The sequence below is a fragment of the Methylocaldum sp. GT1BB genome (assembly GCF_051027545.1).
Taxonomy (GTDB): Bacteria; Pseudomonadota; Gammaproteobacteria; order Methylococcales; family Methylococcaceae; genus Methylocaldum.
In genome coordinates this window covers 5,224,886-5,282,556 of record NZ_CP194902.1, presented here as the reverse complement: position 1 = coordinate 5,282,556, position 57,671 = coordinate 5,224,886, and the positions used below count along the sequence as shown (strand labels likewise).

At 57.4% G+C, this 57,671-nt stretch carries 42 protein-coding genes, 1 tRNA gene and 2 pseudogenes (1 of these 45 cut by a window edge); 23 read left to right on the top strand and 22 right to left on the bottom strand.

Annotation, left to right across the window (positions count from 1 at the left end):
- Window positions 1-475: the 5' portion of a DUF4398 domain-containing protein gene (locus tag ACR2TX_RS24625; RefSeq protein ID WP_139840988.1), read on the bottom strand. Its footprint begins 44 nt before the window's first position; 475 of the gene's 519 nt are visible here — the first part of the coding sequence; the start codon lies at window positions 473-475; the stop codon falls past the left edge of the window.
- A 102-nt stretch (window positions 476-577) separates the two neighbouring features.
- The gene (locus ACR2TX_RS24620; RefSeq protein ID WP_077729291.1) at window positions 578-844 is read right to left on the bottom strand and encodes a PGPGW domain-containing protein; all 267 of its coding nucleotides are present in this window, start codon (window positions 842-844) and stop codon (window positions 578-580) included.
- A gap of 1,280 nt (window positions 845-2,124) precedes the next feature.
- Here ACR2TX_RS24620 and ACR2TX_RS24615 point away from each other — a divergent pair.
- Window positions 2,125-3,474 carry a sensor histidine kinase gene (locus ACR2TX_RS24615; RefSeq protein WP_347257455.1) on the top strand — a complete coding sequence of 450 codons (1,350 nt, stop codon included), beginning with the start codon at window positions 2,125-2,127 and terminating at the stop codon, window positions 3,472-3,474.
- Between the two features lie 31 nt (window positions 3,475-3,505).
- Here the strand turns inward: ACR2TX_RS24615 and ACR2TX_RS24610 are convergent, their stop codons facing one another.
- The 3 genes from ACR2TX_RS24610 to ACR2TX_RS24600 form a co-directional block, all read right to left on the bottom strand.
- On the bottom strand, window positions 3,506-4,183 hold the full coding sequence (locus ACR2TX_RS24610) for a DUF1294 domain-containing protein (protein ID WP_434130936.1): 678 nt from the start codon (window positions 4,181-4,183) through the stop codon (window positions 3,506-3,508).
- A gap of 163 nt (window positions 4,184-4,346) precedes the next feature.
- Entirely contained in the window at window positions 4,347-4,739 is a 393-nt protein-coding gene (locus ACR2TX_RS24605; RefSeq protein WP_434130933.1) for an Hsp20/alpha crystallin family protein, read from the bottom strand.
- 16 nt (window positions 4,740-4,755) lie between these two features.
- Window positions 4,756-5,199 (bottom strand): Hsp20/alpha crystallin family protein, encoded by a 444-nt coding sequence (locus tag ACR2TX_RS24600; RefSeq protein ID WP_434130931.1) that lies wholly within the window; start codon window positions 5,197-5,199, stop codon window positions 4,756-4,758.
- A gap of 218 nt (window positions 5,200-5,417) precedes the next feature.
- On the opposite strand from ACR2TX_RS24600, the gene ACR2TX_RS24595 reads away from it, so the two are divergent.
- Window positions 5,418-6,518, top strand: coding sequence for a DUF1207 domain-containing protein (locus ACR2TX_RS24595; RefSeq protein WP_434130928.1), 1,101 nt, complete (start codon window positions 5,418-5,420; stop codon window positions 6,516-6,518).
- A 20-nt stretch (window positions 6,519-6,538) separates the two neighbouring features.
- Here ACR2TX_RS24595 and ACR2TX_RS24590 read toward each other — a convergent pair whose 3' ends face one another.
- The 6 genes from ACR2TX_RS24590 to ACR2TX_RS24565 form a co-directional block, all read right to left on the bottom strand.
- Window positions 6,539-7,228 (bottom strand): alpha/beta hydrolase, encoded by a 690-nt coding sequence (locus ACR2TX_RS24590; RefSeq protein ID WP_077729297.1) that lies wholly within the window; start codon window positions 7,226-7,228, stop codon window positions 6,539-6,541.
- A gap of 271 nt (window positions 7,229-7,499) precedes the next feature.
- Window positions 7,500-8,405, bottom strand: a complete 906-nt coding sequence (locus tag ACR2TX_RS24585) for a VOC family protein (RefSeq protein ID WP_434130927.1) — start codon at window positions 8,403-8,405, stop codon at window positions 7,500-7,502.
- An 85-nt stretch (window positions 8,406-8,490) separates the two neighbouring features.
- A complete protein-coding gene (treY, locus tag ACR2TX_RS24580; RefSeq protein ID WP_434130925.1) occupies window positions 8,491-13,650 on the bottom strand; it encodes a malto-oligosyltrehalose synthase in 5,160 nt (1,719 codons plus the stop codon).
- 5 nt (window positions 13,651-13,655) lie between these two features.
- Window positions 13,656-15,863, bottom strand: coding sequence for a malto-oligosyltrehalose trehalohydrolase (gene treZ / locus ACR2TX_RS24575; protein WP_434130923.1), 2,208 nt, complete (start codon window positions 15,861-15,863; stop codon window positions 13,656-13,658).
- An 828-nt stretch (window positions 15,864-16,691) separates the two neighbouring features.
- Window positions 16,692-17,957: a glycosyltransferase gene (locus ACR2TX_RS24570; protein ID WP_434113923.1), complete on the bottom strand. Its 1,266-nt coding sequence runs from the start codon at window positions 17,955-17,957 to the stop codon at window positions 16,692-16,694.
- The gene (locus ACR2TX_RS24565) at window positions 17,950-18,651 is read right to left on the bottom strand and encodes a DUF5752 family protein (protein WP_240502441.1); all 702 of its coding nucleotides are present in this window, start codon (window positions 18,649-18,651) and stop codon (window positions 17,950-17,952) included. The genes ACR2TX_RS24570 and ACR2TX_RS24565 overlap by 8 nt, the downstream gene beginning before the upstream one ends.
- A gap of 245 nt (window positions 18,652-18,896) precedes the next feature.
- On the opposite strand from ACR2TX_RS24565, the gene ACR2TX_RS24560 reads away from it, so the two are divergent.
- Complete coding sequence (locus tag ACR2TX_RS24560; protein WP_086133106.1) at window positions 18,897-20,723, top strand: hybrid sensor histidine kinase/response regulator; 1,827 nt, start codon at window positions 18,897-18,899, stop codon at window positions 20,721-20,723.
- A gap of 471 nt (window positions 20,724-21,194) precedes the next feature.
- Here the strand turns inward: ACR2TX_RS24560 and ACR2TX_RS24555 are convergent, their stop codons facing one another.
- The gene (locus ACR2TX_RS24555) at window positions 21,195-21,920 is read right to left on the bottom strand and encodes an ABC transporter ATP-binding protein (RefSeq protein WP_077729303.1); all 726 of its coding nucleotides are present in this window, start codon (window positions 21,918-21,920) and stop codon (window positions 21,195-21,197) included.
- Between ACR2TX_RS24555 and ACR2TX_RS24550 the strand changes: the two genes are divergently transcribed.
- From ACR2TX_RS24550 to ACR2TX_RS24535, 4 genes and pseudogenes are all read left to right on the top strand, one after another.
- A complete protein-coding gene (locus tag ACR2TX_RS24550) occupies window positions 21,919-22,521 on the top strand; it encodes an arylesterase (protein WP_077729304.1) in 603 nt (200 codons plus the stop codon). The genes ACR2TX_RS24555 and ACR2TX_RS24550 overlap by 2 nt on opposite strands.
- An 84-nt stretch (window positions 22,522-22,605) precedes the next feature.
- Window positions 22,606-22,980, top strand: coding sequence for a HopJ type III effector protein (locus ACR2TX_RS24545; RefSeq protein WP_077729305.1), 375 nt, complete (start codon window positions 22,606-22,608; stop codon window positions 22,978-22,980).
- A 436-nt stretch (window positions 22,981-23,416) separates the two neighbouring features.
- Window positions 23,417-24,249, top strand: a pseudogene (locus tag ACR2TX_RS24540) (IS5 family transposase).
- Between the two features lie 332 nt (window positions 24,250-24,581).
- On the top strand, window positions 24,582-24,833 hold the full coding sequence (locus ACR2TX_RS24535; RefSeq protein ID WP_077729306.1) for a hypothetical protein: 252 nt from the start codon (window positions 24,582-24,584) through the stop codon (window positions 24,831-24,833).
- 326 nt (window positions 24,834-25,159) lie between these two features.
- Here ACR2TX_RS24535 and ppsR read toward each other — a convergent pair whose 3' ends face one another.
- Window positions 25,160-25,978, bottom strand: coding sequence for a posphoenolpyruvate synthetase regulatory kinase/phosphorylase PpsR (gene ppsR, locus ACR2TX_RS24530; protein ID WP_077729308.1), 819 nt, complete (start codon window positions 25,976-25,978; stop codon window positions 25,160-25,162).
- A 114-nt stretch (window positions 25,979-26,092) separates the two neighbouring features.
- On the opposite strand from ppsR, the gene ppsA reads away from it, so the two are divergent.
- From ppsA to ACR2TX_RS24480, 10 genes and pseudogenes are all read left to right on the top strand, one after another.
- Window positions 26,093-28,453, top strand: coding sequence for a phosphoenolpyruvate synthase (ppsA, locus tag ACR2TX_RS24525; protein WP_434130919.1), 2,361 nt, complete (start codon window positions 26,093-26,095; stop codon window positions 28,451-28,453).
- 52 nt (window positions 28,454-28,505) lie between these two features.
- Window positions 28,506-28,596, top strand: a tRNA-Ser gene (locus ACR2TX_RS24520).
- 588 nt (window positions 28,597-29,184) lie between these two features.
- Window positions 29,185-31,950: pseudogene (locus tag ACR2TX_RS24515) on the top strand (type I restriction-modification enzyme R subunit C-terminal domain-containing protein).
- Window positions 31,947-33,704, top strand: coding sequence for a restriction endonuclease subunit S (locus tag ACR2TX_RS24510; RefSeq protein ID WP_434130917.1), 1,758 nt, complete (start codon window positions 31,947-31,949; stop codon window positions 33,702-33,704). The pseudogene ACR2TX_RS24515 and the gene ACR2TX_RS24510 overlap by 4 nt, the downstream one beginning before the upstream one ends.
- A gap of 5 nt (window positions 33,705-33,709) precedes the next feature.
- Entirely contained in the window at window positions 33,710-35,410 is a 1,701-nt protein-coding gene (locus tag ACR2TX_RS24505) for an AAA family ATPase (protein WP_434130915.1), read from the top strand.
- Window positions 35,411-35,471: 61 nt separating this feature from the next.
- The gene (locus ACR2TX_RS24500) at window positions 35,472-36,203 is read left to right on the top strand and encodes a hypothetical protein (protein WP_434130913.1); all 732 of its coding nucleotides are present in this window, start codon (window positions 35,472-35,474) and stop codon (window positions 36,201-36,203) included.
- A gap of 106 nt (window positions 36,204-36,309) precedes the next feature.
- On the top strand, window positions 36,310-36,561 hold the full coding sequence (locus tag ACR2TX_RS24495) for a DUF4258 domain-containing protein (protein WP_434130911.1): 252 nt from the start codon (window positions 36,310-36,312) through the stop codon (window positions 36,559-36,561).
- Window positions 36,558-36,776 (top strand): DUF2283 domain-containing protein, encoded by a 219-nt coding sequence (locus tag ACR2TX_RS24490; RefSeq protein WP_434130909.1) that lies wholly within the window; start codon window positions 36,558-36,560, stop codon window positions 36,774-36,776. Before ACR2TX_RS24495 ends, ACR2TX_RS24490 begins: the two co-directional genes overlap by 4 nt.
- 69 nt (window positions 36,777-36,845) lie before the next feature.
- Window positions 36,846-38,327: an N-6 DNA methylase gene (locus tag ACR2TX_RS24485; protein ID WP_434130907.1), complete on the top strand. Its 1,482-nt coding sequence runs from the start codon at window positions 36,846-36,848 to the stop codon at window positions 38,325-38,327.
- A 21-nt stretch (window positions 38,328-38,348) separates the two neighbouring features.
- Window positions 38,349-40,067: a caspase family protein gene (locus ACR2TX_RS24480; RefSeq protein ID WP_434130905.1), complete on the top strand. Its 1,719-nt coding sequence runs from the start codon at window positions 38,349-38,351 to the stop codon at window positions 40,065-40,067.
- A 400-nt stretch (window positions 40,068-40,467) separates the two neighbouring features.
- On the opposite strand, the gene ACR2TX_RS24475 is transcribed toward ACR2TX_RS24480, so the two are convergent.
- The 3 genes from ACR2TX_RS24475 to ACR2TX_RS24465 all read right to left on the bottom strand — a co-directional run bounded on the left by ACR2TX_RS24475 (window position 40,468) and on the right by ACR2TX_RS24465 (window position 43,488).
- On the bottom strand, window positions 40,468-41,484 hold the full coding sequence (locus tag ACR2TX_RS24475) for a hypothetical protein (protein ID WP_077729311.1): 1,017 nt from the start codon (window positions 41,482-41,484) through the stop codon (window positions 40,468-40,470).
- A 526-nt stretch (window positions 41,485-42,010) separates the two neighbouring features.
- The gene (locus tag ACR2TX_RS24470; RefSeq protein WP_077729312.1) at window positions 42,011-42,748 is read right to left on the bottom strand and encodes an ABC transporter ATP-binding protein; all 738 of its coding nucleotides are present in this window, start codon (window positions 42,746-42,748) and stop codon (window positions 42,011-42,013) included.
- On the bottom strand, window positions 42,745-43,488 hold the full coding sequence (locus ACR2TX_RS24465) for an ABC transporter permease (RefSeq protein WP_077729313.1): 744 nt from the start codon (window positions 43,486-43,488) through the stop codon (window positions 42,745-42,747). Before ACR2TX_RS24465 ends, ACR2TX_RS24470 begins: the two co-directional genes overlap by 4 nt.
- A gap of 139 nt (window positions 43,489-43,627) precedes the next feature.
- On the opposite strand from ACR2TX_RS24465, the gene ACR2TX_RS24460 reads away from it, so the two are divergent.
- Genes ACR2TX_RS24460 through ACR2TX_RS24440 form a run of 5 tightly spaced genes read left to right on the top strand, consistent with a single transcriptional unit; the run spans window position 43,628 to window position 49,583 of the window.
- Window positions 43,628-45,211 carry a thymidine phosphorylase family protein gene (locus ACR2TX_RS24460; RefSeq protein ID WP_077729315.1) on the top strand — a complete coding sequence of 528 codons (1,584 nt, stop codon included), beginning with the start codon at window positions 43,628-43,630 and terminating at the stop codon, window positions 45,209-45,211.
- Window positions 45,212-45,213: 2 nt separating this feature from the next.
- Window positions 45,214-46,107 (top strand): ribose-phosphate diphosphokinase, encoded by an 894-nt coding sequence (locus ACR2TX_RS24455; protein WP_077729317.1) that lies wholly within the window; start codon window positions 45,214-45,216, stop codon window positions 46,105-46,107.
- Between the two features lie 6 nt (window positions 46,108-46,113).
- The gene (locus ACR2TX_RS24450) at window positions 46,114-47,637 is read left to right on the top strand and encodes an ATP-binding protein (RefSeq protein WP_086133114.1); all 1,524 of its coding nucleotides are present in this window, start codon (window positions 46,114-46,116) and stop codon (window positions 47,635-47,637) included.
- A gap of 7 nt (window positions 47,638-47,644) precedes the next feature.
- Window positions 47,645-48,217, top strand: coding sequence for a hypothetical protein (locus tag ACR2TX_RS24445; protein WP_077729321.1), 573 nt, complete (start codon window positions 47,645-47,647; stop codon window positions 48,215-48,217).
- A 4-nt stretch (window positions 48,218-48,221) separates the two neighbouring features.
- Entirely contained in the window at window positions 48,222-49,583 is a 1,362-nt protein-coding gene (locus ACR2TX_RS24440) for a sigma 54-interacting transcriptional regulator (RefSeq protein ID WP_077729322.1), read from the top strand.
- Between the two features lie 214 nt (window positions 49,584-49,797).
- Here ACR2TX_RS24440 and ACR2TX_RS24435 read toward each other — a convergent pair whose 3' ends face one another.
- The 4 genes from ACR2TX_RS24435 to ACR2TX_RS24420 all read right to left on the bottom strand — a co-directional run bounded on the left by ACR2TX_RS24435 (window position 49,798) and on the right by ACR2TX_RS24420 (window position 53,977).
- Entirely contained in the window at window positions 49,798-50,649 is an 852-nt protein-coding gene (locus ACR2TX_RS24435) for a universal stress protein (protein ID WP_077729323.1), read from the bottom strand.
- Window positions 50,650-50,663: 14 nt separating this feature from the next.
- Window positions 50,664-52,142 (bottom strand): SulP family inorganic anion transporter, encoded by a 1,479-nt coding sequence (locus ACR2TX_RS24430; protein WP_156880651.1) that lies wholly within the window; start codon window positions 52,140-52,142, stop codon window positions 50,664-50,666.
- A gap of 657 nt (window positions 52,143-52,799) precedes the next feature.
- Window positions 52,800-53,369, bottom strand: coding sequence for a nicotinamidase (locus ACR2TX_RS24425; RefSeq protein WP_434130901.1), 570 nt, complete (start codon window positions 53,367-53,369; stop codon window positions 52,800-52,802).
- Between the two features lie 56 nt (window positions 53,370-53,425).
- The gene (locus tag ACR2TX_RS24420) at window positions 53,426-53,977 is read right to left on the bottom strand and encodes a macro domain-containing protein (RefSeq protein ID WP_086133117.1); all 552 of its coding nucleotides are present in this window, start codon (window positions 53,975-53,977) and stop codon (window positions 53,426-53,428) included.
- A 377-nt stretch (window positions 53,978-54,354) separates the two neighbouring features.
- Between ACR2TX_RS24420 and cysZ the strand changes: the two genes are divergently transcribed.
- Window positions 54,355-55,125: a sulfate transporter CysZ gene (gene cysZ / locus ACR2TX_RS24415; protein ID WP_086133118.1), complete on the top strand. Its 771-nt coding sequence runs from the start codon at window positions 54,355-54,357 to the stop codon at window positions 55,123-55,125.
- Here the strand turns inward: cysZ and mtaB are convergent.
- Window positions 55,068-56,387 carry a tRNA (N(6)-L-threonylcarbamoyladenosine(37)-C(2))-methylthiotransferase MtaB gene (gene mtaB, locus ACR2TX_RS24410; protein ID WP_434130898.1) on the bottom strand — a complete coding sequence of 440 codons (1,320 nt, stop codon included), beginning with the start codon at window positions 56,385-56,387 and terminating at the stop codon, window positions 55,068-55,070. The two genes, cysZ and mtaB, sit on opposite strands and share 58 nt — an antisense overlap.
- 5 nt (window positions 56,388-56,392) lie before the next feature.
- Window positions 56,393-57,667, bottom strand: coding sequence for a nucleoside recognition domain-containing protein (locus ACR2TX_RS24405; RefSeq protein ID WP_434130896.1), 1,275 nt, complete (start codon window positions 57,665-57,667; stop codon window positions 56,393-56,395).
- Window positions 57,668-57,671 lie beyond the last annotated feature (4 nt).

The following is a 57,671-nucleotide window of genomic DNA, read 5'->3' as shown; positions in this document are numbered from 1 at the left end:
CGCGGCGCAGCTCTTCGATGGTTTGCTGGGCTTGCTGCGCCATTTGGCGGGCATTTTCCGACTGGGCTTTAGCCTCGGCCAACTGGGCGTCGATCTGGGCCTGCTCGGCCAGACGGCGCGCATCCTCGTATTTCTCGTCAGCCAAAGCCTTCTTGGCGCGTCCCAATTTATCCATGGCACGTTGTATTTCCGCCGGGGCATATTCCGACGCTTTTACCATCATGGCTTGGTTGAGAGCCGTATCCGCTGTCGAAATCGTATTGATGGGCGGAGTTTCGGATGCACAACCGAATAATCCCATAGCACTCAAACAGACGATAGAAATACCTGGCCGAGGTTTTGAAAATGCCTTGTAGATTCTCATGAGAAAACCTCCTGTAACATGAGAGTTGCGACTTTCAGAACTACTCTTATTCCCTGTCGATAAGCCAAGCGTTAAGTGCTCGCCGATACGATAGTCGGGCGCATCGGCCATAGGCTCGATCAAATGCGAGAAAAAATCGCTTCGCAGCCGGCAAGTTATCGGAAGTGTGTCATCGGGTAACGGGCTCTTTATTTTGCTCACAGTATTACCGGTTCATTTCCCGATCAGATTGCTAGCTTTCCGTTTGATATCGTCGGCACTTTGCTTGAGATCTTTGGCTCGTCGTTTGACGACACGTAACCAGTGTCGCGCCCAGGCGAATTCGATGCCCAGAATTGCCAGGCCTAAAGGGATGAGTAGAAAAGCTGGACCCGGCAATACGATTAAAGCGATCCCGATCAACACTACGGTAGATCCGACCACTCCGATGACCACGCGCCGCGCCACCTTATACGTTTTGACGAGGCTCGTGCGTGACATAAGTCCTCTTTTTCATTGATGAGCCGAGGTTTTGCTGAAACTTTTCAAGGTTTTGACCGGTCGGCGGTGGTTCAGTTTCTGAAGGCGAGCCGTATGACTGAACGATCTTGTCGTTCGCTTAGCAAGGCAGTAGGCATTTAGGATTATCCGATTGCCCTCAAAGAGCCGTTTTTTAGATCGTTAAAGAGCATCTCGATCACATAGATAAATCGTGACGAAAAGCAGCACAAAGACGGATGGTCAAGTGACGTCGCTAGAATTATCTCTGATCTCCAGAAAATAATATTCTTGATTGAACATTACGTTTAATCATTACGGAAAGGCCTCTTAGTGTGAAAGGCAAATCATGATTGAATAGGCATTCAATTCGGTTTTAAGATCGGCTGACCAATATATATCAATACTCATTAAGCCGACCTAAAAATAAGTCCCAGTTTTACTGAGCATGGATTCGGTACCTGTCCATCCGCGGGAAAGGGCTTGCCGGAGTCGAACCGGCCTTCCGGGGATATGAGCCCCGGCGCGCACCGGCGCCTTTGTTGGCTCCGCGGTCTACGTGGGGCATGCAAAAAAGAAGCCTTACCTATTAGATGGCGAGCTTGCTAATCTATCGCAAAAAAATGTAAAACTCCGTGAATATACTTATCTCTTAACTGTGACAAATGCCGCGAAAGTGGAATCGCCTATCGGCAGCATATCTCTTGGGAGGTACGATATGTTTCATAAAGTGACCGGCTCATTGGTTGTGTCGTATGTTTTTGTGAAGCACATCGGTTACGCTCGGCAACCCCTTATAGAGTCGTGTTTCTACTGCCTTTGCTTATGGCGATCGGTAGGCTTTCGAGTAGATTCTGGAGGGATATATAAAATGAAGCCTGCTGAAACCGGACAACCGCTATCAATCGACCTGTTATTATTTTGCATCCTTGATCTTGTTGAATGCCCGGCGCTGGTTGCCGATCTTGGTTTCCCCGTTTAAACCATGCCGGTCACGAAAGAGGGCGGTCTTCCGCGGCGGATCGGGAGATAAAGCAAGATAGCGCGGGAACTTAGACGCCATTTGAGCATCTATAGACGCTCGGTGATTGCCTCCTTTTCGGCGCCCATCTACAAGGGGAGGGCTTAGCCGGCGCTCTGTAGCAATGTAGCAATCCGATTGATTGGTCGATTGGAGGTGTGCAACCGATCGACTCGATTTAAGCTTCCCCACTTAAGGCCTATCCCCGTTGGCTATCAGTCCCGATCATTGCCGGATTTCTGATCGCCTGCGGAATCGAGGTATGAGTAGATTCATAGAGATACAAACCATGTGGGATAGTCTTCAAACATTAATTTCAGCTGACGGGCTCATGCCTCACGGATATTGCCTGCTATGGCGTCCTTCCTTGCTTTATCTGCATGTTTTTTCGGACGTCATGACGGCGCTGGCCTACTATTCCATTCCAGGCGCTTTGATCTACTTCGTCCTGCGCCGCCGCAATCTTCGCTTTCGCAATATTTTCTTGCTCTTCGGCGCCTTCATTCTCGCCTGCGGTACGACTCATTTGTTGGAAGCCTGGACGGTCTGGCAGCCGATCTACGAGGTGGAAGGTATTGTCAAGCTGTTCACTGCCCTGATTTCGGTCGTCGCTGCCGTTGTGCTATGGCCGTTGATCCCCCAGGCTCTCGCCATGCCCAGCCCGGAGGAACTGGAACAGACTAACCGGCGATTGATCAAGGAAATACAGGAACGCAAGGCGGCCGAGGAGAAGATTCGGCAACTGAACGCTAATCTGGAAGAGAGGGTTGCGCAACGCACGCAAGAGTTAATGCAGCTTAACCGCCAGCTTAAATTGGAGATTCAGGAACGCAAGCGGGTCGAAGACAGTCTTCGCGATGCCGATAGCCGCAAGGACGAGTTCCTGGCCATGTTGGGTCATGAGCTCAGAAATCCCTTGGCTCCGATTCGAAACGCCGTGCAGGTCATGCGCAAGATCGGTGTGGCCGATCCCAAATTAGCTTGGGCGCGCGATGTTGTTGATCGTCAAGCCGGCCATCTGACCCGGTTGGTGGACGACCTGCTGGACGTTTCACGCATCATCAGGGGCAAGATTACTTTGCACAAGCGCGCCATAACGGTTGCCACGGTTATCGAACAGGCTCTCGAAACCAGCAAGCCGTTAATCGATGCTCGTCATCACGAACTCGCGGTTTCGTTACCGGAAGAACCGGTGCAGATTTATGGGGATCCGGTGCGTTTGGCGCAGGTTGTCTCGAACATACTCAATAATGCGGCCAAGTACACGCCTTCTGGCGGCAAAATCAGGCTGACGGTGGCGCGTGAATCCGCCCAGGCGGTCATTCGTGTACGTGATACGGGTGAGGGCATACCGGCCCATCTGTTGCCGAGGCTTTTTGATCTGTTCACTCAAGCCGAGCGTACCATCGACCGCTCGCAAGGCGGTCTCGGTATCGGTCTGACGATCGTCCAAAAACTCGTGGAGTTACACGGGGGCCGGGTCGAAGCCAGCAGCGAGGGTCCCGGAAGAGGCAGCGAGTTCGTCATCAGGTTGCCGGTTTCCGAAGAACTTGTGGAAGTCGGCGCTAGCGGAGAATCCCCGTCCGCTACGTTGAAAAGCGTTCATTCATGATCGGCCGGTTTCCGCCCGAACTCGATCAGGGCTAGGGCCCAAGAAAATCGACCGCGAGAAACGCTGCCCACGCCAGTCCGTGGCAGACAATAATGCCCCACAGGATTATCCTGTAGCGGGTTTTCCGTATCTTATGGCGGAAATCGTGCTGCGCAAGGAGCGCCCCCGGCCAGCCTCCCATCAACTCTATTATGTGCATGTAAAATTCCGGTATGCGCCATTGGCCGGTTATCGCGTGTTTCTTATCCAGTCCATAAAGCATGATGGCCAGGACGCTCAGGAAAACGTAAGAAAAGAACGGAATCGGATTGTATGTCCGCCAGATCAGATAGCACGACAAGAGGATGGGCAACCCGATCAAGGTCCAGAGAAATGGCGAACGCGGGGTGGCTAGAATACCTTCGGTCGGCTTTTTCGCCGTGATATCGACGCCTTTGATCGCGGCGTAGGAAAGGCGCCTCCTGCCGGGAACGTCGCTTCCCACGTTGTAGAAAATGATGTCTCCGACCTGCGGGCGCCGGCTCGTACCCTCCTCGAGTACGCTGATATGGACGAAATAGTCGTCGCCGCCCATGGAGGGACGCACGAATCCGAAGCCTTTGTCATCGTTCCAAAGGACAAGGACGCCTTCCTGCAAGCGGGAATCGTCGGCGACGACCCGCCGCTTGCGGCGGGTCGTCTTTCGTTTATTGAAGGGGGCCGAGGTCAATTCAATTTGCCTTATAGGACTTTGGCATACGCCTTATTGTTACCTGTGTCATTTGTAATCGATTTTACATCTGCCGGCTCAAATCCGATTCGCGGATATGGCAAGGCCCGGCGCTTCCGAACACCGGGCCTCGACATGCCAGAATCCAAAAGGCTAGCTCCGGCTAATCCACGCGCACCTCAATCTTGCGTGGACGCAATTCGGCCCGCTTGGGGATTTTCAGAGTGAGCACGCCGTCCTTGAGTGTGGCGTCGATGTTGTTCGGTTCCAGTTCCGGACTGAGCGAGAAACTCCGGCGGTATCGCGTCGACCGGATGTCGGCATATAGCGCCTGGATGCCCTCCGGCATGTCGAAATGCGCATCACCCTCGATAAGCAGACTGTTCTTATCGACTTCTATGTTAAGTCGATCTCTCGATACTCCTGGCATGTCCGCTACCAGCGTGATGCCCTCCGCATCTTCGCAGATATCGACCGGCGGGTTCAACATCACCTGACGCTCGGGCTTTTGGACGTCGGTGGACTGCCTTGTTGCAACATCTTGTGTCTCAGCCATGATGTTCTCCTTTTGCTCATTTCACTTCGATCTGCCGAGGCTTGGCCGCCTCGCGCCGTTGTACCTTGATGTGCAGAATGCCGTTCTCGCAGCGGGCTTCGACTCGATCGGCATCCACATCTTCCGGTAGCATGATCGCGCGCCGGAACTCGCCGTCGAAACGCTCCTGGCGATAGTAGTTGGCATCCTCTTTTTTCGGCAATTTCCGCTCGCCGGAGACGGACAGCACGTTCTGCTGAATGGAGATGTCCAGTGTCTTGGGATCGACACCCGGGGTAAACAAGTAAACGTCCACCTCGTCGGATGTGGCGCCCACATTCACCGGGGGGAAACTGCCGCGAGTGGCGGATCTGATTCCAATCGGCCAAGGCCAACGGCCGAATAGATCGTCCATCTCCCGCTCCAGGCGTTGGAACTCGTCGAATAAGCTGCTCTCGAATGGCGTGAGTCTGTTGAACATAGGTCATACCTCCTTTTAAGCGGTTCAAACTCTTGCTGGCTGAAAGAACAATGGGGTCTCGGCCGCGATTTTCAAGAGATTCGGAGCGAGCGGCATACGCCAAGCCTTTCCTCATTTGGCCTGATCGGCGCAAGGGCTGGCGGGTTTCCGGCATTGCCTGGAACTTGCCTACGGACTAAGATCACGCTGCACCCCGAATGGATTTCAGGAGTTACTCCATGCGCTCGCACTATGGATGGGTCCTTTCCTTCGTTTTTTTCATTCCTTCTGTGGCTCAGCCGGCCGGTCCGAGGGACGATCGTTTCCTCGAGGGTTATGCTTCGGCCGTACTCGCCATGCGTTTCGGGTTGAGCGATGCGAAACCCAGCGTGAAAAACGGTCGGCTGGTGCTCGATCCGGCTCAACTCAAAGGACGGAACCCGCAAACGGTCGCTGACGCTCTGCGTGGCATAGAAGGGTTACAGGTCGAAGTGGGAAGACCCGGCAGCGCGTCGATTGCGGTTCGCGAGCCGGTCCCCGAAACCCAGCCGGCGTCATCTTCCGGAAAACTGACGCGCTATACGGGCTGGCTTCCGCCGACCAAGGCTTTCGAGTCCCTGATCGCCGATCCGAAATGGCCGCGTTTCTCCGCATCCGTCCAGTTTTACCAGAGCGATGAGGAACTGAACACGGTCGGTTCCGCGAACTTCGGCGCCACGCTTCCGTTTTACGGATGGGAAGGATTGGGCGCCATGTGGCAAGTCGGACTCCAGGCCGGGGTATTTTCGATTTTCAATCTGAACGCGAATTCTACCGATCTGGTGAACTCCGATTTCTTCGTGGCGCTGCCGGCGAGCGTCAGAACCGGCCCCTTCTCGGCCCAGGCGCGCGTTTTCCACCAGAGTTCGCATTTGGGCGACGAGTACCTGCTGCGCAATCGGGTCGATCGCATCAATCTTTCCTTCGAGGGCGCCGATCTCTTGCTCTCCTGGAATTTCGGCGATTTCTTGCGCCTCTACGGCGGTGGAGGAGGGCTGTTCCGAACCGATCCGAGCGATCTCGAACCATGGTTTGTGCAAGGCGGATTCGAGTTGACGAGCCCCTATCCAGTATTTACCGAACTCTTGTATCCGGTCGCGGCACTGGACATTCAGGCTGCCGAAGGAGGCGATTGGGACGCCAGCTATTCGGCGCGTGCCGGCATCGAGTTTCGCAGCGCCTGGCTGGAGGGTCGGCGCTTGCAGTGGCTGTTCGAATATTTCAACGGGCGCTCGCCGAACGGCCAGTTTTTCGAAAGGCACATCGAGTATTTCGGGACCGGTCTCCATTTCTATTTCTGAACAGGAGAGACCCGCTGGGATCAATGCAGCCCCGTTTTTCCGGCAAACCAACGGGCAGCCTCCTGCGCTATATCCGAGGGAACGCTATGGCCGCCCTCGAATTCCCGGTAGACAACCTCATAGCCGGCCCGCTTCAGCTGCGGCACGATGCGGCGGCTGCATTTGTCGATAGGCAACACGGTATCGTCCGTGCCATGGGAAATGAAAACCTGCGGATTTCCGCGCTGTACGGTGGATATCATGAAGCCCGGCGAAAACGCGAGGATATGGCTGAACAAGTCACCGTTCATGACGCCCAGCGAGAGCGCATAAGACGCGCCGTCCGAAAAGCCGCCGATCGCGATTCGCGACGGATCGACCGCATAGTGGGTAAACACATGGCTCAAGACCCGATCGACCTGGGTGAGGTCTACCCCATAGTCTTCGATGATCACATCCCAGGTGAATTCGTGCGATGCGGGCGCCGCCAGGATCAATCCGCAAGGATCGGCCAACTTCAAGAGAGGGGCCAAACCGTGCTGGGAATTGCCCCCGGCTCCATGAAACAACAACACCAGCGGAAGAGCGCGGCCTCCCCGATAGCTCTCTGGAATATAGAGATGCCCGCTACGCTTGGATTCTTCGAGTCTGAGCGGTAGCAGGCCGGTTGGGGCGGACTTCTTGATCTTTATCCGCTCCGGACGCGCCGAAAGATGTCCTATTTTGCTCATTGCGATACTTTTCCTTGAATGAAGATTCCAAGGTTCGAGTGACGCTCGGGTCCTTTTGTGAGCTCCAGCCGGTCGGATTCATCTCAGCGGAAATCCGATGCTCACGCCGGTACGCATATGAACCGGACCGTATCGGACACCTGGCCCGGAAATGCCGATACCGGCGTACGGCCTCACGCTGCTACAAGCGCTAATTAATGGCGCAACGAGGATCAGCCCTATGATCAGGATGATCGGCCTTTTGGCTGCTTTCATGATCGGACCTCTTGCTTCATCGTGAAGGCGGTATTTGCTGAATGCCGAACATCGCTCCCGACGGATCGGTCATCACGGCGACCGTTCCCGAGCGGATGTCGGGGTGCGGAGCGATGAGCACCTTACCTCCGAGACTTTCCGCGCCGGCAACAGTTCCGGCGAGATCCGAGACTCGAATGTACGGCAGCCAGGCCGCTTGTCCCCCGGCCAGGGGCTGTCTTGCGAGTCCGGCCCTCGGAGTCCCTTCGCGCTTGAAGATGAGATACGGTTGCTTGCCGCTCTCGCGCGGCCACGAGTCGACTTGATATCCCGCAAGCTCATGGTAGAACCGTGCCGCCTTGTCGAGGTCCTCGGCCCACAATTCGTCCCAAAACCAGTCGTTTTCCTCGGGTTCGATGGGCTCGGGATCGCCCCATCGGGTACGGATTACCGTCAGCGGAGCACCGTCCGGATCGCGGATAACGGCGAAACGTCCCCGTTCCGGCGCGTTCACCGGCGTCAGCGGCACGGTTCCGCCGGATCGCTCGGCCAGCTGCACCGCGCGATCGACATTCTCGACCGAAAGCAAGCTAAGCCACTGATTCGCGGGGTGTGGCGGCTCGGTATCCTTAGCCACGAGACCGGAAATCGGACGTCCGTGGTTCCAGGCAATCGAATAGTCGAAATCACCTTGAGTGGAGTCGGTAAACCGCCAGCCGAACAGGCTTCCGTAAAAACGCTTGGCGGCGGGTAGATCGTCGGTCACGAGATCGTGCCAGACAAAACGGCCGGGTTGGTGGAGCCGCGTCTCGGTGGGCGAGATTGCGGGCAACTCGACCACGCGGTCGGCACAGGCCGAAAAAAGTCCGAGCGAGACGATCAGCAGGACCGGGATAATGCTTCTACAAGTGTGTTTGAAAGGTTTGTATCTGATACGACGCATCACAAACTCCTGCCAAACGACCTATGGTACTTTCGGATTCAAGGTGCTGCCTACGGCGGCTTCTTCTATCGGATGTGAAAACCCACTAATCCACCTTGACCAACAACGCCAGCGGAAAGCCCGAAAACAATTCCGTTGCCATCAGCGGGGCCGTGCCGCCAAGCGTTACCTGTTCCCGCGTGAGGCAGTGCGCATAAGTGCCGGCGACGGCAGGCGGCAGCGTCAGGCGGGTATCGTCCCAAACCGTCCCATCGCCCAGCGGCGATAAGGCGCCGTTGCCGAGGCGCAATATCCAGCGGGGCACCGCCACCAGCACCGTGCGCGAGCCGAAGCGGCGGAGAAACGCGCACAGGTGTTCGGCTTTTTTCCCCTCGGCTTCCAGCGGATGATAGCCGCCGCGGCGGAACAAATCCGGATCCTGCTGCCGCACTCGCAGCGTTTCCCGTGTGACATACAGCTTGATTCGCCCGTCGCTCATATCGCTTTGCATCTCACCGAGTTTCGGTGCGAGCTCCGGCGCAGTCAGTCCATCCCATGCCTTGATCTCGTTCAATAAAAGCTGTCGCCGCTCATAATCCACCGGCCGACGGTTGTCCGGGTCGACCAGGCTGAAATCCCACAGCTCGTTTCCCTGATAAACGTCCGGCACGCCGGGAACGGTGAGCTTAAGCAGGACTTGAGCCAGGCTGTTGTGCAAACCTGCGCGGGTGATGCCCGACAGAAAATCGCGAAAGTCGCGGAGAAATTCGTCCTGCTCTCCGGGAGTTACGAGTTTCCGCAGAAAATCCGAGACTGCCCGTTCGTAGGGTAAATTCGGATTCAGCCAACTGCTGAACAGCTTGGCTTCTCTCATCGCCTTGACCATGTAGGCTTCCAATCTCTGCACGTAGTTCCCCGCGCTTTCCGGGTTCAGCTCTCCCAGCGGCCAGGTTCCGACTAAAGTCTGATAAATCAGGTATTCATCGTTTCTCGACGGGGCCGGATCGCCGTCGACCATGCTTTTCTTCTTCCGGTTGAGCTCGCTCCAGTTACGGACGCGCGCTATCCATTCATCGGGAAGCTCCGACAACACGTCGATGCGGGCCCTCACATCCTCGGAACGCTTGGTATCGTGGGTCGAGGTGCTCAATAGGGAATGGGGCCAGAATTGGCTGCGTTCTTCGTTACGGCGATGAAAATCGGCGAGCGAAACGCCGAAATATCTGGGATCGCCACCGACTTCGTTCAAAGACACGAAACGGTTGTAGCGGTAGAAAGCCGTGTCTTCCATGCCTTTCGCCATGGCCGGGCCGGTCAGCTGCTGAAATTTCATCGCGAACGAGACGACCTGTTCCCGATACCGGTCGCTCTTGCCCTCCGCCAGAATCGTCAGCAGTTCGTCCCGGACGAAATCGAAGATCGTAAGGTCTCCCACCAGGCTTCGTTTTTTCGCGTGCTCGACCGCGAGCTCGATGTAGTTCCGATCGGTTTCGGATATCCCCCGGCCGGTTACGTAGGTTCGGTAGACCGGAAAACAAGCGATGATTTCCCGCAGTGCATCCCGCAGGCTGTTCAGGCTGTAATCGCGGGTGCGGCGGTCGCTTTCCGCGATCCGGCTCAGCCGGTTGGCGAGCACCGTGAGTTCGCTGGAAAGGGCGACCCTAAGAATCAAGCGCTTTGATTGGTAAAGCAATTCGTCGAAATCGACGGGAAAACTGCAGAAGGACCGGTAGAAGGCATCCAGCGCCTGCTCGGCCCCCGGCCAGATGAAGAGGCCGTTGACCAGGTTGGCGAAGTCGTAGCCGGTCGTGCCATGGACCGGCCATTGGCTGGGAAGGCTCTCGTCCAGAGCGAGGATCTTTTCGACCACGACGTAGAACGCCCGAGCTTCCGATGTGGCGGCGGCCTGGTCCTCGGATTCCGCGGTTTCCGTCCGGGTCAACGCCAGCACGCGATCTTGCAGCGCCCGGCAGTAGGCTCCCGGATTGTAAAGTCCGTCCGGATGGTCGATCCTGAGTCCCTGTATCTTTCCCAGGGCGATGAGGTCCAGGACGAACCGGTGGGTGGCCTCGAAGACATCCTCGTTTTCGATGGACAAGGCGGCCAGATCGTTGGTATCGAAGAATCGGCGATAGTTGATCTCGTCCGCCGCAACCCGCCAATAAGCCAGCCGGTAGGCTTGATATTCGAGAAGCTCGTGGAGCCGGTCGAAACTTGCCGGAACGCCGGGCATGCCGTTGAACTCGCTGACATTCTTGGCGATGAACTGCGAGATGTCCCGGCTGGCTGCGCACAGCCGCGCCAGATGCTGCTTGTGGATTTCTTTGTCCCGGTTGCGTTCGTTGCGCTTGTCCTTGCCGGTCTGCCAGCGGCCGGGCAGGTGGCTGAAAGCCGTTATCAGGCTCTGAAATTCCGCGAGGTGGGAATCATCCGGACTGAGCGCGGTTTTCAGCTGATCCAGCCGGTAAGCCAGAATGCGCGGATATTCCTTGGGATCGATCGGGAACCGGTGGGGCCCGTAGTAAACGGAGAAGGAACCCTCCTCGGCGTCGAAAGCGAGTTCCAGCTCTCCGCTTTCCAATGCGGTTCCGTACGGCGACCCCAAGGTGGGCAGCAGGACTTTGCCGCGCAGATAGTCTTTGACCGGCGACCAGTCGATATCGAAAAAATCGGCATGATCCGAAGCCGGTCCATTTTCGAGCACGTCCAGCCACCAGATGTTGTCGCTGCCCATGACGCCCATATGGTTGGGCACCATATCCAGAATCTGGCCCATGCCGCGCCGTGCGAGCTCGGACACGAATCGGTCGAAATCTTCCTGGCTGCCGATTTCGGGATTCAGTTCGCCATGATCGACGATATCGTAGCCATGGGTGCTGCCCGGCCGCGCTTTCAGATACGGAGACGCATAACAATGGCTGATGCCTAGGTCCTGAAGATAAGGCAGGATTTCCGTCGCCTGGCGAAAGGTGAAATCGCGGTTGAACTGCAACCGATAAGTGGCGCGCGGAATGGAAAAGCTGACGCCCCCGGCTATCGCCGTCTTGCTTTTGATCTGGGTTTTCGGAATTCCGCTGCGCCTTTCGGCCAAGGCGTGCAGCAAGGCGGTGACGGTATCTTCCTTGCGCCACTGTTCGAATTCCAGCGGCAGTTTTCGCCGCCAGTTCGGAAAATCGTCGGGCGCGCCGGGGATCACGAGCTGGTCGGCCTGCCCGAGGGCATCCTCCAGCCGCAGCAGCACGATGTCGGCCGCGGTTCGGGACAGCAGAAGATAAACCGCGCGCACCATGTCGGGCATCATATCGGGCACGGAAATCGGATGGATATTGATGTCGGCCGGCAGCAAGTCTTCCTGTTCCAGCGTGACGAGCAGGCGAGCGCGGGCGACTGCCCGGGCCACGACGGCGTCGTGGCGGGCATCTTCGGAGGCAAAGAGCTTCAATGCCGTGCGTTCGTCCAGATCGCGCCCGAGCCAGAATCCTCTGAGGGGTGGCTCGTCGATCCCGGACGTGACGATGGCCGATTCCGGCGCATATTCCCGTGTAGGCAGGAATTTTTCGGTCTTCCAGTGGGAGAACAGCGATTCGCAAGGCAGCACGCCCGCGTGTTTCAGCCGTTCCATGATGTCCGCCGGAACGGTTTCGCCGTCGGTCGCCAGCACCAGACAGCGATTGCGCTGGCTTTCCAGGGCAAGGATCCCCAGGAGGTCCTCGAAGGGAAAGGCGACATAGCTGCCGTCCTCGGAGCTCCCGCCGGCCGGAATCCAGTACTGCCGGGCCAAGTCGGTCACCTTGTGCACCAGCACGGCGCCGACATGCCGCATCGTCTGCCGCAGACTGGCGGTGAAAGGGCGGTAGGCCGCTTCTCTCAGACTCGGTGGTGTAAAGGGCGAAATGGTGGAGACGCCGCCGTCCGGGCAGGTTTCGGTCGGCGGCGAACCGAGCCGGATGCCGGGCGCATGGTAGGTTTGCTGCGACCAGACTTCCGCACCGCCCGCGGCGGCACTGAATACGAATTCCAGGCATAAGCCGATACTCAAGCCGAGCTCCGCGGCGCGGTCCCCGGCCGACTGGATTTGCTGTTCCGCCTGCCAGTAGAGATAGGCATAGTAGTCGAGCCCGGCGGCATTTTCGGCCGCAAAGCTTTGTACCTCGGGAGACGACGGATCCCTGAATTGCGCCGGCCAATCGGTCCACGCCGAATATCCGGCGCCCTCGCGGGCAAAGCGTTCGCACAGCGCGTCGAACAGCGACTGATGATAAAGAACGGGCCCGCGCGCGGACTGATAGGCGCGAAAGGCTTTTCCGCGTTTGGAAAGCTTCCGCAAATGCTTGTTGCGGAAATGAGCGAAGAGCGATTCCAGGATGCCGAGCTTTACCGCCGCCACTTCGGTATAGTCGATCAGCTCTTCGGCGCGCAGGGCGCGTAGCTGCGCCTGGAATTCCGGATCCGCGACGGCTTGCTGCACGGCCTCGGACTCGGCGAAGTCGGGAATGGCTTCGACGTCGAGGTACAGCACGTTGTAAAAAAGCCGGTTGGACGGCTCGTAAGCATTGCCGATTTCCGGCTTCACCGGTTTCAGAGCTTGGAGCGGACTCACCCGGATCATCGCCGCTTCATGCTCGGCGGCATAATCGACCAAGCCCTTGAGATCGGTAAAATCGCCGATGCCCCAGTTGCGTTGCGAGCGTACGGCGTGAAGAGCCAGCGATAATCCCCAGACCTTTTGTTTTTCTTGCAGAACCGGCGGGAGATAGCAGCGCTCAGGCGTCACGATAAGGCTCATGCTGCCTTTGAGATTTCGCTCCGCGTACTCGACCGTCAGTCGGTGATAGCCCAGAGGAGGCTGAACCGGCAGGGTGAAGGCGTAGCGCCGATAGCACTGGTCCTGAATCGCCAGCTCGCCGACCAGCGCCAACTCGGCCGGGCAGAAGTCTCCGTCCCATCGCTTTCCATCGTCGAGTTCCAGAATCCACGTCATGAGCACATGATCGAGCTGACGAGGCACGGTACAGACGATGACGCGGGAATCCTCGCCCTCGCGAACGACCTTGACCGGCGGCAGGATTCGAAGCCAATGCTCATATTCCAGCTCGGCCATGATCGCCGGCAGCCGTGCCTCGTCGCAGGCATCGATGCCCATGGCCGCCAAGAGTTCGCGCTTGGTGTCGGCGGAAACGCGGACCGTTTCGCCCCGTGAGTCGACGAACTCCGTCTCGATGCCGCAAAGGCCGCACAGCTGGTCGATCGCTTTAACGACGGGCATCAGTCTTACCTAATCATCTGTGCGGCCAAGAGCCGCGCCTTATTTCCTTCTCCCTTCGGGCAGAGGTATCTACACAAGTCTCCAAAGCCGTCATTCCGGCAGGGAAGGGTTGCGACTAAAGCAACCGTTTGCGATTGGATACCGGAATCCAGAACACACGGATGTGAGAGGCCGTTGCCGTCCTTGGCTTCTGGACCCCGGCACTCCAATCGCAAACGGTGTCTTCGGGAAGGGCGTGGCCGGCGCTCCCGGCCAGGCCGTTTGCGATTGGAGCACCGAAGCCACCCTTCCCTGCCGGGGTGACGAGTTGCGTCGATACCTTTACTCCTTGGGAGAGGGGTGGGTGAGGGGCTTGGAGAAAGTGGCCCGAAGGGCTGGATGAGGGAGAGCGCGCTCTCCGGTCGCATGAGAAACCAGGCCGTTGACCAGGCGGGTATCCGGCCCGAAGGTAAGCTGTCGGTAATGTCCGGGTCGCTGACGGCTAATGCCGGATCCGAGGAAAGATCCAAGTTCGACAGCGGTTCTTCCCCAAGATTGGATAAGAGGATCAAGCTGCCGCCGTCATCCAGGTGCCAGACGACCGAAAGTCCTCGTGCGCCGAAGAGCTTGAAGTGTGAGCGGCCGGCGCTTATTTGTTTCAAAAGCGGGACGATTTGCTCGCGGCGGACCGCCAGTAGGGATTGGTAGAACGACTGCCATTCCCGATGTTTCGGAATCTCCAGTGCGGCCCAGTCCAATTTCGAGTTGAAGAAGGTCGAGGAGGCGGAAGGATCGGGAATCCGTTGTCGGAGCTCTGGGGCGGCGAATCGTCCGAAGCGGGCGAATTCGTTGCGTCGGCCTTCCGTCACCGCCTGGGCCAATTCCGGTCCGAAGTCGCAGAAATATTGGAACGGCGTCGGACAGGCGAATTCCTCGCCCATGAACAGCAAAGGCGGGGAAGGCGCCAACAGCAACAGCGTCACCGCCGCTCGGAGTGGGCGGGTTTCCACCAGATCGGAGAGACGCTCGCCGAATGCGCGGTTGCCGACCTGATCGTGATTTTGCAGAAAGGGGACGAACGCGGTGGGCGGAAGATCGCGGCTGATTTCGCCGCGCCGGCGGTTGTCGCGATACGGCGAGGCTTCCCCTTGATAGGCGAAGCCTTCGGTCAGGGCGCGTCCCAAGTGTTTCAGGGGCGCGTCGGCATAATCGGCGTAATAGCCGTCGGTTTCGCCCGTCAACAAGAGGTGCAACGCATGATGCAGGTCGTCGTTCCACTGCGCGTCGTACTGCCGGGGCGAACCGTCGGCCTCGCGCGCGAGATAATGCGCGGCGTTGTCGTCGTTTTCCAGTACCAGATGGACGTGCCGGCAGCTTCCGGGGCCGGCGCGAACCCGCTCCGCCAACTCGTCCAGAATATCCGGACGCGAATCGTCGATGATGGCGTGAACCGCATCCAGCCGCAGTCCGTCCAGGTGATATTCCTCCAGCCAGTACAAGGCGTTGTGAATGAAAAAATCGCGCACGGTGCGACAGTTCTCGCCGTCGTAGTTGATCGCGCTGCCCCAGGGCGTATGGTGCCGGTCGCTGAAGAACGGTTTTCCGTAGACATACAAGTAATTGCCTTCCGGCCCGAAGTGGTTGTAGACCACGTCGAGGAATACCATGAGGCCCTTGTGATGAGCGGCCTGGACGAACTCCTTCAGATCGTCCGGCGTTCCGTAGCTGGCATCCGGCGCGAACGGCAGGACGCCGTCATAGCCCCAGTTCCAGCGGCCGGGAAAAGCCGCGATCGGCATCAGCTCGATCGCCGTGATGCCTAGCGAAGCCAGGTAGTCCAGCTTGTCTTGCAGTGCCCGAAAGCTTCCTTCCGGGGTGAAGGTGCCGACGTGCAGTTCGTAGATCACGGCTTCTTCCCAAGGCCGTCCGGTCCACTCCTCATCGGTCCAGCGGAAGCCGGCCGGATTGATCACCTGGCTGGCGCCGTGCACGTCCGAAGGATTGAAACGCGAGGCGGGATCCGGAACGGCGAGGCCATCGTCCAGCCGAAACCGGTAACGGCTGCCGGCCGCCGCTTCAGTTGTCATGACCTCGAACCAGCCGTCGGCTCGCTGCTGCATAGTCAAACGTCGCTCCCTCTCGTCCGTTCCGAGGATCAAGTCCACGCTCTTCGTTTGCGGCGCCCAGAATCTGAAGCGCACGCCGTCTTCCGTGATTTCCGTGCCGAATGGCATTGAGTGTTTTCGAATCATTGTTCCGATTTGGGTGTTTCCCTTCGAGTTATCCGGTAATAGGCTGGGATAGGCGGCAGCGTTCCCGGCAAACGGCTGAGTTGTTGTCTTGGCCAACCGAGTCGATAAGGAGTCGCTGACGCGACGGTTGTTTTGAATGTGGGTTTCCGAACCCACGGTCGGGATACTTTCTTTTGCTTGGCCAAAAGAAAGTGTCCAAAGAAAAGGCCACCCGATTGCCGCTTGTCTCCTCCGCTTCTCGCTTTCGTCGGGAGGCGATCAAAGGGACTCCTGTCCCTTGATCGCCGCGATTCATCCATGAATCGCCCCTCCGGGTTATTCCCGCCGAAAGCTGCGGTGCTCGGCGCGGCAAACGGGAGTTAGAGTAATTTAAAAATTGACTGTGGGCGTTTTTTGCCCCGTATGGTGCGCCCGAGCATCGACGCCTTGAGCCGGAACCGCCCGAAGGGGCGCGGCACGATGCCGCGCGGCAACAAAGGCACATGGAAGTGCCTTTTGTTGCCCCCGGCTCAAGGCGTCGACGCGCAGGATCAGCGCGCCATCCGGGTGTCCTTTCTTTTGGGTCCTTTTCTTTGGACAAGCAACGAAAAGGACCTCGGCTGTGGGTCCGACAAACCGGCAGGACAGCCGGTTTGCACGGCTTCGCCGCCCGATAGGGCGAGGCCTAAGGATAGGCCGAGTGAAACCCACATTCAAAACAACCGTCGCGTCAGCGACTCCTTACCATCGAATCGGTTGCTACAGCGAACTCAGCCGCCGGAAACGCTGTGTCCTTCAACCGGGCTCTGCGTTCCCGGCCAACACCACCGATTACTGCCCTCTAACCCGAATCGCCCCCGCCAGCTCGATGCGTTCTCCCGCGGCGTGCAGCACGCTCACCATCAGAGTGAGGTACTCCCGAAGGTGGCGGGTGATCAGGAAGTTTTCGCGTACGAACTCCCGCGCTTTATTGCCCATTTCCTCGATTTTGTGCCGGTCGTGGAGCAGGTAGCGGATGCGCAGGGCCGCGCCTTCCGGGGTATTGACCAAAAAGCCGGTGTGATGGTCGATCACCTGGAGCCGAATACCGCCGGTATCTCCGCCGATGACCGGTTTGCCCTTCCATAAGGCTTCGGTGACCGTCAGGCCGAAGCCCTCGCGAAGCGATTTCTGCACCACCAGATCGGCAGCCCGCTGCAATGCATTGATGGTGCGGTGGGCGTCGGGCGGAAGGAGCAGGACATGTACATCGGAGTCGCCGTTCGCCGCCTGCCGCGCTTCGGCCAAAACGGCGTCTCCTTCGGGATCGTCGGTAGCGGAACCTCCGGCCAGAACCAGCTGAATGTCCCGCAGGAAATGCTTGGCGATTCGGTATGCTTCAATTACGCCTACCGGGTCCTTGAACTGGTCGAAGCGAGAGACCTGAACGATGATGGGGCGCGTCCGGTCGATACCGAAGCGCTCGCAGACGCTGTCGATCTCGCCTTCCGGCAGATCGACATTCTTGTCGCTCAAGGGATCGATGCTGGGCGGAATCAGGTATTGCGAGTGGGGCAGGGGCTGCACGAACGCGGCGAGCGAGAAAACGCTGGCGTCAAACCCGGCGACGAAGCCGCGGAGATAACGCCAGATTACGCGGTTCGGCCGATTGATATCGATATGGCAGCGCCAGATCCATTTGCCCTTGCGCTCGGGAATATATCTCAGCAGCGGAGCGGGCTGCGGATCGTGAATGAAAACGATGTCGGCATCGCTTAGAATCGGGCGCAGCTGTTCGGCGTTAAAGGCGTTGGTCTCTTCGAAGTTCCGCAGCCAGTCGTTGGGCATGTTCACCATTTTGCCCTGGAGACCATTGTGAAAACTCTTGGTGCATTGATAAAACACCGCATTGCCGGTGATCACTTCCCAGTGGGTTTCGATTCCGAGCTCCCGCATCAGCGGCACGTGTTTTTCCAGAATCTCCGCGACGCCGCCGCCGAGCCGGGTCGAGTTGACGTGGACCACGCGTTTGTCCCGCAGCGTTCCCGCGAGCTGATGCAGCTGATCGATGACATCCTGACCGACGACCTCGGCGTACGATTCCAACAGATTAGCCACGGCCCACCTCGCACAGGCAGCCGGAGAACACGCGCGCCAATTCTTCGCGGAGACTGGTCAGCGAGGTAAAGTAGGGATCGATCTTGGCCAGACATTGACAGAGGCTTTCATAGCGTCCGTCGAAAGACTCCAGCCAGTTCCGAAAGTCATCCAGCCGGTTCTCGTTGCGCCGCTTGGCGTCGATGAAGTGATAGAAAATGCTGCTTACCGACATTTGTCCGATCCGGGCGGCAAGCTTCTCCGGGGTGAAAAACTGGAGATCGGTGCGAAAAACGACGGTGAGCGCCCGAATAAACTCGAACTGCTGATCCGGTTGCGCCCATGCCAGAACCTCGCGTTCATCCAGCCGCTGCTCGATGATCTCGATCAGCTCCTGGCGCAATTCGTCGAGCGTGTCATAGCTGTTGGGATCGACGACACTCAGGCGCTCGGCGAGCACCTTGTCGTGCAAAGCATGCCTGGACCAGGCGGCGAAGTCGTTGCTGTATTCGGGCTCGTCGAAGCGGGGATGGAGCAGATTGCCCCAGAAGTGAAAATAAATGCTCCCGGGATGAATAGCCAATAGCTGATCGCGCAGTTCCTTAAGGTTCTGTGCCCGTTTACCGGTCGCGATAGCCAATAGGGCGCAATCATTGACTATGAAAGGCATCGATCCGCTGGCGACGTTCTCCATGGCGATCTCTGGCTTGCCCATCGTTTGCGTACAATTCTCGAGCACCATAGCCAGCTTGGCGGTATTTGTAAATCCGTGAAAGTCGGGGTATGTCTTTTCAGCATCGGCAGGCCGGGAATAACACTTTTTCCCGCTGCGCGACGGGATAACGCAGTGGATTTGACACGCCCGTTCGTTGTCCCTGTGTTACAGTTTTAATCCTACGTACCGGTTCGTTGACAAGGCCTGGTTCGGGGAGTTTAAGCGCATGCTGGGGAGACGACACGATGTCGAACAATACGGACAAGACCACGCTGAGAGAGAATGCCGAAGCCGAGCTCGACAATAAGCTTGAACCGGCCGCACCTACGGACGTCGATGAGCAAACTCCGCAGCAGGAGCGTCAATCGCTACACGAGTTTCAAGTCCGCGCGCTGGAATTGGAAGCCGAAAACCGGAAGCTGAAGGAGGCGCTGGAGGCGCTGGAAGAGTCCCGCGACCACTACGCAAACCTTTTCGATTTCGCTCCGGCGGGTTATTTGACCTTGGATGAACACGGCGTGATCAAGGAGATCAATCTGACCGCCGCCGGCATGCTGGCACGGGAGCGCCCGGCCCTAATCGGGCTTCCGTTCGTTCGCTTTATCGCCAAGGCAGATCAAAAAAAGTTTTCGAATCATCTTTCGCAAAGTCGATGCGAGCGGCGGAGCCTCACCACGGAGCTCCGTCTAGTCGGAAAGGGCGGTTGGCATCTTCCGGTGGAAATGCATACCTCATCGATGCGGGATAGCCGGCACTATGTGTTTTACCGGACGGTGCTGACCGACATCAGCGAACGCTTGCTGGTGCGAACGGCCTTGGATCAGTCGCGCCGGCAGCTCGAACAGAATGTTTCGGAACGGACGGCCGCTCTGCAAGAGAATCGGCAACTGGAGGCCGAGGTCGCCGAACGGAAGCGGCTGGAAGCCGAGTTGCGGCAACGCATGCAAGAACTGGCCGATGCGGACCGGCACAAGGACGAGTTCATGGCCATGCTGGCGCACGAACTGCGCAATCCCCTGGCGGCCATCGTCAATGCGACCGAGTTGATGCGACGCAAGCCTTCGGGCCATCAGCACCTGTATGACTGGGCCTGCCGGGTGATCAAAGATCAGACCGCGCATCTCGCCCACCTTCTGGACGACCTGCTGGACGTGGCGCGGGTCACGCAGGGAAAGATCGTATTGGACCAGGCGACGATCGATCTGAGGACCGTCGTGTCCCAAGCGGTCGAAGCCAATCGGGCCCTGCTCGAGGATCGCCGGCATCGCCTGAACGTGCGTGTTCCGCCCGAGCCAGTTTGGGTGCAGGGCGATAGCACGCGTTGCGTCCAGATCGTCGGCAATCTGATTCACAACGCCGCCAAATTCACCGAGGTGGAAGGCGAGATCGAGGTCGTCCTCGACACCGAAGCCGACGATGCCGTGGTGCGGGTTCGCGACAACGGCACCGGCATTTCCACCGAACTCTTGCCCCGGATTTTCGAGCCGTTCACCCAGGAAGACCGCTCGCTGGCCCGTTCACGCGGCGGCTTGGGAATCGGTCTGTCGCTGGTCAAGAAACTGGTGGAGCTCCATCACGGCCGGGTGGAGGTGGCCAGCCAAGGCCCCGGTCAGGGCAGCGAATTCACGGTCCGCTTGCCGTGGATGAAAACGCATTCGTCCAGCCGGAAACACAGCGAGAAGGTCCAAGATTCAGGTTTGTCCGCGGCCGATCAATATGTCCTGGTGGTCGACGACAATGTGTCATCGGCCGATTCCTTGTCGACCCTGCTCGAGGCGTATGGGTATCAGGTTCAGGTCGCCTACGACGGCAAAGAGGCGCTCGACCGGGGCAGGGAGCGAGCGCCCGATGTCGTGCTGCTGGATATCGGTATGCCGCAGATGGACGGGTATGAAGTGGCTCGGCGCATGCGGGAAGATCCACGGCTCACGGGAACGCGCTTGATCGCGATCTCCGGCTATGGCCAGGAAGAGGACCGGCAGCGCTCGCGCGAAGCCGGCTTCGACCACCATCTGGTCAAGCCGGTGGACATCGATGTCTTGCTGGATTTGCTCGGCAGCAGGCAGCCGTAGGTCAACAATCCTTTGTCGACAGATTTCGTAGGGCGGATTAGGCGCACTCCGGCATAGGCTGGATGTTGAACACCGCGTTCTGCGTGCGCCGTAACCCGCCAAAACAACGCCCCATGTCCTTGCCGTTCGCTTCGGTGGGTTACGGTGCGCGCCTGAATCGGTGAGTTACAGTGAGTAAAGAAAACAATGCCAGTATTACCCGTCATTCCGGCAGGGAGTGCCGGAATCCAGAGGCCAAGGATGGCCTGCCCTCTACGTCCTTGTAACCTGGACCCCGGCAGTCCCAATCGCAAACGGGCCTTTAGTCGGCCCCTTCCATGCCGGGGTGACGATGTGGTTTGACTTTCGTTACGAACAGTAAGTACAGGTTGTCGGGGCGCACCTAACCCACCCTACCATGGGCTGATAGAGTACTCCCGTATCGCGCCGCATGGTCGGCGGCACAAATACGCCGGAATACGCTGCGGTAGGTCAACTCTCCGCCGAATATCCCACGATGCGGCCGCTATCCAGGCGGATCAAGCGTTCGCAGCGGGAAGCCAGGGTTTCGTCGTGGGTGACCAGAACCAGCGTGGTGCCTTTCTCGCGGTTCAGCTCGAACAGCAATTCGATAACGGTCCGGCCGGTATTGCTGTCCAGATTGCCGGTAGGCTCGTCTGCGAACAGAATTTTCGGTTCGGTGACGAAAGCCCGCGCCAGCGCGACGCGCTGCTGTTCGCCCCCCGAGAGCTGCCGCGGATAATGCTTGAACCGGTGGCTCAGGCCGACCCGTTCGAGCATGGCAAGGCTGCGGAGCCGGGCCTCGTCGCCGGCACCGGCCAGTTCCATGGGGAGCATGACGTTCTCCAGTGCGGTCAGATTGGGAAGAAGCTGGAACGACTGGAATACGAAACCGACATACTCGCTGCGGAGCCGCGCCCGGCCGTCTTCGTCCATATCGGTGAGGCAGGATCCCGCGAGCCAGATGCGGCCCGAAGAAGGTAGATCGAGGCCGGCCAGAAGGCCGAGCAAGGTCGATTTGCCCGATCCCGAAGCGCCGACGATGGCCAAGGTTTCTCTCGGTTTGATCGAGAGGTCGACTGCTGTCAATATATCTAGCCGACCGTCCGCCGTCGTGACGTGTTTGCCGAGATTCTCCGTTCGAATGACGAATTCCGCGTCGATATCCTCCAACGCACCGATCTGCTCCTGTGTCATGCGAAAACTGTTGTTATCCTTCATTTTCCTCGTGTTGCCGGGATTGTGTCAGGCAAAAACCGTTCTTGTTCTCGGCGATAGTATCAGTGCCGGGTATGGTTTGGAAAAGATAGACCACGGCTGGGTGGCTATGTTGCAGGAGGCGGCGCGGCCGCTTGGCGCCGAGGTCGTGAACGCCAGTATTTCCGGCGAGACGAGCGCCGGCGGCCTTGCCCGGATCGACGAGCTTCTTCGTCGGCACCGGCCGACCGTGGTGATACTCGAACTCGGCGCCAACGACGGTTTGCGCGGGCTTTCGCCCAAGCAGCTGGAAGCCAACCTGAGCGAAATGACCGTCCGCTCCAAGGCCGCCGGTGCCGAGGTATTGCTGCTCGGCATGAAGATACCGCCGAACTATGGCAAGCGTTACGCCGACCTTTTTCGGAATGTCTTCCACCGGGTCGCCGAGACCCACGATACGGCGTTCGTGCCGTTTCTTCTGGAAGGCGTCGGCGGTCAAGACCATTTGATGCAGGCGGACGGCCTGCATCCCAATCGCGAGGCTCAGGCGATCCTGTTTCGCCAGGTTTGGGACAAGCTGGAGCCGATGCTCGCCCGTTAAGCTCTGAATTTGCGACCGTCTGCGGTCTCTACGTGACGGTCCTCCATACGTGATCCAATAAGGTTCGTTTTCTTTATCACCGACATGATTACATCGTTAGAAGCATTCATCGCCAAAATCAAGCAATGCCAGCCGGTCGCCTTCAAAGAAAGCATCGACGTCATCGGGCAATATTACGATTATCGGCCAACCCGCTTTACCAACGGTCTGGCTGATAACCGGGTGGTCAACGAACCGGGGAGCAACGAAGGTTCCTGCAAGATTTTCTATTTCGGCCGGCTGCACGGGTTATCCGAGAAAGAGACTCTGGCGCTGTTCGGCGAGCATTACGTCGAAGTGCTGTCGAACCCGAACGGCGAAAGCCACAAGAACATCAGAACCTTCATGCAGTGCGGATGGCCTGGAATCACCTTCGACGGCGAAGCTTTGGTTCGAAGATCGCCGGATCGCAGTGCGTGATGAGAGGGGACGAAAGCGGGGTCCCCGCCGGCGCGCTTTTCACCACGGCGTAGTGGTATGGATCGGGAAGCCGCCTCGTACGCCCGAAATGTAGAACTTATAGGATGGGCTGAGCGAAGTGACAAATCGGCAGGATAGCCGATATGCACGGCAAAGCCGCCCATAGGGTGCCGGACAGGGGTTGTCCGGAATGAGCCCCATCCTTCGCGATCGATGCCTGTCCTGAGCCGAGCCGAAGGGTCTGTCCTGAGCCCCGTCGAAGGGCGCCTCGTTCCTCAGCAAATCCTATGAACTTTCCGCCACGGTACGGCGGAGCGGGCTGGAAAGCCGTTCCCGGCCAAGGAAAATGTAGGCCGGAATAAGAGCCTATCCCAGTAGGAACAAAAGCGTGATGAGCGACCTCTAATGCCGAAATTTCGAGTCAAGAGGGGCTCTTATGGGACTGGTGACGAAAGATGATGGCTGGCGCATTCCGGATGAGCTGTGGGAACGGATGGAACCGCTCTTGCCGCCGCGTAAACCGCATCCGCTCGGGTGCCATAACCCGCGGGTGCCGGACCGACAGGCGATGAATGCGATCTTGTTTGTGCTCCGGACCGGGTGTCAGTGGAATGCGCTGAACGCCACCGGGATTTGCTCCAGCAGTTCGGCCCATCGCCGCTTTGTCGAGTGGACCGAAGCCGGGGTGTTCCAGGCGTTCTGGCGCGAAGGACTGCTGACTTATGATGCGTTGAAGGGCTTGGACTGGTCGTGGTTGGCCATGGATGGGGCCATGACGAAAGCGCCGTTGGCGGGTTCAAAAAAACGGGACCGAATCCGACCGACCGGGGCAAACAAGGTGCGAAGCGAAGCCTGTTAACCGATGGCGCGGGCCTGCCGCTGAGTGTGGTGATTGCCGGCGCCAATCGGCACGACCTGAAGCTGGCGCGGTCCACCTTGGCGGCCATCGGCGTCCCGCGCCCTGTACCCACGCCGGAGCAGCCGCAAGGCTTGTGCCTGGACAAAGGCTATGACTATGACGAGGTGAGGGACTTGGCCAAGGCCTTTCAGTTTACCGCTCACATTCGAGCGCGCGGTGAGGAGGCCGAAGCGATCAAGAAGGAAGCCGGTTTCAAGGCGCGGCGCTGGGTGGTCGAACGGACCCACAGCTGGCTCAACCGATTCCGCCGGATTTTGATCCGCTGGGAAAAACGAACCGACACCTATCTTGCCATGCTGCACTTGGCCTGCGGCATCATTACTTGGCGGGCAACGGGTCTACTGGGATAGGCTCTTAGAGCCTATCCCAGTAGGCCGTTCGCCCTGAGCTTGTCGAAGGGTTTCTTGAGCCTACTGGGATAGGCTCTAAGTCGTAGGTCGACAATCATTTGCCGACGACCGTGCGCAACGCCATTGATGGATCTGGGAGGGAGGCGGCCGCCCGATTTCGGCGCGCGCCTCGGCGGCGGTCGTTGTCCTGCGCCGTATCCCGTCGTCTAGTTTCATCGAATGAATTGTTGTTTAATCCGAACGCTTTGCCCGCATATGCTGTCAAAAGCCCGTTTTCCCTAGATTTTTTCCGGAAATTCCGGTGCCATACCGAAACATCGTTGGAGAGTTTTATGCTGATTTTTTTCAAGAGCCTAGTGGCCCTCTCGATATTGATTTTTATCGTCGGGCTGATTAAACCGAAATGGATTCTATTCTGGATGAAGCAACCGGATCGTCTGATAGCCACCTCGGTGGGCTTGCTGCTGTTCATGGCGTCGTGGACCGGGATCGCCAAGCTGACCTTGAAGCCGAAGGCTCCTCAGGCGGTACAGCATTCGGAGCGGTCTGTCGACGAGCAGAATACTTTGCAGTTGGGGCGTTGAGGGTTCGGCAGCTGTTATCGTGCCGTGCCGTTATCGTTTCTCGCCCTCCTTTGCAGCCAAATAGCTTACTGCGGCTTCCGCCACGGAATGGTTACTCGGTCTGATCAGTTTATTAATCAGGCCCGTAAATACCCTCCCGGTATTTACGGGCCGCCGCCCAGGCCGGTACACGCTTAGGCTTGGGCTCGCGCGGCTTGTCGCCGCGCTAAGGAAACCCTGCCCCGGATTACCCCGGCCTATGTTTATAGGCCGGGGTAATAATCAACGATACGGCCGCGCCGATCCGGGGCTATGGTGCCGGAGGTAAGTCCGCGACCTGGCCCCGTTTACCACCGCATTCGTTGCAGACCAGCACGGTGAAGTATGTTGGCGGCGATTTCTTCCACCGACATGGTCGAAGTATCTAAGTAAGGAATTCCCGCTGCTTGGAACAGCCCGTCCGCAGCGCGGATTTCATTTCGACATTGTTCGAGAGAGGCGTAGCGGCTTCCGGGTCTTCGTTCTTCTCTGAGCTGATGTAGGCGTTCCGGATTCATGGTCAGACCGAACAGCCGCTCGCGGTGCTTCCGTAGATTGGATGGCAGCCCGGAAAGATTCAGGTCCTCCTCGGTCAAGGGATAGTTGGCGGCCTTGATGCCGTAGTGCAGGGCGAGAAACAGGCTGGCCGGGGTTTTTCCCGAGCGTGAAACCCCGACGAGAATGATGTCGGCTTTGTCGTAAGCGTCGACGCCGATGCCATCGTCGCAATCGATGGCAAATCTCAGAGCTTCCACGCGCCCCCGGCCCAGAGCCGCATTGCCCAAGCCGTGGGCCCGTCCGATCGCTTGGGCGGACGGCTGTCCGAGCGCCGTTTCCATGCGATCGAGAAAGGCTTCGAAAAGATCGAATACCACGGCTTCGCTGCGTTCCAATATTTGACGAAGATGATCGTCGGTCAGCGTACTGAACACCAGCGGCGCTTGTCCGTCCCGGGCAAATGCGTCGGCGATGCGCCGGCACGTGTCTATCGCCTTGGCTTCGCAATCGACGAAAGGCTGGGTGACGCGTTCGAACGTGACGGTCTCGAACTGGCTCAAGAGACTCCGTCCGAAGGTCTCGGCGGTGATGGCCGTGTGATCGGATACGAAGAAGACGGTGCGTTTCATGCTTTTCTTACCATGCCGGGTGGATTCCCATAGAATACTGAATTCGAACGCAGGAAGCTTGTGAAAGGGCCGCGGCGCATCGCAAGCTCTCGGCAACTATACGGGGTAATTTCGATGAACGAATACGTGGTTTGGTTCGACGCTTTGGGAATGGACGATGTAGGGCGCGTAGGCGGCAAGAATGCCTCGCTCGGCGAAATGATCAGCCAGCTTTCCGAGGCGGGCGTCACGGTACCCGACGGTTTCGCCACCACGGCCGAAGCGTATCGGGATTTTCTCGCTCAGAACGGGCTCGACCGACGCATCTGGGCGGAACTGGACCGGCTCGACGTTGATAACGTCACGGCGCTGGCGCGCGCGGGCGACACCATCCGCCAGTGGATCATGAACATACCTTTTACCCCCGAACTGGAAAAAGCCATCACGGAAGCTTACCGCCAACTGGCCGGCGAGTCCCCGAAGGAGTTTTCCGTGGCCGTGCGCTCCTCTGCCACGGCGGAAGATCTTCCGACGGCGTCGTTCGCCGGGCAGCAGGAAACCTACCTCAACGTGCAAGGCCTGGACGGCGTGCTCCGGGCGGTCAAGCAGGTTTTTGCCTCGCTTTTCAACGACCGGGCCATCGCCTATCGCGTGCACCAAGGCTTCGAGCACCGCAAGGTATTATTGTCCGCCGGCGTGCAGCGGATGGTGCGCAGCGATCTCGCCGCGAGCGGCGTGATTTTCACCCTGGATACCGAATCGGGCTTCCGCGATGCCGTTTTCGTGACTTCGAGCTATGGCCTCGGCGAAATGGTGGTGCAGGGCGCGGTCGATCCTGACGAGTTCTACGTCTACAAGCCGTCTCTCGCGGCCGGAAAATCGGCAGTGCTGCGCCGCAGCCTCGGCAAGAAAGCCGTCAAGATGATTTACGACCCCGCCAAATCCGTGGTCACCGTCGACACGCGCGAAGAGGACCGGCAGCGGTTTTCCGTCACCGATCAGGAAGCGGAAGAGTTGGCGCGGCTCTCGGTGCGCATCGAACAGCATTACAAGAGGCCCATGGACATCGAATGGGCCAAGGACGGACTCGACGGCCGCCTCTATATTCTCCAGGCCCGGCCGGAGACGGTGCAAAGCCGCGTCACGCGCGAGATGGAGCGCTATCGGCTCAAGCAGAAGGGCAAGGTGCTGGCCGAAGGCCGCAGCGTTGGACATCGCATCGGCAAGGGGTGCGCCAAAGTCATCGCCAGCGTGTCGCAGATGGATCTGGTGCAGCCGGGCGACGTGCTGGTGACCGACATGACCGATCCCGATTGGGAGCCGATCATGAAAAGAGCCAGCGCCATCGTCACCAATCGCGGCGGGCGGACCTGCCACGCGGCGATCATCGCCCGCGAGCTCGGCATTCCCGCGGTCGTCGGCTGCGGCGACGCCACCCGCAAGATCCAGCGCGATACCATGGTCACCGTCTCTTGCGCCGAAGGCGATACCGGTTACATCTATCAGGGCGAACTGCCCTACGAAGTCAGCAAGGTCAACTTGGACGAGATGCCCAAGCTGCCGGTCAAGCTCATGATGAACGTGGCCAACCCGGAGCGCGCTTTCGCCTTTTCCGCGCTGCCGAACGACGGCGTCGGCCTGGCCCGGCTCGAATTCGTCATCGCGCGGACCATCGGTGTTCATCCGAAAGCCTTGCTCGAATACGAGCGCCAGCCGGCCGAGTTGCAGCAGGCGATCCGCGAGCGCATCGCCGGTTATCGCGATCCGGTGAGTTTTTATGTCGACAAGCTGGCGGAAGGCATCGCCATGATCGCCGCCGCTTTCGCGCCCAAGCCGGTGATCGTCAGGACCTCGGACTTCAAGACCAACGAGTACGCCAATCTCCTGGGCGGTAAAGCCTACGAGCCGAACGAAGAAAATCCCATGATCGGTTTTCGCGGCGCCTCGCGTTATGTGGACGACTCATTCCGTGACTGCTTCGAGCTGGAATGCCGCGCCTTGAAAAAGGTGCGCGAGGACATGGGGCTGGAGAACGTCTGGGTCATGATTCCCTTCGTGCGCACTTTGGACGAGGCGCGCGGAGTCGCCGAGCTGCTCCAGCGCTTCGGCTTGCCGCGCGGGGTGAACGGGCTCAAATGGATCATGATGTGCGAAATTCCCTCGAATCCCTTGCTGGCCGACGAGTTCCTGCAAATCTTCGACGGCTTCTCCATCGGTTCCAACGATCTGACCCAGCTCACCCTGGGCATAGACCGCGACTCCGGGTTGGTCGCGGGAGGCTTCGACGAGCGCAACCCGGCGGTCAAGGCGCTCATCCGCCAGGCCATCCAGGCCTGCCGCAAGCACGGCAAATATATCGGTATCTGCGGACAGGGGCCGTCCGATCATCCCGACCTCGCTCGCTGGCTGCTGGACGAAGGCATCGAGAGCTTGTCCCTCAATCCGGACACCGTGGTCGAGACCTGGATGTTTTTGGCCGGGAATAACGTCGGTTGAGTATCGAGGAGGCTGACAACCGCCGGATTTTCAATTAAAATGCCACGTTTTCGGAGAGATGGCCGAGTGGTCGAAGGCGCACGACTGGAAATCGTGTATACGGCAAAACCGTATCGAGGGTTCGAATCCCTCTCTCTCCGCCAATCATAGAAACCGAAGGCGTTCGGTGAAATCCGGAAAACCCGCGAGTCATAAGGCTTGGCGGGTTTTTTGTTGTCTGGAGGTTTTCGGTGGGGGCCATTTCAGGTCGAACAATGCGAGCACTATAACAATCGTCCAGACATCTGGACACGCCACCTGGATTTGCCAGTGAAGTTCCTAGGGTTAAAGCGAGCGTCTGACCTTGGGCGATCGAGTAAATAAGAAGAACCTTACTCCTTTATCATTCCAATTCATGGCGCTATGCCGAGAAGGGGGTGGCCTCGCTGCCAAGTACGCGTCTAAAACACGTCTATCGTCCTAAAGGTAACCAGAAGAACCACACTGCCGTGGAGTCGAACCGACTTGAATGGCAAAATTCTGGTGCAAGCTCGTGGGGAAGGGGAAAATTACAGCATTTTCGGTTCGCATTTACGGCGTAGAGGCGAATTTTTTCGCCTCCGTTGCTTTGAATGCGCAAGTGAATTCGCCTCTACACTCGATATGAAAATGCTCTAATGCCGCGCCGCAATGCAGCCCGGTGGCATTCAAAGCGGCTATTTTAATAACAACAATTCATTGGGGAGGGGAGTGTGACGCCTGAAGCCAAGGCTCGCCAGGAGATCGACCGCCATTTGGTCCAAGCCGGTTGGATCATTCAAGACCTGGGCGCCATGAACTTGGGCGCAGCGATGGGGGTGGCGATTCGGGAATACCCCACGGATACCGGTCCTGCCGATTACGTGCTGTTCATCGACCGGAAGCCCGTGGGCGTTATCGAGGCGAAGCCGCAGCCCACCATTCTTACTTTCATTGAGGACCAGACCGCCCGCTACGCCGCCAGCAAGCTGAAGTGGTTCGTCGATCATCAGCCCTTGCCTTTTCTCTACGAGAGCACCGGCTCGGTGACGCGATTCACCGACGCTCGCGACCCGGCGCCACGTTCGCGGGAGGTATTCCAGTTCTTCCGTCCCGAAACGTTCAAGTTCTGGCTGGCCGAGGGCGCATCGCTACGCGCCCGCCTGCAAAGCGAATTTCCGCCCTTGCTCTCGGATCGCTTGCGCGATTGCCAGTTCAAAGCCGTTCAGGGTCTGGAAGCCTCTTTCGCCGCCGCTCATCCGCATGCCCTGATTCAAATGGCGACGGGGGCCGGCAAGACTTATACTGCGATCACTGCGGCTTACCGCCTGCTGCACCATGCCAGGGCCAAGCGGATATTGTTCCTGGTGGATACCCGCAACCTGGGCGTGCAGGCTCACCAGGAATTCGCTGCCTACAGGCCCCCGGACGACCCGCGCCATTTCACCGAGCTCTATCCGGTGCAACGCGTTGGTGGGGCCGGCATCGACCCTGCCGCGAAGGTTTGCATCTGCACCATTCAGCGCCTGTGCTCCCTGCTGAAAGGCGAACCGCTGGACGAATCGGCCGAAGACATTTCCCCGGCTGAGTATCGTCCCGCGAATGCCGAGCCCCGGCCCGTGGTCTACAACCCGGCCATTCCGGTGGAAACCTTCGATTTCATCATCATCGATGAGTGCCACCGATCCATTTACAACCTCTGGAAACAAGTGCTCGACTATTTCGACGCCTTTCTGATCGGCCTGACCGCCACGCCCGACAAGCGCACCTTCGGTTTTTTCAATGAAAACGTCGTTAGCGAGTACAGCTACGAGCAATCCGTGGCCGATGGCGTAAACGTCCCTTACAGCGAATACCTCATCGAAACCGCCACCACCAGGAAGGGGGCCAAGGTCAAGGCCGGCGAGTGGATCGACCGGCGCGACCGCCTCACCCGCAAGAAGCGCTGGCAGCAGCAGGACGAAGACGAGGAATACACCGGCAAGGACCTGGACCGTTCGGTCGCCAACCCCAGCCAGATCCGTCACGTCATCCAGGCCATGAAGCGGGCTGTGGAATCCGAACTCTTCCCGCGCCGCAAGGAAGTACCGAAAACCCTGATCTTCGCCAAGACCGACAGCCACGCCGATGACATCATCCAGATCGTGCGCGAGGTATACGGGGAAGGAAACGCCTTCTGCAAGAAAGTCACCTATGGCGTGAAGGACGAAGATCCGCAGTCCGTGCTTTCCCAGTTCCGCAACGAGTACAACCCGCGCATTGCCGTCACGGTGGACATGATCGCCACCGGCACTGACGTGAAACCGATCGAGGTTCTGCTCTTTATGAGGGACGTGCGCAGCAGGAATTACTATGAGCAGATGAGAGGCCGGGGCGTGCGCAGCCTGGGCTTCGAGGACCTGCGCAAGGTCACGCCCAGCGCCGAATACGCCAAGGACGGCTTCGTGCTGATCGACGCGGTGGGCGTCACGAAGTCCCTCAAGACCGACAGCCGTCCCATCGAGCGTCTGCCGCGAGCATCGCTTAAGGACCTGCTGCAAAACATCGCCGCCGGCACCCGCGGCGACGAGACCGTGCTGTCTCTCGCCAATCGCCTGCTGCGCTTAGACAAGCGGCTGGACGACAAGGCCCGCGCCCGCATCGTCAAGGAGTCCGGCGGGACTTCCTTGGCCGAATTGGCCCGGAATCTGTTGTTGGCGGTGGATCCCGACCGAGCGGCAGCGGAAGCCAAACGGCAACACCAGCTTGCCAGCGAGGACGACGCGACGCCGGAGCAACTTCAAGCCGCCCGCGATGCCTTGGTATTCGAAGCCTGCAAGCCCTTCGACAGACCCGAGTTGCGGCAGGTCATCGAGGCGGTACGACTGGAGCGGGACCAGCTCATCGACACCGTCAATCTCGATCATGTCACCTTCCAGGGCTTCGGCGCGGAAGCCGAGGCCATGGCGGAGCAGGTGATCGCCAGCTTCAAAGCCTTCATCGATTAGCACAAGGACGAAATCGCCGCGCTCGGTTTTTTCTACGCGCAGCCCTACCAGCGCCGGGCGCTGACGTTCGATATCGTCGAGGAATTGCACGAGGCCCTGTCCCGTCCGCCACTGCTGCTGACCAATGAAAAGCTGTGGAGCGCCTACCAGCGGGTGCAGCAGAGCCAAGTGAAAGGGGCCGAGCTCAAGCGCCGGCTGACGGACATCGTGGCCCTGGTGCGTTTCGCCATCGGCCTGGATTCCGAACTCCGGCCTTTCGCCGAGCAAGTGGACAGCCGTTTCAAGGATTGGATATTCCGCCACAACGCCCGGCGCGGCCAGGCTTTCACCGAGGAGCAAACCGCGTGGCTGCGGCAGATCAAGGATCACATCGCCGCCAATTGTGCGGTGGAGCGAAGTGACCTAGACTACGCGCCTTTTGCTAACCGCGGCGGATTGGCCGGCGCGTGGAAAGTGTTCGGGCCGGAGTTGGATGAATTGATGAGTGAGATGAATCGGGAGTTGGTGGCGTGAGCGCCGGCTGGTTGCATATCCCATTTTGCGAGCTTCCTCTAGCTTCAGGGAACGGTATTAACCCATCTGAATTCCCTGATGAGCAGTTTGAGCTTTATAGTGTGCCGTCTTTCGAGTCTGGCAGTCCTGAAGTCGTCACCGGGAGCGAAATCGGCTCCAACAAGCAGACCGTTTCTGAGGGGATGGTCCTATTATGCAAGATAAACCCAAGAATTAACCGTACTTGGGTTGTGCAACCGGGAACAAAAAGAAGGCAAATAGCTTCAACCGAGTGGATAGTATTTGATCGCTGCTCGGTGCTCGTTCCAGAATATTTGATGTACTTCATGCGACAAACGAAGTTCCGCGATTTTCTAGCGGGTAATGCTTCGGGTGTTGGAGGTTCGCTTATGCGAATTAAGCCAGCAACCTTTGCAAATTATCCGTTTCAGATGCCAGGGCCTCGCACGCAAAAGACCATTGTCAATAAACTCGAAGAATTATTCTCCGAACTAGATGCTGGCATCGCTGAACTCCAAGCTGCCAAAGTCAAACTCTCGCTCTATCGCAAATCCCTGCTGAAATCCGCCGTCGAAGGCAGGCTTACGCAGGCTTGGCGGGAGCAGCGACACGTACAGGCCGATGCCGGTGGCCCGCCACCTGAAACAGGGGAACAACTGTTACAGCGCATCCTTAAGGAACGCCGCCGGCGCTGGGAAGAAAAGCAACTCGCCAAGTACGAGGCCCAAGGAAAAAAGCCGCCCGAGAAATGGCGCGACCGATACCCGGAGCCGGTCGAGCCGGATACGAGTACGTTGCAAGAATTGCCGGAGGGATGGTGTTGGGCGACTCTCGATCAAGTTGGCGAGATTGTTTCTGGCGTCGCCAAGGGTACCAAATACAAGGAGGGAACCATTCTTCAAGAAGTGCCTTACTTGCGCGTTGCCAATGTCCAGCGCGGATATCTCGATCTTAAACAGGTTAAGACAATTCTTGCCTCTGAAAGGGAAATTGAAGACCTTGCCTTGCAGAATGGAGACATTTTGTTCAACGAAGGCGGCGATCTCGATAAACTCGGACGTGGCTGGGTTTGGGAAAGGCAGTTAGCGGTTTGTATTCACCAGAACCATGTTTTTCGCGTACGGCTTTTTATCGATGAAATTTCTTCGAAATTCGTCTCCCATCACGGCAACAGCTTTGGACAGCAATGGTTTATCCAAGGCGGCAAGCAAACTACGAATCTTGCTTCAATAAACTTATCGACATTGCGAACCTTTCCGGTGCCTCTGCCTTCTGTTGAAGAGCAGCGAGAAATCATGAACATCTTAGACGAAGCAAATAGACAGCTTGAGATTCAGGAATTTGAGATTAACGAAAAGTTACTTCTGTGCGAAGCCCAGCGGCAAAACATTCTGAGCAGTGCATTTGCCGGAAAGCTGGTACCGCAAAACCCCGAAGACGAACCCGCGAGTCTCTTGCTTGAACGCATCCGTCGAGCTCGTGAAGAAAGAGAAGCCGAACCCCGCCCCAGAAGAGTCCTCCGACCCAAGAAAGAAGCAGGAGAGCGCGTGAAACCCATACTCGAAGTGTTGCCCGATTCCGGCGAAGCCATGAGCGCTGCCGATTTGCTCAGTGGTTGCGGCTTGGATGGCGCCAACACGGCCGCGGACATCGAGGCGTTCTACATCGAGCTTCGCGACCTTTATAAGCAGAAAGCCGTCTCGATCGAGCGCCGGGATACCCAGGACTACGTGTCCCGCGTCGTGACGCCGTAGCCGTTATGCGTCTCGACAAGCTCTGGATCAAGCGCTTCAAGAACCTCAGCGAGGTCGAGATCGACTTTTCGGAAGGCGATTGGGTGACGGTGGTCATCGGCTGGAACGGCACCGGCAAGTCGAACGTCCTGGAAGCCCTGGTTCTGATTTTCCGTGACCTCGATTTGGGCAAACCCAAACCGCCTTTCGCGTATAAGCTTGAATATCGTTGCCGGGGCCAGCGCATCGCGATCGACGCCGATCCAGACCGCATCGGCGAACCCTACATCATTCGGGTCTACGAAAGTGATCCGGACACCATGCAAAAATCCGCCGCTCCAGAGCAGGTTCCTTTGTTCACGTCGGCCGAACACAACTCAGCGGCACCGCCGGGCCAGGACATCAAATATTCCCGCTTCAGGCAGGAAAAAAACAAATACCTGCCGAATTACGTGTTCGGCTATTACTCCGGTCCCAGCAACCGTTTGGAAAGGCATTTCGACGAACATCAAAAGCGTTTTTACGATGATTTGCTGGCAGGCGAAGATAGCCCTATGCGGCCCTTGTTCTATGCGCGGCCGATTCATAGCCAGTTCGTTTTGCTCGCCTTCATGCTCAAGCAAGATGATGCCGTTCAGGGCTTTTTGAGTGATTATCTGGGTATTGATCCCAACGGCGGCATTGACTCGGTACTATTTGTTCTACATAACAAACCGAGCTGGGCAAAGAAAAAAACAGACCCGACTGGAAAAGGAGATAAGCGATTTTGGTTTGCGAGAGGTGTAGTTCAACGATTTTTAGACCGTTTATATGAAATATCTCTTGCACCCATTCGCTTGAACCATAAGGTAACGCTTGATTTTCGGCGTAAGGAAACAAACGAACACCTCTATCTTTTCGTCCGAGATACCGAATCGCTTCGAACCCTGCTCAATGACTTGCCGCCGCACGAGTTTTTCAAGGAGCTGGAAAGCACCTATATCTCCGAATTGATCGCCGAGGTCCGTATCCGGGTGAAGCTGAGCAAAAATGCCGGTGCGGTGGAGTTCCGGGAACTTTCGGAAGGCGAGCAGCAGCTTTTGACGGTGCTGGGATTGCTGCGGTTCACCGCGGAACAGGAAAGCCTGTTCCTGCTGGATGAACCGGATACGCATTTGAATCCGCGTTGGGCGATGGATTATCTGGAATTTCTCGAAAAGTTTGTCGGCACCGACGAACAAACCCGAAAGTCCAGCCATGTCGTTCTGACCACGCATAACCCCTTGGCGATTGCGGCTTTGAATGCCAAGCAAGTGCAAATCCTTACCCGCGAGCCGGACAGCCAGAAGGTTGCCGCATCCCGTCCTTCCATAGACCCACGCGGGATGGGGTTCGCGGGAATCCTGACCAGCGATATGTTCGGGCTTCCGGCCACGGTGGATAAACCCACCTTAAAGCTGCTGGAGGATCAGCGCAAGATCGCCGCCAAGGGTGAAAGCCTCAGCGAGGAGGACAAAAAGGAACTGGAAAAGCTGAACGCCCAGCTCGAAAGCCTGGGTTTTCGTTTCGAAATGCGCGACCCGGTTTTCACCGAATACCTGAAACTCAGGCATGAATTATTGGAAGCGGAGGTGGGGACAGAAGGGGCAGGTGCGAGGACGCTGGATAAATCCAATCCCCGTGCAATGGAACTCATCAAGCGGGCCGTGGAGCGAGCCAAGGAGCGGGCAAGAAAGGAACAAAAATAAACAATGGTTTATGAGAAGACGTGATATTCGCCATATAAATCCTTCCGAAGATTGGCGAAAAATGGCCGAAGAAGCAAAAGAATCTGTCACCAACGGTGAAAAGCCCGCAGATTATTCCGAAGTCTGGTCTGCCTTGAAGAAGGAGCTTAAGGATCTTTCGCACGGCAAATGCTGGTACTGTGAGGCGCGGCAAATACGATCGGACAACGCCGTGGATCATTTCCGGCCGAAGGCCAAGTACCCCTGGCTTGCCTTTTCGGTACGCAATTTTCGGTTTTCCTGCACCTTTTGCAATTCGCGACGGACAAACCCGGAAACCGGCGAAGTCGAAGGGAAAGGCGATTTCTTCCCGCTGCTGGATGGCTGTAGCCAAGCAACCTGTGCAGAGGAACTAGACGCCGAGCGGCCGGTGTTGCTGGACCCGTGCAGTCCAAGAGATCCCGGTCTTTTAGACTTCCGGGCCGACGGGACTCCTTGCCCGGCGTATTCGGAAGATTCAATTTGCGAATATCGAGTAAGGGAATCCGTCAAGCTTTATCACCTTGACCACCCTGAATTGAATGAGCAGCGCCGGCTGCTGGCGCTCAACCTCGAACGTTGGGTCAAACAAGCGGACAAGCTGCACAAGCGCCTCGATACCGGAGACATGGACATCGAGAATGCCTATTTGGGATTTATGGAAGACTTGGCCCAAGCGCTTGAGGACAGTGCCGAACTCTCCATTTTTGCCCGACGAATTCTCAAAATGCACAGGGAAAAGCCCTGTGTTGAAATGCTGTTAGATTGCGTATAGACACGAATGGATGCGCCCTCGTTGAATCCAAGAGTCTGGAACCGTACAGCGGTAAAAGCCATCGATTCACGGAAAAATCAGGGACTGTGGGTAGAGGCGTTGCACGATGCAGCTTGAATTTACCCGGCACGCGCGAGACGCCATGGAGAAACGTGCGATCCACGAAGATTGGGTGAGGCGCGTTGCGGAGCATCCGCGACGGATGGAACCCGACCGGCTGGATGAGGACCTGGAGCACCGTCTGGCGGAGATTCCCGAACATGGCGGGCGCGTTCTCCGAGTGGTGCTCAACGTGGCTGTTTTACCGATCCGGGTAGTCACTGTCTATTTCGACCGAAACATGAAAGGCAAGCTATGAAACTGACCATAGACCGAGAGGCCGATGCACTGTATCTGAGCCTCAACGAGATCACGGCGGTAGAGTCCGAGGAGGTTGCTCCGGGAATCGTTGTGGATTACGACGCGGAAAACCGAGTGGTGGGCATCGAAATGCTGCACCTGTCCAAGCGGGCGCCCGGCGCCGATACGCGGCGCTTGTTGTTCGAGACCATCGAGGCCGAAACCCACGTCTAAGTCCGCGATCCGATGCTGCGGATTTCCTGGCTCCGGTTCTGAAACCCGCGAAAGTACCTTTTTAACTCGATGAATACGTCCTCTTTGCTTCAGAAAGTCTGGAACTTCTGCCACACCCTGCGCGACGACGGCCTGGGCTACGGCGACTATCTGGAACAACTCACTTTCCTGCTGTTTCTGAAAATGGCCGATGAATACGTCACCGGCGTTCACCAGGCGAAGAAATCTGCCATTCCCGAAGGGCTGGACTGGGCGAGTCTGCGTAACCGCAGCGGGATGGAACTGGAAGAGCAATACCTGCGCATTCTGCATGAACTCGGCCGGCAATCCGGCATGTTGGGCGCCATCTTTTTCAAGGCGCAGAACAAGATTCAGGACCCCGCCAAGCTTTACCGGCTGATTCAGTTGATCGACGCGGAAAGCTGGCTGGAGATGGGCACGGACGTAAAAGGTGATCTGTACGAAGGCTTGCTGCAAAAGAACGCTGAAGACACCAAGAGCGGCGCCGGCCAATATTTCACGCCGCGCCCATTGATCCGGGCCATGGTGGAGTGCGTCAGGCCCTTGCCGATGAAGACCATCGCGGACCCGGCATGCGGCACCGGAGGTTTTTTTCTGGCGGCTTACGACTGGCTTACCAAGTTTCGTGGCGAACCGCTGAACAATCGAGAGCAGAAGTTTCTGCGATTCAACACTTTCCATGGCTGGGAGATCGTGCCCAATACCCGGCGCCTGTGCCTGATGAACCTGGTGCTGCACAACATCGGCAGTATGGAGGCAGAACCGACGATCAGGCGCGACGATGCCTTACTTTCCGCGCCGGGCGAACTGTTCGATTACGTGCTGGCGAACCCGCCCTTCGGCAAGAAAAGCAGCATGACCTTTACCACCGACGCAGGGGAAGACGATCGCGAATCCCTGGTTTATCAGCGACAGGACTTTTGGGAAACCACTTCGAACAAGCAGCTTAACTTCCTGCAACACATCCGCACCATGCTCAAACCGGGCGGACAGGCCGCCGTGGTGCTGCCGGACAATGTGCTTTTCGAAGGCGGCGCGGGCGAAAAAATCCGCCGCAAGCTTCTGGAGAAATGCGACGTGCATACCATTCTGCGGTTGCCCACGGGCATTTTTTACGCCAACGGGGTGAAGGCCAATGTTGTTTTCTTTGACAACCATGCCGACGACGGCACGGTCCGTACTTCGGGCACCTGGTTTTATGATCTTCGTACAAATCAGCATTTCACCCTGAAGACTCGGCCGATGAAGTACGAGGACCTTCAGGATTTCATCCGGTGTTATAACCCCGAGAATCGTTATCAGCGCGAGATATCCGAACGCTTTCGTTTTTTTTCAGTGGAAGAGTTGCTTTCGCGGGATAAAGCAAGCTTGGACGTGTTTTGGCTGAAGGACAAAAGCTTGGATTCGTTGGAGAACCTGCCCGAGCCGGAAATTTTGGCTCAGGAAATCGTCGAACATCTGGAAGCGGCCTTGGAAAACTTCCGAGCCGTGGCGGGGGGACTAGCCCGCAATTCTCACGAAATTTCGTGACGTTATGCGGATTAATAGACCATGGAAAGAAGAGCGTTAATTATAGGTATTTCGGACTATGAGGGTGCTCCCCTAAATAATCCAGTAAATGACGCACGGTTAGTTACAGAGATTCTGCAGTCGCGTGGGTTTCGGTGTATGACGCTTGAAAATGCCAGCGGTGCGGATATAGAAAACGCCCTCGAAGATTTCACTAAGCAAATTGACCAACAAAGATGCTTCACCCTCATTTTTTTTGCGGGGCATGGCATCGAAAAGAATGGAGCTGGGTACGTTCTTCCTCGCGATTTCCCTCTACCAATAGCTACTGGACGTCTGAGGCACTACGGTATCCCTATTACAAGGCTGCTGTCTGCAGTTAAAGCTAATAGCGGACCAAAATTACTGATCATAGATGCATGCCGTAGCAGTGTAGACAAATCAATCCGGCTGGATTGGAATGCGATCGCGCCTGAGTTAGATGAAATGCGCTCCGAGGAGTCCTCCTATAATGATCTCCTTATCGCTTACTCCACGAGTGCAGGCGAGAAAGCACTTGATGGTAAGGGGCAACATAGCCTTTTCTGTGAGCACTTCTGCAACTCAGTAATACAGCATGGCTTATCTGTGGAGGATGCGATTAAGCAAGTCGGTAAGATGGTTATGCAAGATAGTAGACAGGGGCAACGCCCCTGGTATTACTCAAGTCTAAACACATCGCTCAAATTCTCTGATTTACCAAAGTGCCTGCTAATGCAGAATTTTACTGTGCCCGAAAGCATTGGCGTGCGAGGATCAGCGTTAGATGTATCTAACTCAGCGGCTTTTATATGCAGCTCCAGTTCACTCGTCTATTACTTTACTTCTTATGTGCAAAAGCCTTTTTACACTCATCACCAAGAAATCGCGGGGATAGCTGCAATATCTGATGAGTGTATAGCAGTATTGGACAAAGACTCGAACTTTCACTTGATTGATCAAGGAAGGCTAATCAGCGAAAACGCGAGCGGAAAGGCGGATTGCCGAGATCCTTTTGGTATACGTGTATCTCCAAACAAGTCTATGTTCGCTGTGTATGGGATTAATTCCTTTGCAGTTCTCTCAAGTAGCGGTAAATGCCTATACCGTGAAGGACCTCACCATCATACGTCTTATTATTGTGCGCAATTTATCAATGATGATAGGGTGTGGTTTGGAGGGAGCGGGGGGCAGATCGTCGAAATTCAGAATCTTCAAACGAAACCGAGATTAATTCGATTGGGCACATCCATTACCCACCATCTTTATAGTATGACTCTGCTTGGAGACGGTGCTCAAGTGGCTTGTGTTTACGGAAGTGGGAAGGTCGAAATTCGTGACTCGTCTAATAGGAATTTACCAAAGGAAATATCTCTTAATGACTATGTACAAACACCCTCTGCACGTCGTGCCTCGCTCGTCAATGTAGCTCCGGATGAAATTATCCACAAGTTCCTATTTGACCCTATGTTACTTAGGGACGATGAATGGGATATATTGTCACGAAATCTAATGGAAAATGACCTGCTTTTCTGTGCGTGCTCAAAAAAACTGCCAATCCTCGCTGTTGGTAGCAGTGAAGGTTTAGTCTATTTAATTGATACACGTGACGGTCAAGTCTTTCAAACCCTGGATACGAGTGCTGGGCAAGGGAAATCTATAAATGGTATTCAATTTATCGAGTCTGACACTTTAGTTGTTTTAACTGGTGATTCATCTGTCAATTTTTACAAGCTCGCATAGGTGGTGACCTTATAACGAAATGTTTCCAAACACCAAACGGTGGCAGAGTGCATGGCTCTGTAGTCAATGTTCCTTGCTTAAGGAGCGAGCAGGCCTAAGAATATGGGGGTACCTACGGGGGCATAAATTCGAATCACTTTTTTTTCGCAGAGATATATCAATGAGATATGAGCCAATTAGACGGCATCTCCCCCAATTGAAAGATTGAAAGACCGGAGAAGTTCGGCAAAATTCGAGGAACCCGCGAGTTGCAAGGCTTGGCGGGTTTTTTGTTGTCCGGAGACGTTCGGCAGGGAACGCTTGAACCAAGACTAATTGTTATGCGATGCCGTCAGAGATCCCGTATTTGGCTGGATTGGAAAATCCGAGCATAAGCGCGGTGTCGATTCTGCGTGCTCCGTTACCCGGACACTCCCCCCAAATTCGCCAGTGAAGCACCTAAGGAGCCGCCGATAAACGGTGCCAACATAGCGATTACCTGGGGTAATTGACGCATGGGTTCTCGCGATATACCGAAAGTCTGGAGATAACTCCACAGCTCCGGATGTTCGGATGTGGGAAAGTTTCGATTGAACTCGCGCTTGGCGCGCGCGTATAAGGCCAAAGTGCAGGGGATATACAAGGCGATGACCATCAGGGAAAAGACCGCACCCCAGTACATGCTCAAAGTCAGCGACCAACTGACGAATTCCTCGGTCAGTTTTCCCTGCCCCAAGAAGACCACCGGCCACCGCAGCCAGGCGAGCATATGCAAGACGCCGATCAACAGCATCGCAGAACCCAAATTGACCGCGTTTTTTAGGTGGCTAAAACGCGCTTCGATAAAATGCAGGACTTCATCCGGAGGCAGTTCCTCGAACGGAGCCATCGAACTGCTTCCGGCCAGAATGATCGCGAAAGGCACCACGGTCGCGATCAGATTGACCACGCTTACCAGTCCGAGAATAACTGCGAGCTGCAAGGGGGAAAAATAGCCTGACGCTTCGAGTACCCCGTAGGTCAGTCGAAAAATCGCGGTCACACCGTTTTCGCGGAGAGCACCGAAAACGAAGTAGGCGACGGACAGGATTCCGAGGAGACCTATGATTGCACCGAAATACCTGAAGCATTGACGACTCAGGTTGAGGCGAATCGTATGAATGCTGACGATCATCACGGCTACTGCAATGGCGTAATAGACAATAACAGCCGTCAGCCACACCGTTCGTGCGCGCAGCTCGGACAATTCCATAACGATGCTGCGGTCGAACGCTGAAATCTGATGGGCCAACTTGCCGGGGATCGTCGACAGTCCGAACCCGCCCAATTCGAATACTACGATAGCCGTCAGCAAAACCCCGACCGGGGCAAAGGCGAAAAGAAGACATCCGAACTCCTGCTTCGTCGCAGCATCGGGAAGAAAAAAACGCTTTCTCATGGCTTTGTCCCCCAGCCGATGTCCTTCTCCGCCAGGAACGCACCGGGTAATGACGGTCGTGGCAGAACGACGATCGTTTAGATGTGAAATTTACATTGTACGAGTCTGTCAGGCGGTCGATTCCTTCGCCCACGGTCGGTCGCCGCAAATAGCCCCGACCCGCCGACCATGACGTGTAGCCTATTTCGGGAAGCTCGGATAGAGCGACGCCGAATTCAGGGAGCTTGCCGCCCTACGCGTCCAGCATTCCAATATATTTCAGCCGGTTGATTTCCGCAGATGATGGGAGATTTTCGACAAACGGTCCAGGGGGCGGTCTCTACCTGATCCGAGTGTTTGAGCTCTTGGTCTATTACTCGAAAAGTCGCTATTTCGGTGCTGCACGGTTTCCATTAGCTAGTCCGTTTGCCGACCCGTTAACGTCGGGAAAGGATTCCCGACCTACAATAGCCTAAGGCGCTATACCACATCGGAAAATGCACTAGCGTGGCACGTGTGCCGCCATGGGCAGTATCTACAAGAGCGGTTAAAGCAGCTCCCGAATGACCGGATAATCCGAGTAAAGCCGCTGGCGAAAGGTTTCGATCGCGGCCTCGCTTCGCTCCGTGCGCGGGATGTTTACCGGAATGTCGCCAATCACCGAAGCCGGACGCGACGACAGGAATATCAGCCGATCCGCCAGTTCGATCGCTTCGCGCAAGTCGTGGGTAACGAACAGGACCGTGTGCGGACGCTCTTGCCAGAGGGCTACGACCAGTTCGCGGACACGGCGGGCCGTGGGCGGATCGAGCGATACGAACGGTTCGTCCATGAGCAAGAGATCCGGATTGACGGCGAAGGCCCGCACCAGGGCCACACGGCGGCTCATGCCCAGCGAGAGCCGTTCCGGGTATACATCCTGCGCGTTGGCGAGTCCGACTACGTCGAAAAGATGATCGATATAGGCGGGATCGGCCTCTTTGGGAAGAGCCAGCTCGATGTTTTCCCGCACCGTCCGCCACGGAATGAGGCGCGGATTTTGAAAGACATAACCGATGTGCGGTTTTCCGGTTTCGGTTCCGATTCGGACCGTGCCTTCATAATCCCGGTCCAGTCCGGCTGCTATATTTAGTAGCGTAGTTTTGCCGCAGCCCGATGGGCCGACGAGACAGGCGAATTCGCCGGATCCGAGTATGATGGACAGATCCTGGAGTATAGCGGGTGCTCCCGTTTCTCCTTTGGGCCGATAGGTTTTTCTGACTATCTCGATTTGAATCGCGGTCATCGGCGCCACCGTTGGGCATGGCGATCGAGAGGCTTGAGGAGGCCGATCTCGATCAGTTGAATGACGACGACGAAGGCGATGGTGTAGGCGAGGATGGCGGAGACGTTGAACATCTGGAAGAACAGGTGCAGTTGAAAACCCATGCCGTTGCTGCGTCCGAGCAATTCCACGACCAGAATGATCTTCCAAATCAGTGCGAGCCCGGTCCGCGAGGCGGCGATGAAGAACGGGTACAACTGCGGCCAGACGATGTGGCGCAGCGTTTTGTATCGGCCGAACCGATACGCTTCGGCCATTTCCAGGAGATCCCGGTCCAGCGTCCGTGCGCCTTCCCGCACGGTCACGACAACATTGGGCAGCTTATTGATAACCACGGCGGCAATGGCGGCGCTCTCGACCAGCCCGAACCAGACGTAACACAGGATGATGATCACCAGAGCCGGAATGTTCAGAAAAAACACGAGCCAACTGTCGAAAAAACGGTCCAGTTTTTCGTGCCGGCCCAGCAGTATACCCAAGGCAGTCCCCATACTCATGGCCAAGACGAAACTGACGGCCAGCCGCGCCAGCGTCACGCCGAGATGGTAGGGCAGCGCTCCGGAGCGGACTTCGGACAGAAGCACTTCGGATACCTCCAAGGGAGACGGCAACAGCGGCGTTCCAAAGGCGATTGCCGCGGCCTGCCAAAAGGCGACCAGCGCCGCGATCGAGGTTATCGGGTAGAAAAAAGCGGCGCGCATGTCGGAAATAGCGGCAAATGGACGTGAGAAACGACTGATTACAAATGACGTGTTATTTTAAGGGTTCGGCGGTGTCAGTGGTAAACAATCCGCCTTCTTGGAGGAAAATTAGAGTTTTTTCGAAAACGATTGCGGAACCATGACCGAAACAACATCCGATTCCGAAGTATCCGATCTCCGCAACGATCACATCAGCTATCGGCTCAAGCTGCGCCGCATCGCCATCGATACCTACCGGGAAAATGTCGCCTATCTCCACCGGGAGTGTTCGGTTTACCGTGCGGAAGGCTTCCAGGCGCTCGCCAAGATCGTGGTCTATTGCAACAACGAGCGAATCGAAGCCGTACTGAATGTGGTGGACGACGACCAGATCGTCAATCCCGACGAACTCGGCCTTTCCGAGCAAGCCTTCAGTCAACTGTGCGCGGAGGAGGGGCACGACGTTCGGGTCGCGCAGGCGGAACCGCCCGCATCCATGGATGCGGTTCGCCGCAAGATCGGCGGAGAGCGGCTGAGTTACGACGATTACATTTCCATCACGCGCGACATCGCGAATCGCCGTTATTCGAAAATGGAGATGGCGGCCTTTCTGGTCGCGACCGGACAAAACGGACTGGATCGGGACGAAGTGCTTCTTTTGACCAAGGCCATGCTGTCGACCGGGAGCAGGATCGACTGGAACGAGCCTTTGGTCGCCGATAAGCATTGCATCGGCGGCATTCCCGGCAACCGGACATCCATGCTGGTCGTGCCCATCGTGGCGGCACACGGCACCCTGATCCCGAAAACCTCGAGCCGTGCCATTACATCGCCGGCCGGTACGGCGGATACCATGGAGGTCTTGACGCGAGTCGATCTCTTGCCGGAGACCTTGGACAAGTTGGTTCGAATCGAGCGAGGCTGCCTGGTCTGGGGCGGAACGACGCGCCTGGCGCCTGTGGACGACATGCTGATTTCGGTTGAGCGCCCGCTGGGCATCGATTCGCAAGGCCAGATGGTGGCTTCGATTTTGTCCAAGAAGCTCGCGGCCGGCGCGACGCATCTGTTGCTGGATATCCCGGTCGGGCCGACAGCCAAAGTTCGGCACATGCGCGATGCGATGCAATTGCGAAAACTTTTCGAGTACGTCGGCGACCGCTTGGGACTTTATTTGGAGGTCATGATCACCGACGGCCGGCAACCGGTCGGCCACGGTATCGGGCCGGTTCTGGAGGTGCGCGACGTGATGCAGGTGCTGGAGAACGACCCGCGTGCTCCGACCGATTTAAGGGAAAAGTCCCTGCGATTGGCCGGGCGTATTATCGAATTCGACCCGGATGTGCGCGGCGGTCAGGGATATGCCATCGCTCGGGAAATTTTGGAGTCGGGGCGAGCCTTGGAAAAGATGAACCGTATTGTTGTGGCACAAGGTGTGCAAGAACAAAAATTCGAGCTGGGCAAGCTAACGTATGAAGTCTGCGCCGAACGCGCGGGGTCGGTGACTCATATCGACAACTTTTTTCTCGCTCGTATCGCGCGACTGGCCGGAGCGCCGATGTCGAAAGGGGCTGGCGTCGACGTGCTGAAGAAGCTGGGAGACAAGGTGGAAAAAGGCGAAGCGCTGTACCGGATTCATGCCGAGTTTCCGTCGAATTACGATTTCGCTTGCGATTTCGTCCGTCAGCGTACGGGGTACGAGTTGGGCGAGTTCGATAAAATACCTAAAGGTTACGTGGAATTTTGACCATGATTTTAGGATTCTCCGATTCTCGCGTTCAGGCCATGGCAGTGGTGGAGGCTCTGGATGCCCGATACGGCGAGGTCGGCATCCACCGTTTTCCGGACGGGGAAAGCAAGGTGACCTTGCCGGAGATAAAGGACGAGCATGTCGTCGTATTTCGCAGTCTCCAGGATCCCAACGACAAATTGGTCGAGCTGCTCCTGGTCGCTCGCGCTCTGCGGAACCAAGGCGTCAACAGACTGTCTTTGATAGCGCCCTATTTATGTTATATGCGGCAGGATTGTGCCTTTCAACCGGGTGAGATCGTCAGTCAAAAAATAATCGGGGAGTTTCTTGCCGGCTTGTTTGATGATGTCGTGACCGTCGATCCTCATTTGCACCGTATCAGCCGGCTCGAAGAGGCGGTTCCGGCGAGAAATCCGATTGTCGTACCGGCGGCTCCGCTGTTCGCGCGTTATCTCGCGAACCGGTCAGACAAGCCGTTGCTGGTGGGGCCGGATGCCGAATCGGAACAATGGGTAAGCGCCATCGCGAAAGGCTGCGGGCTTCCTTTTGTCGTCGCTTTCAAGCAACGTTTCGGTGACAGGGCAGTGTCGGTCGAGACGACTGATTTTCAGGTGAGGGGGCGAAGCGTAGTCCTGGTTGACGACGTGGCCAGCACCGGCACGACCTTGACCGAAGCCGTTGCCAAGCTGCGCGCACTGGGGGCCGAGAACGTCGATGTGCTGGTGACGCACCCGTTATTCGTCGAGAATGCCGTCGATAAGCTGCGACGTAGCGGTGTTTCCGAGATCGGCAGCAGCGACAGTATTCTTCACTCCACGAATGTCGTGTTTTTGGCCCCGATCCTGGCGGAAACCTTAAGAAACGCACTCGACTACAATCGGAATTCCAGCTAAGACTCCATGCTGATCTTCTTTAATATTCTGCGAAGGATATCGCTCAGGAAGCTGATTCTTGTCGGTTTTACGATGGCGATACTGCCCTTGGTGCTCGCCTTGGTGTTCGCTGTCACGGCGGTCAAGGAATTGGCGGTTTCCTCTCAAAAAACGGCTTATCGGGTGGCTCAAATCAGCCAAAAAAAGGAGTTGTTGCGCGAGAGGCTCACCGATTTCGAGCGCAAGGCCAAGCGGTACTTGATTTTAGAAGACGCGGAGAGCCGCGTCGCTCTCGAAACGGTTCACCGTGACCTCGGCGAGGTAATCAGCAATTTGTTGAGCTTGACCGAAGAGCCGGCGTTGGTCGCCCAGCTCCAGCGGTTTTCGGTAGAAGAGGGAGGCATCTTTCAGCATGTTTCGAACATGGCGATCGAGCCGACGGCAAAGCCCGAAAAAGTCGACACCCGCCGTTCCGGCGCGACGCGCGAGCAGCGTGACCGGCCTAGAAAGGCGCGCATGGAAAAGACAGATGAAATGTTTTCGACGCTCAATCTGAAGGCCAAGGAACTCGCTCGCGGTTTCTCGGGGATCGTGGATTCCGAGGTCGACAATCTGGAGAGCAGGTCCTCCGCGGTTCAGCGCCGGATGTTGCAGGAGTCGTCGGTTCTGCTGCCTATTTCGGTGGTCTTAATTTCGTTTGTTACGTTTTTCATCATCCGCTCGGTGCGCCAGATGGACCATGCGATACGCAAGCTCGGGGCCGGCGATTTCATTCGGCCGATCCAGGTGACCGGACCCAAGGATTTGGAATACCTGGGCGAACGGCTGGATTGGCTGCGCAGCCGGCTGCGAGGTCTCGAGGAGGCGAAACAGCAATTCATCCGCCATGTGTCCCACGAGATCAAGACTCCGTTGGCGACCATCCACGAAGGCACCGAACTGTTGGCGGACGAAGTGGTCGGGGAACTCAATACCGAGCAAAGAGAGATCGCGCAGATCGTGGTCAGCAATACGCAAAAGCTGGATACCTTGATCGCCGAGTTGATCAATTACAGCCAAGTCAACGCTCGTCCGGGAGCCATGCTTCGGGAAACGGTCAATATGGCGAGGCTCGTCTCAGAATTGATCGACGATTACCAGATTCGCTTGCGCACCAAATCCATCGAGCTGACCGAGCAGTTGCGGCCGGTCGAACTCGACGGCAACCCGGATCAATTGCGTACCGTTGTTGATAACCTGCTGTCAAATGCAGTTAAATACTCGCCCGTCGGCGGCGAGATCTGCGTGACGCTCCGCCAAAACGGCGGCCATATGGAGTTGGAAGTAGAAGATGACGGCCCGGGCATAGAGCCCGACGAGCGTAAACACGTTTTCGAGCCGTTCTTTCAGGGAAAAGCTGCCCGAGAGGACGGCATCGCGGGGACGGGCATGGGATTGGCTATTGTCAGCGAATGCGTTTCCGGTCATCATGGCAAGGTCGAAGCCTTGGAGCCCCGCCCGAACAAAAAAGGCGCCCGTATTCGGGTGCAAATACCTTTACGGCTAGATTAAGCGATACATGAAATTCCCCTCCCGCGCTACAGCTCTGATCGTGCTGTTTGCTATCACGGGTTGCGCAGGATTCAGAAGCAAGGAGAGTGCTGATACTGCACCCAAAGCGTCCGAGCAGAAATACGCCAGCTATGCGTTCGAGGATCTCCTCAGTTTTGCCGCCGAGATTGCCCGCCTGCCTCCGGCCGAGCGGCTATCCGAATGTCAGCAACTGTTGCAGCGTTACCAGGCCGATCGCAGCTTAGGCGTACGTCTGCATTTTTTCTTTGCCCAGGCGGCGACCGAGGCCTGTGGCGACATCAGGAATGCCTCCGTGATCGTGGACGCCTCTTTGGCCGAACTTCAGGACGAACGGCTTAAAGCCTTGTTGATTTATCAGAAAGAAATTTTGAGCCGTCTCGACAACGAAATCGAGCGGCGAAAACACTCGGAGCGTCAGGTCTCTCACACCGTATCGAAAGAAAAGAAAGTGCACCGGCGGCTGAAAACGCAAGAGAGCGAGCTGAAAGAGCTTCAAGAGAAGCTGGATGCGCTCAAAGCTATCGAGCAGCGTTTAGACGAGCCAGACAGCGGACAATAATCCTATGAACACTGCACGTAAACGTGTCCTATTGGTGGACGATGATCCGGATCTGTTGCGCCTGGTGGCCCTGCGTCTCACCTCAGCGGGATTTGAACTGGAAACCGTGAACAGCGGACCGGCGGCCATTTCGAGGGTCTCCGTGTTTCGCCCCCATGTCGTCGTGACGGATCTGCGTATGGAGGGCATGGACGGCCTGGCGTTGTTCGACTTTCTCCATGAGCAATATCCGACGCTGCCCTTCATCATCATGACGGCCCACGGCACGATCAGCGATGCCGTCAGCGCGACCAAGCGGGGCGTGTTCGGCTTCGTGTCCAAACCTGTGGACAAGAACGAACTGGTCAAGCTGGTCAACCAGGCCATGCGGATCGGACTGACCAGCGGCGTCACGGTGGATCAGGACGCTTGGAGACAACACATCGTCACACAGAGCCCTCTCATGGAGGAGTTGCTGAGCCAGGCCAATCGCGTCGCACAGAGCAAGGCGAGCATATTTATCGGCGGCGAGAGCGGCACTGGCAAGGAGTTGCTCGCGCGCGCGATTCACGAGGCCAGTACGCGGGCGGACGGGCCGTTCGTGGCGGTCAATTGCAGCGCGATTCCGGAAAATCTCTTCGAATCCGAACTTTTCGGGCATCGCAGGGGCGCGTTCACAGGCGCCACCCGCGATCACAAAGGGCTCTTCCGTGCCGCGGACGGCGGCACTCTGTTTCTGGACGAAATCGGCGACATGCCCAAGTCTTTTCAGGCCAAGCTGTTGCGCGCGCTCCAGGAGATGAAGGTGCGCCCGGTGGGCGCCACCGATGACGAGCCGGTCGACGTGCGCATCATTTCCGCAACTCACGCGGATTTGGATAAGGCCATGGCGGAAGGGAACTTCCGCGAAGACCTTTATTACCGGCTCAATGTCGTCACCTTGATGCTTCCGCCCCTATCCAAGCGGCCCGAGGATATTCCTTTGTTGGCGATGCATTTCCTGAGGGATCTCGCGGAAACCTACGGCAATCGGGTCAAGGGATTTTCGCCGGAGGCCATGGAATGTTTCGTGAATTTCGAATGGCCCGGAAACGTGCGGCAACTCCGTAACGTCGTGGAGCAGTGCGTCGCGCTGTCCTCGACGCCACTCATCCCGGTGACGCTGGTGCAACGGGCGTTGCGGGACGAACCGGCGTCGTTCCTGTCCCTGCAGGAAGCCAGGGAACAGTTCGAGCGAAACTATCTGATCCGGCTGTTGCAGATGACCAACGGCAACGTAACTCAAGCCGCCAAGCTGGCCAAGCGCAACCGGACCGAGTTCTACCGCTTGCTCAGCCGGTACGGCATGAATCCGTCGTTGTTCAAGAGTTCCGACGTAGCGCCTTAGGGCAGTAGGATGGGTAGAGCGATAGCGAAACCCATCGATCGCGAACCGGCAGGGCAAGCAGGCAGGCCGGAAAGGTCTGCCCCGGGTCGCCCGAGAAGCGGAAGCTTCTTCGTGCGGGTTCCCAAACAGGAGTTTGCGAACGAGAAAAAAACTAAGAAAAAATAGCCTTATTTTTCTTCCTGCCGGTTCCATCGCTTACCTTTTCGATTTTTCGTTATCGCAGCACCAGCACGGGAAGCGAGGCATTGGTGAGCATGCTCGTCGTCGTGCTGCCCACCAGGAACTCGCGTATCCTGGAGTGGCCGTAGGCGCCCATGATCAACAGGTCGATGCCATGCTCTTGCCGGTACCGCTCGGAAACGTTGATGACGTCGCCCTCGCGGATTTCGGCCGTCACGTCCAAGCCGGCCCGCGCCAATGTGGCTCTGGCCCAGTCGAGGTGCTCACGCAGACCGGCACCGTCTTTGCCGGCCATCAGAATGTGACAGGAAAGCCCTCTGAATAGCGGGCTGTTGGCAACCATCTCTATGCCTTTGCGCGTGGTCGCGCTGCCGTCGAAAGCGAACATGACCCGTTCGGGCTCCCGGAATTGATGGGGCGTTACCAGAATGGGTCTGTGCATCGTTCTGATCACCGTTTCCAGGTGGCTGCCGATATGACGATTGGTGCCGTTGGTGCTTTCGCCCTGCTTGCCCATCACCAATAAGCGTATATCCTCCTCGAGTTCCAGAAGCGTATCCACCAGGCTGCCGTGGCGTTGAACGCAGGATGGCGACTCGACGCCGTCGGCCACCGCACGCTCTTTTGCCGCCGCCAGCATCAACCGGCCCTGTTCGCGTGCGAGTTTCCCGCGTTTTTCATCCAGAGCCGTCAGTTCTTCCAATAAGGATTCGCGGCTGCCCAACCCGATATTGCCGCTCAGATTGCCGTCCACCGGGTACTGCGACTTGTCCAGCACATGAATGAAAGTCAGCCGAGCCCGAAGGCGCCGACTGGCCCAGGCCGCATAGTCGCAGACCGCCGTAGCCGCCCTGGACCCATCGATACATGCCATTACCTTAGTCATACTGAAACCTTTCCTCAGTGAGCCATCAATTTTTCCACGGCTTCCGGTTTATCGTGCACCGCGAACCGATCCACGATGGTCGCGCTGGCTTCGTTCAAACCGACGATCTCGACCTCGATGCCCTCGCGCCGGAACTTGATGACGACTTTATCCAGCGCGCTCACCGACGTGATGTCCCAGAAGTGGGCGCGAGTCAAATCGATCACGACTTTATCAATATCCTCCTTGAAATCGAAGGCTGCGGTGAACTTGCCGGCGGAGGTGAAAAACACTTGGCCGACCACGAGATAAGTCCGTATCGAACCGTCATCGCTGGACTTCGAACGGACTTCGAGAAACTGACCGACCTTGTTCGCAAAAAACAATGAGGCCAGCAATACGCCGACGAAAACGCCGAGAGCGAGATTATGGGTCGCGACCACCACCGCGACGGTCGTGATCATGACGATATTGGTGCTCAAGGGGTATTTGCTCAGATTGCGAATGGAGTCCCAACTGAAGGTTCCGATGGAAACCATGATCATCACGGCAACGAGCGCCGCCATCGGGATGCGCGATACCCAGGGCCCTAAGAATACGACCATGATCAACAGGAAAACGCCTGCCGTCAGGGTAGATAGTCGCGTCCGCCCGCCGGACTTCACATTGATCACAGACTGGCCGATCATCGCGCAGCCCGCCATGCCGCCGAACAGGCCCGCCGCGATATTGGCGATGCCCTGGCCCTTGCACTCCCGATTCTTGTCGCTGGGCGAATCGGTGAGATCGTCGACGATGGTGGCCGTCATCATCGACTCCAATAGCCCGACGATGGCCATGGTGATGGCATAGGGGAAAACGATTCCAAGGGTTTCGACATTCAGCGGCAGATCGGGCCACAGGAACACCGGCAGACTGTCGGGCAGTTGCCCCATGTCGCCCACGGTACGGATATCCAGGTCAAACCCTATGGCGATTGCGGTCAGAACCACGATGCAAACGAGCGGCGACGGAACGGCTCTAGTCAGGGACGGAAACAGATAAATGATGGCCAAACCGCCGGCGGTCATCGCATAGACATGCCAGCTCACGCCGGTGAGTTCGGGTAGTTGCGCCATGAAGATGAGAATGGCCAAGGCGTTGACGAACCCCGTCACCACCGACCGCGACACGAACCGCATGAGGTCGCCCAGTCTGAGATAACCGGCAATGATTTGCAGAATGCCGGTCAGAATAGTGGCGGCGAAGAGGTATTCCAGCCCATGCTCTTTGACCAGCGTAATCATGAGCAGCGCCATGGCGCCGGTGGCTGCGGAGATCATGCCTGGACGGCCGCCCGCGAAGGCGGTAACGACGGCGATGCAAAACGACGCGTACAGGCCGACCTTGGGGTCGACCCCCGCGATGATCGAGAACGCGATCGCTTCTGGAATCAGCGCCAACGCCACCACGGTACCCGATAGCAGATCGCTGCGAATATTGGAAAACCAGTCTTGTCGAACGGACATTAGCATTTGACGCTCCAATCAAATAAAAACAACGAAGATAGTTATCGCGACGAACTCAACGATCTGAAGAATGCCGACTAACGGCAACGGCGAAATTGAAGATCTTTCCGTTGATCGTCCCGCCAACGGTGCAGTTCGTCCGATATCCGACGCCTGGCTGCTTCTTGCGTCCGGGCTTTCTTTATCAATCAGGCCCGTAAATACCCTCCCGGTATTTCGGGCCGCAGCCCAGGCCGGTAACACGCTTAGGCCGAGCTTACGCAGCTTGTCGCCGCGCTAAGGAAACCCTGCCCCGGATTAACCCGGCCTAATTTATAAGCCTGGTTAATAAACCGAGACAGACTTGATCAGGTTCCGCCCAAGCGTGGTTCTCGACAGCAAAATAGCCGGCGTCCGTCATTCAGGGCATCTGACGGCAAATTCGAAAAAGCTGGGTAGGAAGGGCGGATGTCCTGCCGAGTAGGACAGGGCAGGCGACGCTATGGCGGAGTTGGAGAGGTGTGGTAAGGCATCGGACAGATCAATTGTCGCTTCGCTTTTGTTTACGTTTGGTTGACAATTTAGTGGGTTGTGTCAGGCTTGTCCACGAAATGAATTGTTTCTGTGGAACAATATAACTTCACAGTAGTCGCGAAGCGGGCAGTCCTGTGCTGCAACCGCGAGTCAGGAGGCAACGCCGGCGCCCGCATCCTGCATTTCCCGTCGGGCTTTCTCTCCGCCTTGAGGCGTGACCGGACGGGTGGCATCCCGGATCACCATGACCTCGAAGCCCTCCGTGCGTGCGTCCAGCACCGTGGCCAGCACGCAGACATCCTCCGCGAGACCGCCTATCCAGAGGCGCCTGATGCCTGCTTTGCGCAAATGTCGGGCAAGTCCGGTCTGGTCGAAGGCGGAATTTTGATCCTGGTCGAAGCGCACGCCCTTGGTCACGACGATGGCCGAATCGGGCAGTCTCAGCTCCGGATGAAAGCGGGCGCCCTCGCTGTCCTGGATGCAGTGAGGCGGCCACGGGCCGCCGCTTTCTTGGAAGCTGACATGCCCTACGGGGTGCCAGTCACGCGAGGCGTAGACCGGAACGTTTGCTTTAGTGGCGGCCTCAATCCAACGGTTGAGTACAGGCACCACCGCATCGCCGTTTTCGACAGGCAACGCCCCGCCCGCACAAAAATCGTTCTGCACATCGACCACGATCAAGGCGTCGCCGGGTGCAAATAGGCTGTCGATATTCGTCATTCTCGTTCACCTTTCATCTCGACGCTAAATCACCCATAAAAGGTGTCGACTTGAGATCACGTTTTGGACTCGTGTTCCGAAACGGTCTCGAGGATTCTGGCGTGCAACTGCAGGTCTTTCGCGTGGAACAGGACGAAGCGTATGTGTTCGACCGACGAGAGCTTCGTTGCTTCGTCGAAAATAGTCCTAAAGGCAATATGTGCCGCCGCTTCCATCGGATAGCCGAACGCGCCGGCTGAGAGAGCCGGGAAGGCGACGGACCGGATGTTGTTCTGCTCGGCCAGGTGAAGCGCGTTGCGGTAGCAGGCGGCGAGCAGTTCGCCAGCGGGTTCGTCAACCCCGTAGACCGGCCCAAGGCAATGGATCACGTAACGGTTGGGCAGGTTATGAGCGCCGGTGATGACCGCCTGACCGGGACGAATCGGGGCGAACTGCCGGCATTCCTCTTCGAGTCCGGGCCCTGCGGCCCGGTGGATCGCGCCGGCTACGCCCCCACCCGTGCGCAGCGCGGCATTGGCCGCGTTGACGATAGCCTCCATGTCGGGCTGATCGGCGATGTTCCCCTGTATGCATTCGATCGTTACGTCGTGGATAATTCGTTTGGTCATCGATGTCACTCCCTCATTCGCGCTGTTGGTGACGACAACTTTGCCACGTGACCGGACCGTAAATCGCAATAATTCGCTCAGGTTTGACCTTTACTGCGGTCCTCGTGAACGCGAAATCTCGACCAGGAGACAGAACGGTGGCGGACTGGTTCCCAAGCTTGGAGCTTGGGCGCCAGCGGTAAGTTCGTCTTGAATCGTCAGTCGCGTGCCTTATGGCCAAGCGGCCTTCAGAGCCGTAGGATAATGGCATGGACTCGTCTCCTCGGAAAAAGTCTCGTATCAAAGCGGAAAACAAGACTACGCGGTCGAGCCTGTGGAGAACTCCCTGAAATCGACAGTCAGAAATGAGCTGTTCCTAATCCGGATTTAACCCATTCATGAATTACCCAGTAAACACCGAGAAACTCAATAACCTGCATCTTTCCGCCGCCTGTCTCCTGCGCGGATTACGCTTGCTCTCGACGCCCGGTCTGCGCCACCTGGTAGGAATTCCGCTGCTGATCAACCTGGTGCTCTACGGAATCGCCCTGGTCGGCGGGATTTATTATTTTTCGGCTTTCATAGACTGGCTGGTGCCGGCCTGGCTGGATTTTCTGCGCTGGCTGCTGTGGCCTCTGTTCGGACTGAGTTTTCTGCTCATCGTGTATTTCACGTTCACGATGCTGGCCAATCTGATCGGGGCGCCGTTCTACGGACGTTTGGCGGAAAAGACGGTCGTCTTGCTGAAAGGGCAGCCGGCGCTGGTGTCGGAAGCCTCCTTGGGTAAAGCGCTGGTGAGTGATTCGTTGTCGGAGGCGAAGCGGTTGCTATATTTTCTGACCCGCGCCGTTCCGTTGCTCGTCCTTTTTCTGATTCCGGGCCTCAACCTCATCGCACCGTTCCTTTGGCTGGCGTTCAGCGCCTGGTTCCTGGCGCTCGAATACATGGCCTATCCGCTCGAGGTCCATGGCTACAGGTTCGACGAGCAGCGCCGCATCGCGAAGAAACTGCCGTTCGGTGTATTCAGCTTCGGCGGCCTGGTCACGCTGGGTCTGACCATACCGGTGCTGAACGTGCTGATCCCGCCGGCGGCGGTGATCGGCGCCACGCTTTATTTCTTGGAAGGACAGATCAGGGATCGGCCGGATGCCGGTTCGGCCAAGAGATAATCGCCCGAATCGGCGACAGCCCTCAGTCGGGCACTGGTGATGCGGTTCGCCAAGGATTGTTCTGCTTCGGCTCGGGCCGCCACGCGCAGATAATTCGGCGTATAACCGAAAACCTCGGGGACGTCGTCCGACGCCGCTTTCTCGGTTTCCCAGAGAACCGGAAATTCGCGCCCCAGGAATCGCTCGAAGTTTGCCCGCTTCAGCCTTTCCGAAAGCTCGTGCAGCGCGCGGCTTCGGGCCTTCTTGAGCTCGGCCGGGACATGGCCCGGCATTTCGGCGGCCTTGGTGCCGGAGCGGGGCGAGTAGGCGAAGATATGGATGTGGCCGAACTCGATCGACTCGATAAACGCGAGGCTCTCTTGCCATTCCGCTTCGGTTTCGCCGGGAAACCCGACGATCACGTCGGTGGTGATATTGATGTCCGGAACGTCCTTCCGCAATCGGCCTACCAGCCGGGCGAAATCGGCCGTTTTGCAGCGACGGGCCATGCGTTTCAGTACCGAATCGGCCCCGCTTTGCAGCGGCAGATGCAGGTGCGGCATGAATCTCGGATTCTCGAAAAGTTCGCTGAAGGAATCCGGCAAATCCCAGGGTTCCAGGGAGCCCAGGCGCAGGCGCGGGATGTCGGTGCGTTCGAGTACGGCGCGAATTAGCCGATCGAGCCCGTAGCCGAGGTCGCTGCCGTATCCTCCTAGATGAACGCCGGTGAGCACCGCCTCCTGGACGCCTTGGGCGTGCAGGTCGTCGATCTCGGCGACGATGTCGTCTATGCTCCGGCTCCGCTCCTCGCCGCGCGCGACGGTGACGATGCAGAACGTGCAGCGGTAACGGCAGCCGTCCTGAACCTTGACAAAAGCGCGTTGCCGGCCGAGCCGGAATAAGGCCGATTCGCCGGGATCGGTCGAAAACGCCGGCATGACCGGCAGGTCGAGCTCGTCCTTGGCGATATCGATCAGGTTCGCCTTGTTCTCGTTGGCGATCACCAGATCGACGCCCAGGCCTTCCGCTTCCTCCCGGTTCAGCGTGGCGTAGCATCCGCTCAGGACCAGCTTCGCTTTTGGATTTTCCCGCGCCGCGCGGCGTATCAGATGCCGGGATTTGCGCACGGCCTCCTGGGTGACCGCACAGGAATTGAGCACGACGAGATCGGCTTCCTCGGAGTCGTCGACGATGCGATGCCCCTCACGCTGGAGCTGCCGCGCCCAGGTTTCGAGTTCCGCCTCGTTGAGGCGGCAGCCCAAGGCTTTCAAATTAACGCGCATTGTTCTTAACCAAAAAATCGATAGGTAACCGCAATGGCCGCAAGCACCCCGGCCATATCCGCCAGAAGCCCGCAGCCTACTGCATATCTCACGTTTTTGACACCGACCGCTCCGAAATACACCGCCAGCACGTAAAAAGTCGTCTCGGTGCTGCCCTGAATGATGGTGGCGAGTCGTGCCGAAAAGGAATCGACGCCGTAGGCGCGCATGCTGTCCAGCATCATCGCGCGCGCCCCGCTGCCGCTGAACGGCTTGATCAGCGCGGTCGGCAGGGCGTCGACGAAGCGCGCGTCGATCTGGACGGCATCGCAAAGAAAACGTATTCCGGACATGATCGCTTCCAGGAGCCCGCTCGCCCGCAATACGCCGATGGCTACCAGCATCGCCACCAGATAGGGCAGGATGGCGATCGCCGTGTGAAACCCTTCCTTGGCGCCTTCGACGAAGGCTTCGTAAGCGTTGATCCGCTGGCGAACCGCGCCGGCCAGGAACATGGCTATCAGCGAGAACAGCAGCAAATTGCTGAAAGCCGCCGAGTTCCGCTGCATCTCGTCCTGAGCCAGGCCGCCGAAATAGAGCGCCAGGCCGGCTACCGCCAGAGCGAATCCGCCGAAATAAGCCAGGACGACCGGATCGCGAAGACCGATGTGCTGCCGCAGGGCGACGCTCGCGAAGCCCACGAACGTGGAGCAGAAGGTCGCCATCAGGATGGGAACCACGACATCCGCCGGATGAGCCGCGCCCATCTGCGCCCTGAACACCAGAATCGACACCGGAAACAAGGTAATGGACGACGCATTGATCACGAAGAACAGGATCTGGGCGTCGCTGGCGGTGTCCGGCTTTGGGTTCAGGCTTTGCAGCTCCTGCATGGCCTTGATGCCCAGCGGCGTGGCGGCGTTGTCGAGGCCCAGCACGTTCGCCGAGAGATTCATCACTACCGCCCCCATGGCCGGATGATCCGGCGGAACCTGCGGCATCAGGCGGCGGAGCAAAGGCGTCAGCCCACGGGTAAGCAGCCTGAGAAAGCCGCCGCGCTCGCCGACCCGGAGAATTCCCAGCCAAAACGCCAAGGCGCCGGTCAATCCCAAGGAAATTTCGAAAGCCGCCTTGGCGCTGTCGAACACCGCTTGCATCAGCCGGGCGAAAATCTCGGCATCGCCCAACCATAGCCACCGGGCCAGTCCGGAAACGAAGGCCGCCATGAAAAAGCCGACCCAGAGGTAGTTCAATAACAAAACGTAAGTATCGTAGGATGGGTAGAGCGAAGCGAAACCCATCGAT

What these genes read in the sequence shown, in the direction of transcription:
- ACR2TX_RS24595 (WP_434130928.1), top strand. Translation starts at nt 5,418, where the DNA reads ATGCGCTCGCACTATGGATGGGTCCTTTCCTTCGTTTTTTTCATTCCT.
- ACR2TX_RS24500 (WP_434130913.1), top strand. Translation starts at nt 35,472, where the DNA reads ATGGCCGAAGAAGCAAAAGAATCTGTCACCAACGGTGAAAAGCCCGCA.
- cysZ (WP_086133118.1), top strand. Translation starts at nt 54,355, where the DNA reads ATGAATTACCCAGTAAACACCGAGAAACTCAATAACCTGCATCTTTCC.
- ACR2TX_RS24550 (WP_077729304.1), top strand. Translation starts at nt 21,919, where the DNA reads ATGCGAAAACTGTTGTTATCCTTCATTTTCCTCGTGTTGCCGGGATTG.
- ACR2TX_RS24535 (WP_077729306.1), top strand. Translation starts at nt 24,582, where the DNA reads ATGCTGATTTTTTTCAAGAGCCTAGTGGCCCTCTCGATATTGATTTTT.
- ACR2TX_RS24555 (WP_077729303.1), bottom strand. Translation starts at nt 21,920, where the DNA reads ATGACACAGGAGCAGATCGGTGCGTTGGAGGATATCGACGCGGAATTC.
- ACR2TX_RS24505 (WP_434130915.1), top strand. Translation starts at nt 33,710, where the DNA reads ATGCGTCTCGACAAGCTCTGGATCAAGCGCTTCAAGAACCTCAGCGAG.
- ACR2TX_RS24470 (WP_077729312.1), bottom strand. Translation starts at nt 42,748, where the DNA reads ATGACCGCGATTCAAATCGAGATAGTCAGAAAAACCTATCGGCCCAAA.
- ACR2TX_RS24585 (WP_434130927.1), bottom strand. Translation starts at nt 8,405, where the DNA reads ATGCGTCGTATCAGATACAAACCTTTCAAACACACTTGTAGAAGCATT.
- ACR2TX_RS24600 (WP_434130931.1), bottom strand. Translation starts at nt 5,199, where the DNA reads ATGTTCAACAGACTCACGCCATTCGAGAGCAGCTTATTCGACGAGTTC.
- ACR2TX_RS24420 (WP_086133117.1), bottom strand. Translation starts at nt 53,977, where the DNA reads ATGACCAAACGAATTATCCACGACGTAACGATCGAATGCATACAGGGG.
- ACR2TX_RS24605 (WP_434130933.1), bottom strand. Translation starts at nt 4,739, where the DNA reads ATGGCTGAGACACAAGATGTTGCAACAAGGCAGTCCACCGACGTCCAA.
- ACR2TX_RS24430 (WP_156880651.1), bottom strand. Translation starts at nt 52,142, where the DNA reads ATGCTAATGTCCGTTCGACAAGACTGGTTTTCCAATATTCGCAGCGAT.
- ACR2TX_RS24565 (WP_240502441.1), bottom strand. Translation starts at nt 18,651, where the DNA reads ATGGGCAAGCCAGAGATCGCCATGGAGAACGTCGCCAGCGGATCGATG.
- ACR2TX_RS24480 (WP_434130905.1), top strand. Translation starts at nt 38,349, where the DNA reads ATGGAAAGAAGAGCGTTAATTATAGGTATTTCGGACTATGAGGGTGCT.
- ACR2TX_RS24465 (WP_077729313.1), bottom strand. Translation starts at nt 43,488, where the DNA reads ATGCGCGCCGCTTTTTTCTACCCGATAACCTCGATCGCGGCGCTGGTC.
- ACR2TX_RS24475 (WP_077729311.1), bottom strand. Translation starts at nt 41,484, where the DNA reads ATGAGAAAGCGTTTTTTTCTTCCCGATGCTGCGACGAAGCAGGAGTTC.
- ACR2TX_RS24620 (WP_077729291.1), bottom strand. Translation starts at nt 844, where the DNA reads ATGTCACGCACGAGCCTCGTCAAAACGTATAAGGTGGCGCGGCGCGTG.
- ppsA (WP_434130919.1), top strand. Translation starts at nt 26,093, where the DNA reads ATGAACGAATACGTGGTTTGGTTCGACGCTTTGGGAATGGACGATGTA.
- ACR2TX_RS24495 (WP_434130911.1), top strand. Translation starts at nt 36,310, where the DNA reads ATGCAGCTTGAATTTACCCGGCACGCGCGAGACGCCATGGAGAAACGT.
- ACR2TX_RS24425 (WP_434130901.1), bottom strand. Translation starts at nt 53,369, where the DNA reads ATGACGAATATCGACAGCCTATTTGCACCCGGCGACGCCTTGATCGTG.
- ACR2TX_RS24450 (WP_086133114.1), top strand. Translation starts at nt 46,114, where the DNA reads ATGCTGATCTTCTTTAATATTCTGCGAAGGATATCGCTCAGGAAGCTG.
- ACR2TX_RS24405 (WP_434130896.1), bottom strand. Translation starts at nt 57,667, where the DNA reads ATGGGTTTCGCTTCGCTCTACCCATCCTACGATACTTACGTTTTGTTA.
- ACR2TX_RS24615 (WP_347257455.1), top strand. Translation starts at nt 2,125, where the DNA reads ATGAGTAGATTCATAGAGATACAAACCATGTGGGATAGTCTTCAAACA.
- ACR2TX_RS24455 (WP_077729317.1), top strand. Translation starts at nt 45,214, where the DNA reads ATGATTTTAGGATTCTCCGATTCTCGCGTTCAGGCCATGGCAGTGGTG.
- ppsR (WP_077729308.1), bottom strand. Translation starts at nt 25,978, where the DNA reads ATGAAACGCACCGTCTTCTTCGTATCCGATCACACGGCCATCACCGCC.
- ACR2TX_RS24435 (WP_077729323.1), bottom strand. Translation starts at nt 50,649, where the DNA reads ATGACTAAGGTAATGGCATGTATCGATGGGTCCAGGGCGGCTACGGCG.
- treZ (WP_434130923.1), bottom strand. Translation starts at nt 15,863, where the DNA reads ATGCCATTCGGCACGGAAATCACGGAAGACGGCGTGCGCTTCAGATTC.
- mtaB (WP_434130898.1), bottom strand. Translation starts at nt 56,387, where the DNA reads ATGCGCGTTAATTTGAAAGCCTTGGGCTGCCGCCTCAACGAGGCGGAA.
- ACR2TX_RS24490 (WP_434130909.1), top strand. Translation starts at nt 36,558, where the DNA reads ATGAAACTGACCATAGACCGAGAGGCCGATGCACTGTATCTGAGCCTC.
- treY (WP_434130925.1), bottom strand. Translation starts at nt 13,650, where the DNA reads ATGCCCGTCGTTAAAGCGATCGACCAGCTGTGCGGCCTTTGCGGCATC.
- ACR2TX_RS24560 (WP_086133106.1), top strand. Translation starts at nt 18,897, where the DNA reads ATGTCGAACAATACGGACAAGACCACGCTGAGAGAGAATGCCGAAGCC.
- ACR2TX_RS24440 (WP_077729322.1), top strand. Translation starts at nt 48,222, where the DNA reads ATGAACACTGCACGTAAACGTGTCCTATTGGTGGACGATGATCCGGAT.
- ACR2TX_RS24485 (WP_434130907.1), top strand. Translation starts at nt 36,846, where the DNA reads ATGAATACGTCCTCTTTGCTTCAGAAAGTCTGGAACTTCTGCCACACC.
- ACR2TX_RS24590 (WP_077729297.1), bottom strand. Translation starts at nt 7,228, where the DNA reads ATGAGCAAAATAGGACATCTTTCGGCGCGTCCGGAGCGGATAAAGATC.
- ACR2TX_RS24545 (WP_077729305.1), top strand. Translation starts at nt 22,606, where the DNA reads ATGATTACATCGTTAGAAGCATTCATCGCCAAAATCAAGCAATGCCAG.
- ACR2TX_RS24445 (WP_077729321.1), top strand. Translation starts at nt 47,645, where the DNA reads ATGAAATTCCCCTCCCGCGCTACAGCTCTGATCGTGCTGTTTGCTATC.
- ACR2TX_RS24460 (WP_077729315.1), top strand. Translation starts at nt 43,628, where the DNA reads ATGACCGAAACAACATCCGATTCCGAAGTATCCGATCTCCGCAACGAT.